This window comes from Pseudomonas sp. B2021, assembly GCF_018135665.1.
GTDB classification, from domain to species: domain Bacteria; phylum Pseudomonadota; class Gammaproteobacteria; order Pseudomonadales; family Pseudomonadaceae; genus Aquipseudomonas; species Aquipseudomonas lactis.
The window spans coordinates 1,067,930-1,125,600 of the sequence record NZ_SMOF01000001.1 but is presented as its reverse complement, the minus strand read 5'-3'; the positions used below and the strand labels follow the sequence as shown (position 1 = coordinate 1,125,600).

General features: G+C 60.4%; 47 protein-coding genes and 3 tRNA genes (1 of these 50 cut by a window edge). 28 read left to right on the top strand and 22 right to left on the bottom strand.

The window, feature by feature from the left end; genetic code table 11:
* From E1K68_RS04985 to E1K68_RS04935, 11 genes are all read left to right on the top strand, one after another.
* Window positions 1-2,878: the 3' portion of a DUF6543 domain-containing protein gene (locus E1K68_RS04985; protein WP_212613843.1), read on the top strand. Its footprint begins 467 nt before the window's first position; 2,878 of the gene's 3,345 nt are visible here — the last part of the coding sequence; the start codon falls outside the window, past its left edge; the stop codon is at window positions 2,876-2,878.
* A gap of 77 nt (window positions 2,879-2,955) precedes the next feature.
* Entirely contained in the window at window positions 2,956-4,557 is a 1,602-nt protein-coding gene (locus E1K68_RS04980) for an ABC transporter substrate-binding protein (protein WP_034134858.1), read from the top strand.
* Window positions 4,558-4,815: 258 nt separating this feature from the next.
* Complete coding sequence (locus tag E1K68_RS04975; protein ID WP_003188490.1) at window positions 4,816-6,444, top strand: ABC transporter substrate-binding protein; 1,629 nt, start codon at window positions 4,816-4,818, stop codon at window positions 6,442-6,444.
* 306 nt (window positions 6,445-6,750) lie between these two features.
* Window positions 6,751-8,355 (top strand): ABC transporter substrate-binding protein, encoded by a 1,605-nt coding sequence (locus tag E1K68_RS04970; protein ID WP_034134857.1) that lies wholly within the window; start codon window positions 6,751-6,753, stop codon window positions 8,353-8,355.
* A gap of 171 nt (window positions 8,356-8,526) precedes the next feature.
* On the top strand, window positions 8,527-9,921 hold the full coding sequence (locus E1K68_RS04965) for an OprD family outer membrane porin (protein ID WP_003188488.1): 1,395 nt from the start codon (window positions 8,527-8,529) through the stop codon (window positions 9,919-9,921).
* 80 nt (window positions 9,922-10,001) lie between these two features.
* Window positions 10,002-11,600 (top strand): ABC transporter substrate-binding protein, encoded by a 1,599-nt coding sequence (locus tag E1K68_RS04960; RefSeq protein ID WP_044271568.1) that lies wholly within the window; start codon window positions 10,002-10,004, stop codon window positions 11,598-11,600.
* A 76-nt stretch (window positions 11,601-11,676) separates the two neighbouring features.
* Window positions 11,677-12,687 carry an ABC transporter permease subunit gene (locus E1K68_RS04955; protein ID WP_003171721.1) on the top strand — a complete coding sequence of 337 codons (1,011 nt, stop codon included), beginning with the start codon at window positions 11,677-11,679 and terminating at the stop codon, window positions 12,685-12,687.
* Window positions 12,688-12,697: 10 nt separating this feature from the next.
* Window positions 12,698-13,609 (top strand): ABC transporter permease subunit, encoded by a 912-nt coding sequence (locus tag E1K68_RS04950; RefSeq protein WP_003188486.1) that lies wholly within the window; start codon window positions 12,698-12,700, stop codon window positions 13,607-13,609.
* A gap of 10 nt (window positions 13,610-13,619) precedes the next feature.
* On the top strand, window positions 13,620-14,588 hold the full coding sequence (locus tag E1K68_RS04945; protein ID WP_003188485.1) for an ABC transporter ATP-binding protein: 969 nt from the start codon (window positions 13,620-13,622) through the stop codon (window positions 14,586-14,588).
* A complete protein-coding gene (locus E1K68_RS04940; RefSeq protein ID WP_003188483.1) occupies window positions 14,588-15,559 on the top strand; it encodes a peptide ABC transporter ATP-binding protein in 972 nt (323 codons plus the stop codon). Before E1K68_RS04945 ends, E1K68_RS04940 begins: the two co-directional genes overlap by 1 nt.
* Before the next feature lie 329 nt (window positions 15,560-15,888).
* Entirely contained in the window at window positions 15,889-18,147 is a 2,259-nt protein-coding gene (locus E1K68_RS04935; protein WP_212613842.1) for a TonB-dependent siderophore receptor, read from the top strand.
* 80 nt (window positions 18,148-18,227) lie between these two features.
* Here E1K68_RS04935 and E1K68_RS04930 read toward each other — a convergent pair whose 3' ends face one another.
* Together E1K68_RS04930 and E1K68_RS04925 are read right to left on the bottom strand one after the other, a co-directional pair.
* On the bottom strand, window positions 18,228-18,482 hold the full coding sequence (locus tag E1K68_RS04930) for a hypothetical protein (protein ID WP_169855814.1): 255 nt from the start codon (window positions 18,480-18,482) through the stop codon (window positions 18,228-18,230).
* Window positions 18,483-18,708: 226 nt separating this feature from the next.
* Window positions 18,709-20,292 (bottom strand): peptide chain release factor 3, encoded by a 1,584-nt coding sequence (locus E1K68_RS04925; protein WP_003188476.1) that lies wholly within the window; start codon window positions 20,290-20,292, stop codon window positions 18,709-18,711.
* Window positions 20,293-20,624: 332 nt separating this feature from the next.
* Between E1K68_RS04925 and E1K68_RS04920 the strand changes: the two genes are divergently transcribed.
* The 5 genes from E1K68_RS04920 (at window position 20,625) to E1K68_RS04900 (ending at window position 25,566) form a co-directional block, all read left to right on the top strand.
* Window positions 20,625-21,341 carry an ABC transporter permease gene (locus E1K68_RS04920; RefSeq protein ID WP_003188475.1) on the top strand — a complete coding sequence of 239 codons (717 nt, stop codon included), beginning with the start codon at window positions 20,625-20,627 and terminating at the stop codon, window positions 21,339-21,341.
* Window positions 21,342-21,360: 19 nt separating this feature from the next.
* Window positions 21,361-22,254, top strand: a complete 894-nt coding sequence (locus tag E1K68_RS04915) for a glycine betaine ABC transporter substrate-binding protein (protein ID WP_212613841.1) — start codon at window positions 21,361-21,363, stop codon at window positions 22,252-22,254.
* Between the two features lie 12 nt (window positions 22,255-22,266).
* Window positions 22,267-22,920 (top strand): ABC transporter permease, encoded by a 654-nt coding sequence (locus E1K68_RS04910; RefSeq protein ID WP_003188473.1) that lies wholly within the window; start codon window positions 22,267-22,269, stop codon window positions 22,918-22,920.
* A complete protein-coding gene (locus E1K68_RS04905; RefSeq protein ID WP_003188471.1) occupies window positions 22,917-24,074 on the top strand; it encodes an ABC transporter ATP-binding protein in 1,158 nt (385 codons plus the stop codon). Before E1K68_RS04910 ends, E1K68_RS04905 begins: the two co-directional genes overlap by 4 nt.
* A gap of 445 nt (window positions 24,075-24,519) precedes the next feature.
* Entirely contained in the window at window positions 24,520-25,566 is a 1,047-nt protein-coding gene (locus E1K68_RS04900) for a type III PLP-dependent enzyme (RefSeq protein ID WP_212613840.1), read from the top strand.
* 66 nt (window positions 25,567-25,632) lie between these two features.
* Here the strand turns inward: E1K68_RS04900 and E1K68_RS04895 are convergent, their stop codons facing one another.
* From E1K68_RS04895 to E1K68_RS04880, 4 genes are all read right to left on the bottom strand, one after another.
* The gene (locus E1K68_RS04895; RefSeq protein ID WP_080765562.1) at window positions 25,633-25,908 is read right to left on the bottom strand and encodes a type II toxin-antitoxin system RelE/ParE family toxin; all 276 of its coding nucleotides are present in this window, start codon (window positions 25,906-25,908) and stop codon (window positions 25,633-25,635) included.
* Complete coding sequence (locus E1K68_RS04890) at window positions 25,908-26,174, bottom strand: ribbon-helix-helix domain-containing protein (RefSeq protein WP_003188468.1); 267 nt, start codon at window positions 26,172-26,174, stop codon at window positions 25,908-25,910. The genes E1K68_RS04895 and E1K68_RS04890 overlap by 1 nt, the downstream gene beginning before the upstream one ends.
* 143 nt (window positions 26,175-26,317) lie before the next feature.
* Window positions 26,318-27,076 carry a tetratricopeptide repeat protein gene (locus E1K68_RS04885; RefSeq protein WP_034134851.1) on the bottom strand — a complete coding sequence of 253 codons (759 nt, stop codon included), beginning with the start codon at window positions 27,074-27,076 and terminating at the stop codon, window positions 26,318-26,320.
* A 2-nt stretch (window positions 27,077-27,078) separates the two neighbouring features.
* Window positions 27,079-27,759: a Fe2+-dependent dioxygenase gene (locus tag E1K68_RS04880; RefSeq protein ID WP_003188464.1), complete on the bottom strand. Its 681-nt coding sequence runs from the start codon at window positions 27,757-27,759 to the stop codon at window positions 27,079-27,081.
* A 206-nt stretch (window positions 27,760-27,965) separates the two neighbouring features.
* Between E1K68_RS04880 and E1K68_RS04875 the strand changes: the two genes are divergently transcribed.
* Both E1K68_RS04875 and E1K68_RS04870 read left to right on the top strand, forming a co-directional pair.
* Complete coding sequence (locus E1K68_RS04875) at window positions 27,966-30,254, top strand: TonB-dependent siderophore receptor (protein ID WP_034134850.1); 2,289 nt, start codon at window positions 27,966-27,968, stop codon at window positions 30,252-30,254.
* A 134-nt stretch (window positions 30,255-30,388) separates the two neighbouring features.
* Complete coding sequence (locus E1K68_RS04870) at window positions 30,389-32,914, top strand: sulfite reductase flavoprotein subunit alpha (protein WP_169913533.1); 2,526 nt, start codon at window positions 30,389-30,391, stop codon at window positions 32,912-32,914.
* A 130-nt stretch (window positions 32,915-33,044) separates the two neighbouring features.
* Here the strand turns inward: E1K68_RS04870 and E1K68_RS04865 are convergent, their stop codons facing one another.
* The 4 genes from E1K68_RS04865 to ptsP all read right to left on the bottom strand — a co-directional run bounded on the left by E1K68_RS04865 (window position 33,045) and on the right by ptsP (window position 40,278).
* A complete protein-coding gene (locus E1K68_RS04865; protein ID WP_169913535.1) occupies window positions 33,045-34,586 on the bottom strand; it encodes an alkaline phosphatase D family protein in 1,542 nt (513 codons plus the stop codon).
* 191 nt (window positions 34,587-34,777) lie between these two features.
* On the bottom strand, window positions 34,778-36,487 hold the full coding sequence (locus E1K68_RS04860; protein WP_003188460.1) for a PTS fructose-like transporter subunit IIB: 1,710 nt from the start codon (window positions 36,485-36,487) through the stop codon (window positions 34,778-34,780).
* Between the two features lie 11 nt (window positions 36,488-36,498).
* On the bottom strand, window positions 36,499-37,419 hold the full coding sequence (gene pfkB, locus E1K68_RS04855; RefSeq protein WP_192002437.1) for a 1-phosphofructokinase: 921 nt from the start codon (window positions 37,417-37,419) through the stop codon (window positions 36,499-36,501).
* A complete protein-coding gene (gene ptsP / locus E1K68_RS04850; protein WP_003188457.1) occupies window positions 37,420-40,278 on the bottom strand; it encodes a phosphoenolpyruvate--protein phosphotransferase in 2,859 nt (952 codons plus the stop codon).
* Window positions 40,279-40,562: 284 nt separating this feature from the next.
* On the opposite strand from ptsP, the gene cra reads away from it, so the two are divergent.
* Both cra and E1K68_RS04840 read left to right on the top strand, forming a co-directional pair.
* Window positions 40,563-41,558: a catabolite repressor/activator gene (gene cra, locus E1K68_RS04845; protein ID WP_003188455.1), complete on the top strand. Its 996-nt coding sequence runs from the start codon at window positions 40,563-40,565 to the stop codon at window positions 41,556-41,558.
* Window positions 41,559-41,560: 2 nt separating this feature from the next.
* Window positions 41,561-42,337 carry a TatD family hydrolase gene (locus E1K68_RS04840; protein ID WP_034134846.1) on the top strand — a complete coding sequence of 259 codons (777 nt, stop codon included), beginning with the start codon at window positions 41,561-41,563 and terminating at the stop codon, window positions 42,335-42,337.
* On the opposite strand, the gene E1K68_RS04835 is transcribed toward E1K68_RS04840, so the two are convergent.
* The 5 genes from E1K68_RS04835 to E1K68_RS04815 form a co-directional block, all read right to left on the bottom strand.
* Entirely contained in the window at window positions 42,284-42,712 is a 429-nt protein-coding gene (locus E1K68_RS04835) for a hypothetical protein (protein ID WP_032900411.1), read from the bottom strand. The two genes, E1K68_RS04840 and E1K68_RS04835, sit on opposite strands and share 54 nt — an antisense overlap.
* 125 nt (window positions 42,713-42,837) lie before the next feature.
* Window positions 42,838-44,868 carry a methyl-accepting chemotaxis protein gene (locus E1K68_RS04830; RefSeq protein ID WP_192002436.1) on the bottom strand — a complete coding sequence of 677 codons (2,031 nt, stop codon included), beginning with the start codon at window positions 44,866-44,868 and terminating at the stop codon, window positions 42,838-42,840.
* A 178-nt stretch (window positions 44,869-45,046) separates the two neighbouring features.
* On the bottom strand, window positions 45,047-45,883 hold the full coding sequence (gene ampE / locus E1K68_RS04825; protein ID WP_003188449.1) for a regulatory signaling modulator protein AmpE: 837 nt from the start codon (window positions 45,881-45,883) through the stop codon (window positions 45,047-45,049).
* The gene (ampD, locus tag E1K68_RS04820) at window positions 45,880-46,443 is read right to left on the bottom strand and encodes a 1,6-anhydro-N-acetylmuramyl-L-alanine amidase AmpD (RefSeq protein ID WP_003188448.1); all 564 of its coding nucleotides are present in this window, start codon (window positions 46,441-46,443) and stop codon (window positions 45,880-45,882) included. Before ampD ends, ampE begins: the two co-directional genes overlap by 4 nt.
* Window positions 46,444-46,504: 61 nt before the next feature.
* The gene (locus E1K68_RS04815) at window positions 46,505-48,652 is read right to left on the bottom strand and encodes a DUF1631 domain-containing protein (protein ID WP_034134845.1); all 2,148 of its coding nucleotides are present in this window, start codon (window positions 48,650-48,652) and stop codon (window positions 46,505-46,507) included.
* 246 nt (window positions 48,653-48,898) lie between these two features.
* Here E1K68_RS04815 and nadC point away from each other — a divergent pair, with 246 nt between their 5' ends.
* On the top strand, window positions 48,899-49,747 hold the full coding sequence (nadC, locus tag E1K68_RS04810) for a carboxylating nicotinate-nucleotide diphosphorylase (RefSeq protein ID WP_003188446.1): 849 nt from the start codon (window positions 48,899-48,901) through the stop codon (window positions 49,745-49,747).
* 121 nt (window positions 49,748-49,868) lie between these two features.
* Here the strand turns inward: nadC and E1K68_RS04805 are convergent, their stop codons facing one another.
* The 3 genes from E1K68_RS04805 to E1K68_RS04795 form a co-directional block, all read right to left on the bottom strand.
* Window positions 49,869-50,174: a DUF6388 family protein gene (locus tag E1K68_RS04805; RefSeq protein ID WP_003188444.1), complete on the bottom strand. Its 306-nt coding sequence runs from the start codon at window positions 50,172-50,174 to the stop codon at window positions 49,869-49,871.
* A gap of 149 nt (window positions 50,175-50,323) precedes the next feature.
* Window positions 50,324-50,399: transfer RNA gene (locus E1K68_RS04800), tRNA-Thr, on the bottom strand.
* A gap of 64 nt (window positions 50,400-50,463) precedes the next feature.
* Window positions 50,464-50,877 carry a pilin gene (locus tag E1K68_RS04795; RefSeq protein WP_212613839.1) on the bottom strand — a complete coding sequence of 138 codons (414 nt, stop codon included), beginning with the start codon at window positions 50,875-50,877 and terminating at the stop codon, window positions 50,464-50,466.
* Window positions 50,878-51,078: 201 nt separating this feature from the next.
* Between E1K68_RS04795 and E1K68_RS04790 the strand changes: the two genes are divergently transcribed.
* Genes E1K68_RS04790 through yacG form a run of 4 tightly spaced genes read left to right on the top strand, consistent with a single transcriptional unit; the run spans window position 51,079 to window position 53,967 of the window.
* Window positions 51,079-52,287: a type II secretion system F family protein gene (locus tag E1K68_RS04790; protein WP_212613838.1), complete on the top strand. Its 1,209-nt coding sequence runs from the start codon at window positions 51,079-51,081 to the stop codon at window positions 52,285-52,287.
* Window positions 52,284-53,150 carry an A24 family peptidase gene (locus E1K68_RS04785; RefSeq protein ID WP_003188440.1) on the top strand — a complete coding sequence of 289 codons (867 nt, stop codon included), beginning with the start codon at window positions 52,284-52,286 and terminating at the stop codon, window positions 53,148-53,150. The genes E1K68_RS04790 and E1K68_RS04785 overlap by 4 nt, the downstream gene beginning before the upstream one ends.
* Window positions 53,147-53,770, top strand: a complete 624-nt coding sequence (gene coaE / locus E1K68_RS04780; RefSeq protein WP_003188438.1) for a dephospho-CoA kinase — start codon at window positions 53,147-53,149, stop codon at window positions 53,768-53,770. Before E1K68_RS04785 ends, coaE begins: the two co-directional genes overlap by 4 nt.
* On the top strand, window positions 53,767-53,967 hold the full coding sequence (gene yacG, locus E1K68_RS04775) for a DNA gyrase inhibitor YacG (RefSeq protein WP_003188437.1): 201 nt from the start codon (window positions 53,767-53,769) through the stop codon (window positions 53,965-53,967). Before coaE ends, yacG begins: the two co-directional genes overlap by 4 nt.
* Here the strand turns inward: yacG and E1K68_RS04770 are convergent.
* Together E1K68_RS04770 and E1K68_RS04765 are read right to left on the bottom strand one after the other, a co-directional pair.
* Window positions 53,964-54,179 carry a hypothetical protein gene (locus E1K68_RS04770; protein ID WP_003171680.1) on the bottom strand — a complete coding sequence of 72 codons (216 nt, stop codon included), beginning with the start codon at window positions 54,177-54,179 and terminating at the stop codon, window positions 53,964-53,966. The two genes, yacG and E1K68_RS04770, sit on opposite strands and share 4 nt — an antisense overlap.
* A gap of 64 nt (window positions 54,180-54,243) precedes the next feature.
* Complete coding sequence (locus E1K68_RS04765; protein WP_034134844.1) at window positions 54,244-54,933, bottom strand: energy-coupling factor ABC transporter permease; 690 nt, start codon at window positions 54,931-54,933, stop codon at window positions 54,244-54,246.
* A gap of 127 nt (window positions 54,934-55,060) precedes the next feature.
* Between E1K68_RS04765 and E1K68_RS04760 the strand changes: the two genes are divergently transcribed.
* From E1K68_RS04760 to E1K68_RS04750, 3 genes are read left to right on the top strand one after another with little or no spacing between them, the layout of a single operon-like run.
* Window positions 55,061-55,690, top strand: coding sequence for a DUF1780 domain-containing protein (locus tag E1K68_RS04760; protein ID WP_003188431.1), 630 nt, complete (start codon window positions 55,061-55,063; stop codon window positions 55,688-55,690).
* 54 nt (window positions 55,691-55,744) lie between these two features.
* A complete protein-coding gene (locus E1K68_RS04755) occupies window positions 55,745-55,918 on the top strand; it encodes a DUF3094 family protein (RefSeq protein ID WP_003188429.1) in 174 nt (57 codons plus the stop codon).
* A 60-nt stretch (window positions 55,919-55,978) separates the two neighbouring features.
* Entirely contained in the window at window positions 55,979-57,277 is a 1,299-nt protein-coding gene (locus tag E1K68_RS04750; protein ID WP_014716868.1) for an NAD(P)/FAD-dependent oxidoreductase, read from the top strand.
* Window positions 57,278-57,424: 147 nt separating this feature from the next.
* Here the strand turns inward: E1K68_RS04750 and E1K68_RS04745 are convergent.
* Together E1K68_RS04745 and E1K68_RS04740 are read right to left on the bottom strand one after the other, a co-directional pair.
* Window positions 57,425-57,501 (bottom strand) — tRNA-Pro (locus tag E1K68_RS04745).
* 94 nt (window positions 57,502-57,595) lie between these two features.
* A tRNA-Lys gene (locus E1K68_RS04740) sits at window positions 57,596-57,671 on the bottom strand.

Here is a 57,671-nt window from a genome sequence, read left to right as displayed (position 1 = left end):
GAGGTTGGGTAAGGACTCCATACAGGTCAGCGCAAAAGTGGTGGCCAACTTTGAAGGCGTGCCCCTTCCCCAAACGCTGTCCCAGGCTCGAGCACAAATAAGGCATCTGGAACATAAAGACACCTTCGACCCTATCCCCGCCGATGACCGCCTGCGCCCTGACAGCAGCCGCTCGGCACAGGCGCTGCAAGAGCAACAACACAACGCCGCCAAGTACTACAGCACCGCACCACAGGCGTTGGCTTACAAGCGCCTGGCGGTTGACGTCGCCAACAACCTGCCCAATACGCGGGCAGAAGCCAAGAAATGGGCGGATGACCTGCTGCTCAAACTCACGGGCAAACCTATCGACTCCGATACTGTCTATTTGAACCGCTTCAAAGGCGGTGAAAGCGCGGACACGGCTACCGGCTGGGAACACACTTTTCAGGAGCCCTGGTCCTCACTGCGCTTACCCGACGCCTTGCTGAAGAACTTCTCCGAGCACGACTGGGTGCCTGGCAACCTCGACCTCGAGGCAGGTTTGTATACCCAGCCCGCAGGGCAAAGCGATAAAGGCGGTTACGGCAAGCACAATCAAATCGACCTCAAGCCGTCACAAGTGATGCACGAGAGCTGGAAAACCGACTTTCAAACCCAGATGACCCAGAAATTCGACAGGTTCTGGAACGCGCACACCGATAACTACCACACGGTAATCAAAGGTGAGTTCGTTTCCCAGGCACGGGAGCAACTGAAGAAAGCCCAAGCCTGTTCACCTGCTGAACGAGCCTTGCAAGCCTCAGAACACCAGTTCACTCGTGGCGACTACAGCCTGGTAATGGCGACGGCGAACAATATTCCACTCGACGAAAACACACCCCTGAGCCTTGAACAGCTCAAGGCCAAAGCGCCAGTAAGCAGCGCTCCCCAAGTGCATGCCCTTGATATCCACGGTTTCACATCCAGTGACATTCTTCGATTCAGTAGCGACGACACTGGCCGGCAAGTGCTTTACATACCTGGAGCCAAACCGGCATTTCTGCGCTTCGACTCCTTGGACAAGCTCAATCAATGGGTAATTGACCAGACGAAGGACCCGAAAAAAAGCCAGTCGCTGCTCGCGCACTTTTCATTGGCTGATCGTCAGAACCGTAAGCCTGACCTTCTCATACAACTGGCAATCGGGTTTGTACCGGGCGCGAGCTTTACGGGTATTGGCGACAAGCAAGATGGCCTGGACGCCCTCTTCAAGAAAATGGCCGCCGGTGAGCTGAAAAACCCGGTGAACACCAGTAGTCACTCGAAAATCGAGGGGGATGTGTTTTCCACCCTGACAACCGCCGCCAAACAGCGCATGACGAGTGACACCGACGTCGTCGTCAAATCCAACAGCGAAGTAACCCGAGATACGTGGTTGAACGACATTACCGTAGCCGCCGGGCTATTGGCCAAGCTTGCGCCTATCGCTGCACCGGTTGCCGGCGCAGCGGCACTTGCCGGGCTGACCGAGTTGGGGTTGGGCTTGGAACAAACAACGTCCGGGGACACCGAGGCGGAACGCGACAACGGAGCTTCCAAGGCACTCGATGGTTTGCTGAACACGTTGTTCTCAGCGGGGGCAAGCGAAGTTCCGGAAGATCCTTTTGCATTGCCGCCCGAGAATGAGCTACCGGTTGTGGACCCGCTCGCCCAACCGCAAATCAATGAACTCGAAGAGCCAACACCAGGCCCATCCAGCGGCACCCCCACGGTTAACGAAGCTGGGGCTCCCCTGCCAAAATCCCAAACACTCTTGCCGATGGCTCCCTATGCCGTGTCTGAGGGTGAGCAGTTGATAAAGAGCGCGCCCCGCGATGCGTTGGGTGTCTATCGAATAACCGACAGCCAGGGGGCACTGCGCCAGTTCGTGCGCTTTACCGACGAGACGGGGGCGAGCAAAGTATTTGAAATATCAGGCCGCTATCGAACCGGCGACGTGTTCGCCAAAATCATTAATCCCGATAACGGCGCAGGGCTGATGGTCATCACACCTGGGCGTGATGGAGAATGGGCCAGGGCGCCGGGCAATGGCGGGGTGAAGTGGCCATGGCAACGCTCTGAGTCCCCAACACCAAGTAACGATCTAAAAACGCCTGCACAGGTATCGGATAATTTTATTGAGTTAAACGGTACCAAAATGAAAGGCGCTGACATACTCGACAAGTATTTCAATGTTGAAGAGCAAGCGAACTATAAATATGGCGTCAGCTTCAAGGAAGAGAACGGTGTTTTAGAAAACCGCCCTGTCTTTTCCTGGACAACGGACAGCGGGGACTTCACGGTATCCGAATCGGAAACAGCTTCGCCATCCGAGTATGGTACCAGCAATTATTCTCCACAATTTATCAAAGACATCAACCGAGACCCTTACACAATAAGAAGCGCTGACCTGGAGAACGTTGAAATCGACATACCCCAGCAGATAGCGGGAATGACTATCCCAGATGACTTAGAACAACAGATCCGTAATGGTCTTATAGGGGATGGGATCAATGCATTTGAGCGCACCGTGCCCGATCCTGACATGCGAGCGGCAATTTCAGAGGTTGCTCATCAAGGCTCTTCCGCTCCTGCGTGGTTTGAATTGCAGCCTCCCCGAGTGAAAGACGGTTATATCAGCAGTGTTGGCGACAGGCAGTACGTCATCGACTATAACCCTTTAAAAAATGAGACCGAGGTTACAATAACCACCCAATGGCGCCTGAAATCTGAGGTTAGAGGTGAGTCCACCCTCGCCAAAGACGTGAACATAACAGCCACTCGAACTTTCAACCTCCGTGCAAGTAATGAAATAGACGGCCCGCCCGTTATAATCGATAAATCGGCTCCCATCCGGATAGAAGTATCCCCTACCTAAGCCAGCTGAACGGCGGTAACCTCGGTTACCGCCTTTTCGTTTGGGCAGCTTTTACGCCTGCCATTTCAGGGGTCTCCATGGAAAGAATCGCCATTAAGCCAGTGCTCCTCGCCGCAAGCCTTCTAGCTTTTATACCGATGGCTCACGCCGCTACCACCCTGGTCTACTGCTCCGAAGCCAGCCCCGCCGGCTTCGACCCCAGCCAGTACACCAGTGGCACCGATTTTGACGCATCCGCCGAAACCGTGTTCAACCGCCTGACCCAGTTCAAGCGCGGTGGCACCGAGGTCGAACCAGGCCTGGCCACCAGTTGGGACGTGTCGAAGGATGGTCTGACGTATACCTTTCACCTGCGTGAAGGCGTCAAGTTCCACACCACCGACTTCTTCACCCCGACCCGCGACTTCAACGCCGATGACGTGCTGTTCACTTTTAATCGTCTGCTGGACGCCGAGAGCCCGTTTCGCAAGGCCTACCCCTCCGAATCGCCCTACTTCACCGACATGGGCTTGAACACTACGATCAAAGGCCTTGAAAAACTCGACGAACACACTGTGCGTTTCAACTTGAACAACGTCGATGCTTCGTTCGTACAGAACCTGGCCATGAGTTTCGCCTCGGTGCAATCGGCGCAATACGCCGCCCAACTGTTGAAAGAAGGCAAGGCCGAGCAGATCAACCAGCAACCGGTGGGCACCGGGCCGTTTGTGTTCAAGCGCTACCAGAAAGACGCGCAGATCCGTTATGCGGCCAATAAGCAGTATTGGAAACCCGAGGACGTGAAGCTCGACAACCTGGTGTTCGCCATCACCCCGGACGCCGCAGCGCGCCTGCAGAAACTCAAGGCCGGCGAATGCCAGGTCAGCGGTTACCCGCGCCCCGCTGACATCGAGGCAATGAAGCAAGACCCCAACCTGCGCGTGCAGCAACAAGCGGGCTTCAACCTGGGCTTCCTTGCCTACAACGTGACTCATCCGCCGCTGGATCAGCTCAAGGTGCGCCAAGCCCTGGACATGGCCATCGACAAGCCCGCCATCATCAAGGCCGTTTACCAGGGCGCCGGACAATTGGCGCAGAACGCACTGCCTCCCGCCCAGTGGTCTTATGACCCTAAAATCCAGGATGCACCCTACGACCCGACCAAGGCGCGGTTGCTACTAAAAGAAGCAGGGGTTGCACCAGGTACCACCATCAATCTGTGGGCCATGACCGTACAACGCGCCTCGAACCCGAATGCGCGAATGTCCGCACAAATGATTCAACAGGATTGGGCCAAGGTCGGCATCAAGGCCAACATCGTCAGCTATGAGTGGGGCGAATACATCAAGCGCGCGAAAAATGGCGAACACGACGCAATGATTTACGGCTGGACCGGCGACAACGGCGACCCGGATAACTGGCTGGGCGTGCTCTACAGTTGTGCTGCGGTCAAGGGCAGCAACTACGCCAAATGGTGTAACCCTGCCTACGACAAGCTGGTACAGCAAGCCAAGGTCAGCAGCGACCGCGAGCAGCGCATCAAGTGGTATCAACAGGCACAGAAAATCCTTAAGGAACAAGTACCTATAACGCCTATTGCGAACTCGACGGTTTTCCAGCCAATGCGCAAGCAAGTGCGTGACTTCAAGATCAGCCCGTTCGGGCTCACGCCGTTCTACGGTGTGGGTCTAGATAAGTAACAACAGCGCCCCAACCGAGTGCGCTAGACGCCTCGGCTGGGCTTTTTTGGTGCGCCATTTGCACCGAAAAAACCCTCCAAATAGGCACTTTTGTGTCAGAACTTTCATAATTGCGACATTCCTGTACGTTCGTACCACAGTTTTCCCTTTGCAACCGCTCTGCATCTTGCATTGGGTATGGCGCCTGCATAAGTATCCGCAGGCCGACTCACGAGGTCGCCCTCACCACCAAAAATGACAACAAATCATGAGGCCAACATGCTTAAACACGCAGTCCTTCCGTTATTAGTGAGCGCTGGCCTTATGGCCGCAGCCCCCGTAGCCCTTGCGGCAACTAACCTGGTGTTCTGCTCCGAAGGGAGCCCGGCCGGTTTCGACCCAGGCCAGTACACCACCGGAACAGACTTCGATGCCTCGGCCGAAACCATGTTCAACCGCCTGAGCCAGTTCGAACGTGGCGGCACCGCCGTCGTTCCTGGCCTGGCCACCAGCTGGGACGTGTCCCCGGATGGCCTGACGTATACCTTCCACCTTCGCGAAGGCGTCAAGTTCCACACCACCCCGTACTTCAAGCCGACTCGTGAATTCTCGGCCGACGACGTACTGTTCACCTTCAACCGGATGATCAATAAAGACGATCCATTCCGTAAGGCCTACCCCACCGAGTTCCCGTACTTCACGGACATGGGGATGGACACCAACATCAAGAACATCGAAAAAGTCGATGACCACACCGTCAAGTTCACCCTTGGCACCGTGGACGCCGCGTTCATCCAGAACCTGGCCATGAGCTTCGCCTCGATCCAGTCCGCCGAATACGCTGCGCAGCTGTTGAAGGAAGGCAAGCCTGCCGACATCAACCAGAAGCCGGTCGGCACTGGCCCGTTCGTGTTCAAGAGCTACCAGAAAGATTCGAACATTCGCTACACCGGCAACAAGGACTACTGGAAACCTGAAGACGTGAAGATCGACAACCTGATCTTCGCTATCACCACTGACCCGTCGGTGCGTATCCAGAAGCTCAAGAAAAACGAATGCCAGATCACCCTGTTCCCACGTCCGGCTGACCTCAAGGCGCTGGGTGAGGACAAGGACCTGAAACTGCCGCACCAGGCCGGTTTCAACCTGGGCTACATCGCCTATAACGTCATGCCAGTACTCAAGGGCCAGACCGCCGCGAACCCGCTGGCCGACCTGCGCGTCCGTGAAGCCCTGGACATGTCGGTGAACAAGCAGCAGATCATCGACTCCGTGTACCAAGGTGCCGGCCAGTTGGCAGTCAACGCCATGCCGCCGACCCAGTGGTCCTATGACACCACCATCAAGGATGCCAAGTACGATCCTGCCAAAGCCAAAGAGCTGCTCAAGGCCGCTGGCGTCAAGGAAGGTACCGAGATCACCCTGTGGGCCATGCCGGTTCAGCGCCCCTACAACCCCAACGCCAAGTTGATGGCCGAGATGCTGCAGAACGACTGGAAACAGATCGGCCTGAAGGTCAACATCGTCAGCTACGAGTGGGGCGAGTACATCAAGCGCTCCAAGGGCGGCGAGAACCAGGCCATGATCATTGGCTGGAGCGGCGACAATGGTGACCCGGACAACTGGCTGAACGTGCTGTTCGGCTGCGACTCGCTGTCGGGCAACAACTTCTCCAAGTGGTGCGACAAGAAATTCGACGGCATCGTGAAAGAAGCCAAGGCCACATCGGATGTCGCCAAACGCACCGAGCTGTATAAGCAGGCGCAACATATCCTCAAAGATGCAGTCCCGATGACACCTATCGCGCACTCGACGGTGTATCAACCCATGCGTAATACCGTACAAGACTTCAAGATCAGCCCGTTTGGCTTGAATTCCTTCTACGGCGTTAGCGTCAGCGGCAAGTAAGGATCAATAACGGCGACGTTTCATAACGTCGCCGTTATTCCATCCGCCTGGACCTTAGGAAACAGACTACGTTTGCAAGCGTTGCCGTCTTACAGCAATGAACTGCGACCCGTGCCTCCGTTGCCTACAAGGTCAGTCAGAATTGACGCATTTACTGCAAGGTCAACGCCCCATAAGGTCGTAGGACAGCAGAGGCATCATTCTGGGGAAGGGCACTTGCTGTGTGTGGGATCAGTGAGGTCTGCCTGGCTGCACGCCAGCAGGAAGGCTCGCTGTTGATAACTACAAACAAGGACGGGGAACGTCATGCGCCATACCACCGTTGTATCCGCTCTGTTTGCCACCAGCCTGCTGGCCGTGGCCACGATGGGCCAAGCCGCCGAGAAGAAGAGCCTGGTGTTCTGCTCCGAAGGCAGCCCGGCAGGGTTTGACACTGCGCAATACACCACCGCCACCGACAACGATGCGGCGGAGCCTTTGTATAACCGTTTGGTGGAGTTCGAAAAAGGCGCCACCGACGTCGTCCCTGGGCTGGCAACCAAGTGGGATATTTCCCCAGATGGCCTGACCTACACCTTCCACCTGCGTGAAGGGGTGAAGTTCCACAGCAACAAGGAATTCAAGCCGACGCGGGACTTCAACGCCGACGACGTGCTGTTCACCTTCAACCGCATGCTTGACCCCGAGCACCCGTTCCGTAAGGCCTACCCCACCGAGTTTCCGTACTTCAACGGGATGAGCCTGAACAAGAACATCGCCAAGGTCGAGAAAACAGGCCCCTACACCGTGGTGATGACCCTGAACACGGTCGACGCCGCGTTCGTGCAGAACATCGCCATGAGCTTTGCCGCGATTCTCTCGGCCGAATACGCCGAGCAGTTGCTCAAGCAAGGCCGGCCCAGCGACATCAACCAGAAGCCGATCGGCACTGGCCCGTTCGTGTTCCAGCGTTACCAGAAAGACTCGCAGATTCGCTACGTGGGCAACAAACAGTACTGGGACCCGAGCCGCGTCAAGCTGGACCAGTTGATCTTCGCCATCAACACCGACGCGTCGGTGCGCGTGCAAAAACTTAAGGCCGGCGAATGCCAGGTCACCCTGCATCCACGCCCCGCCGATGTCGAAGCCCTCAAGGCCGACCCGAACCTGCAACTGCTGACCAAGCCGGGCTTTAACCTCGGCTATATCTCCTACAACGTGCGCCACAAGCCGTTCGATCAGTTGGAAGTACGCCAGGCGCTGGACATGGCGGTGAACAAGCAGAGCATCCTCAATGCTGTGTACCAGGGCGCCGGGCAACTGGCGGTCAACGCCATGCCGCCGACGCAGTGGTCTTACGACGACAGCATCAAGGATGCCGCCTACAACCCGGAAAAAGCCAAGGAGTTGCTCAAGGCCGCCGGCGTCAAGGAAGGCACCGAGATCACCTTGTGGGCCATGCCGGTACAGCGCCCGTACAACCCCAACGCCAAGCTGATGGCCGAGATGCTGCAGAACGACTGGGCCAAGATCGGCCTCAAGGTCAAGATCGTCAGCTATGAGTGGGGCGAGTACATCAAACGCACCAAGAACGGTGAGCACGATGTCAGCCTGATCGGCTGGACCGGCGACAATGGTGACCCGGACAACTGGCTCGGCACCCTCTACAGCTGCGACGCCATCGGCGGGAACAACTACTCCATGTGGTGCGACCCGGCGTACGACAAGTTGATCAAGCAAGCCAAGGTCGTGACCGACCGCGAACAAAGGACTGTTCTGTACAAACAGGCGCAGCAACTGCTCAAGCAGCAGGTGCCGATCACGCCTATCGCCCACTCGACGGTCAACCAGCCGTTAAGCGCCAAAGTCGAAGGCTTCAAGGTAAGCCCCTTCGGCCGCAACGTGTTCTCGGGCGTCAGCATCAACCCATAAGACAATAACCGGATGGCGGGGAGCGAAATCGGCTCCCCGGCAAACGTGCAGGCTTTTGTTGGGAAATTTCCTACGCCAAACGTTTGCAATAGCTTGAACGAGTTCCACACCCAATAGCCGGATCACCCAAAAAGACCGGCATTAAAAAAGAGAACCAAAGGAGCTTCACCCATGAAACTGAGCAGCAAAGCGCTTCTGGCCTTGGCCATCAGCAGCATCACGGCCACCGCCTACGCTGAAACGCAAAGCCAGGACTTCGTTCCTACCACCCTGGCCGGCACCAGCGCCCAAAGCGAGGCCAAAGGCTTTATCGAAGATTTCAGCCTGGGCGGCACCACGCGTAACTGGTACTCCCATGAAAGCAAATACCGTGGGGGCACCTTCTCGTACCAGAAACACGGCCAGACCCTGACCGATCGCAACCGTACCAACTGGGTGCAAGGCACCATCCTCAACGCCAGCTCGGGTTTCACCCAGGGCACCGTTGGGGTCAAGACTGAAGTGGCGGTGTACAACGCCCTGGTGCTGGACCGCAGCAAGCGTGATATCAAAGGCGGCTCCAACCGTACCCTGGCCGACTCCAACGGCGACGCCGTCGACCAGTGGAGCAAACTGGGCCTGGCCAACGTGCAATTCCGTGTGTCCAACACCACACTGACCGCCGGTCGCCAGAACTTCAGCAGCGGCATCGTCGACACCATCGGCAACCGTGCCCTGCCTTCCAGCTTCCAGGGTGTGAGCTTCAACAGCGAAGAGTTCAGCAACCTGTCGTTCCAGGGCGGCGTGTTCGACCGCGTTTCGCCACGTAGCGAGCAGAGCCTGTCGAAATTCCGTAGCGAATACGGTAATGGCGCAGAAACCGACAAAGTGTCGACCCTGGGTGTGAACTACCAGCCGCTGAAAAGCCTGAAGACCAGCTTCTTCGCCGCTAACGTGAAGGACTTCTGGAACCAGTACTACTTCGGCGCCACCCACGAGCTGGGCGACGCGCAGCAGTTGGGCCTGACCACCGGCTTCAACTACTACAAGACTGTCGATGAAGGCAAAAAAGAGATGGGGGAAATCGACAACGATACCTTCTCCCTCTCCCTGGGCCTGACTCACCAGGCACACAGCCTGACCTTCGGCTACCAACAAGTGAACGGTAACGAGTACTTCGACTACCTGCACGAAACCAACGGTATCTACCTGGCCAACTCCCTGACGTCTGACTTCAACGGCCCGAACGAGAAATCCTTCCAGATCGCCTATGCCATCAATATGGCTGAATACGGCGTACCTGGCCTGAAGTTCAACGCCTACTCGGCACGCGGCTGGGGCATCGACGGCACCCACTACACCGGCAACAACGGCCGGGCCAAGTTTGCCTACGACGGCATCCAGTCCCAGGACGGCGAGAAGCACCAGGAATACGGTGTAGGCGCCTCTTACGCGCTGCAGAGCGGCCCACTCAAAGCCACCACCGTGCGCGCAACCTATGTTGAGCACCGTGGCAGCGAGTTCCAGTCCGACGGCAGCATCAAAGAGTTCCGTCTGGTTACCACCATCCCGTTCAACATCCTTTAATTAGTGCCAGGCAGGCGGCGAGCTCAGGACGAGCCCGCCGCCTACGCTTTTCTGGTTCCATCGATTGCAGAGGGCTCTGAATGAAAATGCTCCCACTACAAGCCGCCATGGCCGCTGCGCTGTTGAGCGTGGCGATCGGCGTTTCGGCCAAACCGCTGGTGGTCTGCACCGAAGCCAGCCCGGAAGGTTTCGACCCGGTCCTGTACACCACTGCCGTGACCGCTGACGCCGCCGCTGAAACCATGTTCAACCGCCTGGTGGACTTCAAGCCCGGCACCACAGAAGTGGTGCCCGCCCTGGCCAAAGACCTGCCGGAAATCAGCGCCGATGGCCTGACCTACACCTTCCACCTGCGTGACGACATCAAGTTCCACACCACCGACTATTTCAAACCCACGCGCAACCTGAACGCCGATGATGTGCTTTGGAGCTTCCAGCGTCAGCTGGACCCGAATCACCCTTGGCATAAAAAGTCCGCTGTGGGTTACCCGTATTTCGAAAGCATGGGCTTTAAAGAACTGCTCAAGAGCGTAGAGAAGACCGACGACCACACCGTCGTGTTTACCCTGACCCGTCCTGAAGCCCCCTTCCTGGCCGACCTGGCCATGGCGTTTTCCTCAATTCACTCCGCCGAATATGCCGACCAATTGCTCAAGTCCGGCAAGACCGATGACCTGAACGCCAAGCCGATCGGCACCGGGCCGTTCATCTTCAACCGCTACGCCAAAGACGCCCAAGTGCGCTTCAAGGCCAACCCGGAGTACTTCCGTGGCAAGCCGCCGGCCGATCCCCTTATTCTGGCAATCACCACCGACAGCAATGTGCGCCTGCAAAAGCTCAAGGCCAACGAATGCCAGATCGCGCTGTATCCCAAGCCCGATGATGTACCCAGCGCCAAGGCTGATCCCAACCTGAAAGTGGCGGAACTGGCGGCGATGACCACCAGCTACACCGCCATGAATACCACCCACAAGTACATGAGCGATGCGCGAGTACGTCACGCGATCAATATTGCCTTCGATAAAAAGGGCTACAACGAATCGCTGTACGGCAAAGGCAACGCCGTCGATGCCACCGGCCCGTACCCGCCGACCCTGCTGGGCTTCAGTGACAAGCTAAAAAACCCTGTTCGCGACCTGGACAAAGCCCGCGCTCTGCTCAAGGAAGCCGGCGTACCGGAAGGCACCGAGTTCACCCTGTTCACCCGCAACGGCGGCGGCCCGACCAACCCTAACCCGATGCTCGGCGCCCAGCGCATGCAGGCGGATCTGGCCCAGATCGGCCTGAAGGTCAATATCAAGGTCATGGAATGGGGCGAAATGCTCAAGCGTGCCAAAGCCGGCGAGCACGACATGGTTTCTGCCGGCTGGGCCGGGGATAACGGCGACCCGGACAACTTCCTCACCCCAAACCTGAGTTGCGATGCAGCGAAAAACGGCGAAAACTACGCCCGCTGGTGTAACAAAGAGTTTCAAGACTTGATCGACAAGGCCCGCGCCGACGCTGAACCCGCCGAACGCGCCGCACTCTATGAACAAGCTTTGGCCGTATTCGAGAAGGACCAACCGTGGATTCCCATGGCTTACCCGAAAATGTTTACCGCCATGCGCAAGAACGTCGAGGGTTATACCCAAAGCCCTCTGACCACCAATAACTTCGCCACCACCCAGGTGAAGTAAATAAGAAAAACGCTCGGCATCGTCGACACTGACGGTGCCGGACCTGCCTAACCGGCTGATTGAGGTACACACCAAGATGTTTAGTTTTATTGCCCGCCGACTGGGGTTATTGATCCCCACGTTCTTCGGCATCACGTTGCTGACCTTTGCGTTGATTCGCATGATTCCAGGCGACCCCGTAGAAGTCATGATGGGCGAGCGACGGGTTGACCCCGAAATGCACGCACAGGCAATGGAGCGCCTTGGCCTTAACAAGCCGCTGTATGCGCAATACCTGGACTATGTCGGCAAGCTCGCCCAGGGCGACCTTGGCGAATCGCTGCGCACGCGCACCAGCGTGTGGACCGAGTTCACCGCCCTCTTCCCCGCGACCCTGGAACTGTCCATGGCCGCGCTGTTGTTCGCCGGTATCCTGGGCCTGTTGGCCGGGGTGATCGCGGCACTCAAGCGAGGATCCCTGTTCGACCATGGGGTGATGGGCATCTCCCTGGCGGGGTACTCGATGCCGATCTTCTGGTGGGGCCTGATCCTGATCATGTTCTTCTCGGTAAGCCTGGGCTGGACCCCGGTTTCCGGGCGTATCGACCTGCTCTACGACATCGAGCCGCGCACGGGCTTCATGCTGATCGACACCCTGCTGGCCGACGAGCCGGACGCGTTCTGGGACGCATTGCACCACTTGATCCTGCCGGCCATCGTGCTCGGCACCATCCCGCTGGCGGTGATCGCGCGCATGACCCGTTCGTCGATGCTCGAAGTGCTGCGTGAGGACTACATCCGCACCGCCAAGGCCAAGGGCCTGTCGCCGGCCCGCGTGGTGTTCGTGCATGGCCTGCGCAACGCGCTGATCCCGGTGCTCACCGTGGTCGGCCTGCAAGTCGGCACGCTACTGGCCGGTGCGGTACTGACCGAAACCATCTTCTCGTGGCCCGGCATCGGCAAATGGCTGATCGAAGCCATTGGCGCGCGGGACTACCCGGTGGTGCAAAACGGCATTCTGCTGATCGCCTGCCTGGTGATCCTGGTGAACTTCGTGGTGGATATCCTCTACGGCTTCGCCAACCCACGCATCCGTCACCAGCGCTGAGATCATGACCATGACCACACCTACTCAAGTGTCAGCAGTCGATCAGAGCCTGCTGTACCCGTCCCCGTACAAAGAATTCTGGCAAGCCTTCTCCAAGAACAAAGGCGCGGTTGCCGGCCTGCTGTTCATGTTGCTGATCGTGTTCTGCGCGATCTTCGCCCCGTGGGTTGCCCCGCATAACCCCAGCGAGCAATACCGCGACTTCCTGCTGACGCCGCCGGCGTGGCTGGAAGGCGGGCAGATGCAGTTCCTGCTGGGCACCGACGAACTGGGCCGTGACTTGCTCTCGCGCCTGATCCAGGGCTCGCGCCTGTCGTTGCTGATCGGCTTGTCGTCGGTGGTGATGTCGCTGATCCCGGGCATCCTGCTGGGCCTGTTCGCCGGGTTCTTCCCGCGCTTGCTGGGCCCGACCATCATGCGCCTGATGGACATCATGCTGGCCCTGCCGTCGCTGCTGCTGGCCGTGGCGATTGTCGCCATCCTCGGCCCTGGCCTGATCAACACCGTGATCGCCATCGCCATCGTGTCGCTGCCGTCCTACGTGCGTCTGACCCGCGCCGCAGTAATGGGCGAACTTAACCGCGACTACGTAACTGCCGCCCGCCTCGCTGGCGCCGGCCTGCCACGCCTGATGTTCATCACCGTGCTGCCTAACTGCATGGCACCGCTGATCGTACAGGCGACCTTGAGCTTTTCCTCGGCGATTCTCGATGCCGCGGCCCTGGGCTTCCTCGGCCTTGGCGTACAACCGCCAACCCCTGAGTGGGGCACCATGCTGGCTTCGGCCCGTGACTACATCGAACGCGCCTGGTGGGTCGTGAGCCTGCCTGGCTTGACCATTTTGCTCAGCGTGCTGGCAATCAACTTGATGGGTGACGGCCTGCGCGATGCGCTGGACCCGAAACTCAAGAACGCCGCCTGAGGAGATTCCCATGTCACTGTTAGAAATCAAGAATCTCAACGTGCGCTTCGGCGACAAGACCGCCGTGCCGGTGGTCGATGGCCTCGACATTTCCGTCGACAAAGGCGAAGTCCTGGCGATCGTTGGCGAGTCGGGTTCGGGTAAATCCGTGACCATGATGGCGCTGATGGGCCTGATCGAGCATCCCGGCATCGTCACCGCCGATGCGCTGAACTTCGACGGCAAGGACATGCTCAAGTTGAGCAACCGCCAGCGCCGCCAGATTGTCGGCAAAGACCTGGCGATGGTATTCCAGGACCCGATGACCGCGTTGAACCCCAGCTACACCGTGGGTTTCCAGATCGAAGAAGTGCTGCGCCTGCATCTGAAAATGTCCGGCAAACAAGCGCGCAAACGCGCCATCGAGCTGCTGGAAAAGGTCGAGATCCCAGGCGCTGCCAGCCGTATGGATGCCTACCCGCACCAACTGTCCGGCGGTATGAGCCAGCGCGTGGCAATTGCCATGGCGATTGCCGGCGAGCCCAAACTGCTGATCGCCGATGAACCGACCACCGCGCTGGACGTGACCATCCAGGCGCAGATCATGGAACTGCTGCTGGCCCTGCAAAAAGAGCAGAACATGGGCCTGGTGCTGATCACTCACGACCTCGCGGTCGTGGCTGAAACCGCCCAGCGCGTGTGCGTAATGTACGCCGGCCAAGCCGTGGAAGTCGGCCAGGTGCCGCAGCTGTTCGACATTCCGGCACACCCGTACAGTGAAGCGCTGCTCAAGGCGATTCCCGAGCACAGCCTCGGCGCTACGCGCCTGGCCACGCTGCCGGGCATCGTACCCGGCCGCTATGACCGTCCGCAGGGTTGCCTGCTGTCGCCGCGCTGCCCGTATGTGCAGGACGCCTGCCGCGCCCAGCGGCCGGGCCTTGACCCGAAAAGCAACAGCCTTGCCCGCTGCTTCTACCCGCTGAACCAGGAGGTGGCGTAATGGCCGTCGTACTTACCGCCCGCGACCTCACCCGTCACTACGAAGTGTCCCGTGGCTTGTTCAAGGGCCATGCCACCGTGCGTGCTCTTAATGGTGTGTCTTTTGAGCTGGAAGCCGGCAAGACCCTCGCCGTGGTGGGCGAGTCGGGCTGTGGCAAATCCACCCTGGCCCGCGCCCTGACGCTGATTGAAGAGCCCTCGTCGGGCTCGTTGAAAATCGCCGGGCAAGAAGTGGCCGGCGCCGACAAGGCCCAGCGCAAGCAATTGCGTAAAGACGTGCAGATGGTGTTCCAGAGCCCCTATGCCTCGTTGAACCCACGCCAGAAAGTCGGTGATCAACTGGCGGAGCCGTTGCTGATCAACACCAACCTGTCGGCCGCTGAGCGCCGCGAGAAAGTGCAGGCGATGATGAAGCAAGTGGGCCTGCGCCCTGAGCATTATCAGCGCTACCCGCACATGTTCTCCGGCGGCCAGCGCCAGCGCATCGCGTTGGCCCGGGCGATGATGCTGCAGCCCAAAGTGCTGGTGGCCGATGAACCGACCTCGGCGTTGGACGTGTCGATCCAGGCCCAGGTGCTTAACCTGTTCATGGATTTGCAGCAGGAATTCAACACCGCCTACGTGTTCATCTCCCACAACCTGGCGGTGGTGCAGCACGTTGCCGATGATGTGATGGTGATGTACCTCGGCCGCCCGGTTGAAGTGGGCCCCAAGGAAGACATCTACGCACGCCCGCTGCACCCTTACACCCAGGCGCTGCTGTCGGCCACCCCGACCATCCACCCCGACCCAAGCAAGCCGAAGATCAAGATCGTCGGCGAACTGCCCAACCCACTGAACCCGCCGCCTGGCTGCGCGTTCCACAAGCGCTGCCCATATGCGACGGCGCGTTGCAGCAGTGAGGAGCCGCTGTTGCGTCCGTTGGATAACCGGCAGGTGGCATGCCACTACGCGGAGCAATTCGTGGCCTGAAGCAACACAACCTCCCCTGTAGGAGCGAGCTTGCTCGCTCCTACAGGCGCAGCGGTTTAAATGAGCTCCATCGCCCTTCCCGCCAGATTGCGCATCAGTCTGGCCGGAGGGGCTTTTTTTGCGCGGTTGTAACAAAAAACATACCGTTTGAATCTATGCCAAAAGCCCTGAAAACATTGAGCCAGACCGTTTTGAAAAGTGTATAGATTGTAAATGCAATTTACTTCTGTTTGAGAATCAATACCATTACGGCGCACGGAGAGCGCTGGATACACGAAAAAATTCAGACGCCTCTCGTTCAATCGCCCCTCCTAAAGGACTTTGTGGACATGTCGTCTCAATTCAGGCTCAGCCATCTCTCGCTGGCGTTTATCGCTACCCTTTCGTCCCCCGCGCTACTGGCGCAGGGTGTGGAAAAAGAGCGCGACAAAGTGCCGATCCAAGCGACAGACCTGCCTGTGGATGGCACGCCCCAAGCCCTGGTGCTGGGCGAGACACGTGTACTGGGCACCGCCGCCGAAGAACTCAAGCAAGCGCCCGGCGTGTCGATCATCACCGCCGAAGACATCAAGAAACGCCCGCCCACTAACGACCTTTCGGAGATCATCCGCCGCGAGCCGGGTGTGAACCTGACCGGCAACAGTTCCAGCGGCAGTCGTGGCAATAACCGCCAGATCGACCTGCGCGGCATGGGCCCGGAAAACACCCTGATTCTGATCGATGGCAAGCCATCCACCTCGCGCAACGCGGTGCGTTACGGCTGGAGCGGTGACCGTGATACCCGTGGCGAAACCAACTGGGTACCGGCCGAAGAAGTCGAACGCATTGAAATCCTGCGCGGCCCGGCCGCCGCCCGTTATGGCTCCGGGGCCATGGGCGGGGTGATCAACATCATCACCAAGCGCCCCACTGACCAACTGCACGGCTCGCTGACCGCCTACACCGCCTTCCCCGAAAACGATGCCGAAGGCGCGAGCAAGCGCACCAACTTCAACCTCAGCGGCCCATTGACTGACACCCTGGCGTTCCGCGTCTATGGCGGCCTGAACAAGACCGACGCCGATGACGCCGACATCAACCGCGCAGCGCAAGCGACGCCGGACTCGTTGGTAGCCGGCCGCGAAGGTGTGCGCAACAAAGACGTGAATGGCTTGCTGAGCTGGCAGTTCACCCCCGAGCAAACCCTCGACCTGGAAGCCAGCTACAGCCGCCAGGGCAATATTTTCGCCGGCGATACCATGCTCAACGGCGGTGGCGCGTTCGTGGAAAGCCTGGTGGGCAAGGAAACCAGTGTGATTCAACGCAGCAGCTTTTCTGCCACCCATCGCGGCGAATTCGACTGGGGTTCGACCCTGGCCTCGCTGACCCACGACCTGACCCGCAACGAACGCCTCAATGAAGGCCTGGCCGGTTCTGGCGAAGGTGCGCCCTCCGCCAGTGCAGGCCGTTTCGAGTCGCGCTTGCGCAACACGCGGGCCACCGCCGAGGTCAACCTGCCCCTGAGCGTCGGTGCCGAGCAGGTGCTGACCCTGGGCAGCGAATACCTCTACGAGTCGATGAACGACCCAGGCTCGTTGCGCCCGCAAACTTACGACCCAGGCACCGGCGGCGTCCCCGCCATCCCGGGCGTCAGCCGCAACAGCACCAAGACCACCGCCTCAAGCTACGCCTTGTTTGCCGAGGACAACATCGAGCTGGGCAGCAAGACCGTGATCACGCCTGGCTTGCGCTTCGACGACCATGAGGAATACGGCGGCAACTGGAGCCCCAGCTTCAACGCTTCGCACCAGTTGACCGACGAACTGAGCATCAAGGGCGGCATTGCCCGCGCCTACAAGACCCCTAACCTGTACCAGTCCAACCCGAACTATTTGCTCTACAGCCGTGGCAATGGCTGCAACGCCAGCGAAGCCAACATGGGCGGTTGCTACCTGGTGGGCAACCGCGATCTGAAGCCGGAAATCAGCGTCAACAAGGAGATTGGCTTGGCTTTCGACAAAGGCAACTGGCGCACCAGTGCGACGTACTTTCGCAATGACTACAAGAACAAGATCAACGCCAGTAACGAGGCGGCCTTCCGCCTGGGCAACGGTCGCCGCGTGCTGGAGTGGGAAAACAGCGGGCCCGCCTTGGTGCAGGGCGTTGAAGGCAACCTGTTCATCAGCCTGCGCGATGATCTGGACTTGAACACCAACCTGACCTACATGATCGACTCCAAGGACAAGGACACCGGCGAGCCCTTGAGCATCATCCCCAAGTACACCGTCAACACCACGCTGGACTGGCAAGCCACTGACAAGCTGTCCTTCCAGGTCAGCGGCACCTACTACGGCAAGCAGGAGGCGCCGACGCTCAACTCACGCAGCGCCAGCAGTTACGATCGCAGCGCCCAGCAGGACGTCGACCCGTACGGGCTGATGGGCCTGAGCAGTGGTTACGAATTCAGCAAGAACCTGAGCGTGCGGGTGGGCATCAACAACCTGCTAGACAAGCGCTTGTCGCGCAAAGGCAACGCCGAGGATGCGGGCGCGCAGACTTACAATGAGCCGGGGCGGGCTTACTTCGCGTCGGTGACCACATCGTTCTGAGGAAAAAGGGCGGCCAATAAAAATGCCTTGGAGGTCCCATCCAAGGCATCGATTGTTTGAAACGCTTTCCCTTGGCGAACCTACGTCTGGCTATCGCCTTCGTCTGCGTCGTCGCTGTCAGGCTCGTCGGTGGTCGAGTCGTCATCGTCTTCGCTGCCACCCTGGCCTTTATCGCCTGGCTCTGCTTCGGACTTGGCCAGTTGCAAGTCCGAGCTCTGGCTACTCGTCACCCTCGCTGCGCCCTGCACCGGGTTATGCGCCCAGGCCGTCGACATCCCCAACGACAACAGCACCAGCACTTTCATCAACAGCACTATTCGTTGAAAAATACTCATGATCGATTCCGTCCAGTCAGTAAATGGGCCCCGCACGGCAGTCATTAACTGCCACCAGCGTTTAAGCTAGTCGCGATGCCGGTTTACCGCCAATCTCCAGCCTTTTGGAGATCAAAATGTGGGAGGGGGCTTGCCCCCGATTGCGGAGTATCAGAACCCAATACATTGGCTGACACACCGCTATCGGGGGCAAGCCCCCTCCCACATTCTCTTAACCGCTCAGACCTTAATGGTGTTCGCGGGTCGCACGGAACTTCACATCCGGCCAACGCTCTTCCATCAACGCCAGGTTCACCCGCGTCGGCGCCAGGTAGGTCAGGTGACCACCGCCGTCGATTGCCAGGTTTTCCACGGCTTTATTGGAGAACTCTTCCAACTTCTTCTTATCGCTGCAATCAATCCAGCGCGCCGAATACACGGTGATCGGCTCGTAGGAGCACTCCACCTTGTATTCCTCTTTCAAGCGGCTGGCGACCACATCGAACTGCAGCACGCCCACGGCGCCGAGGATGATGTCGTTGCTGCGCTCGGGGAAGAACACCTGGGTGGCGCCCTCCTCGGCCAATTGCTGCAAGCCTTGGCGCAGTTGCTTGGACTTGAGCGGGTCACGCAGGCGCACGCGGCGGAACAGTTCCGGGGCAAAGTGCGGGATACCGGTAAAGCCCAGCGCTTCGCCTTCGGTGAAGGTGTCGCCGATCTGGATGGTGCCATGGTTGTGCAGGCCGATGATGTCGCCGGCAAACGCCTCTTCCAACTGCTCACGCTCGGAGGAGAAGAACGTCAGGGCGTCGCCAATGCGCACGTCCTTGCCAGTGCGCACGTGGCGCATCTTCATGCCTTTTTCGTATTTGCCGGAGCAGATACGCATGAAGGCGATACGGTCGCGGTGTTTGGGGTCCATGTTCGCCTGGATCTTGAACACAAAGCCCGTGAATTTCTCTTCGACCGGTTCCACGGTGCGCTCGTTGGCAACGCGGGCCAGCGGTTTTGGCGCCCAGTCCACGACGGCGTCGAGCACGTGGTCGACACCGAAGTTGCCCAGCGCGGTACCGAAGAACACCGGCGTCAGTTGGCCGTCGAGGAACTCCTGCTGGTTGAACTCATGGCAGGCGCCCTGCACCAGCTCCAGCTGGTCGACAAAACGGTCGTACTCGTCGCCCAGGTGGGCGCGGGCTTCATCGGAGTCGAGCTTCTCGATGATCTTGGTTTCGGTGCGCTCATGACCGTGGCCAGCGGTGTAGACAATGATGTAGTCGTCGGCCAGGTGGTACACGCCCTTGAAGTCGCGGTAGCAACCAATCGGCCAGGTGATCGGCGCGGCCTTGATCTTCAGGACGGCTTCGATTTCATCCAGCAGCTCGATGGGGTCGCGGATGTCGCGGTCGAGTTTGTTGATGAAGCTGACAATCGGCGTGTCACGCAGACGGCACACGTCCATCAGCGCGATGGTACGTGGCTCGACGCCTTTACCGCCGTCGAGGACCATCAGCGCCGAGTCCACCGCGGTGAGGGTGCGGTAGGTATCTTCGGAGAAGTCTTCGTGCCCCGGGGTGTCGAGCAGGTTGATCATGTGCTCGCGATAGGGGAACTGCATGACCGACGTGGTAATGGAAATACCCCGTTGCTTTTCCATTTCCATCCAGTCGGAGGTGGCATGGCGGTCGGATTTGCGCGACTTCACCGTGCCGGCCACCGCGATTGCCTTGCCCATCAGCAACAGCTTTTCGGTGATGGTGGTCTTACCGGCATCGGGGTGGGAAATAATGGCGAAAGTGCGGCGTTTCGCGACTTCGGCGGCCTGGTGGGTCATGGGAAATCGCCTGGCAGGTGAGTCAAAAAAGGGCGGCGAGTATAGCGCAAACGCGAGGGTACGGACCACCGTTGAGCCCATTGGGGGTGGCTAAATGCGCCCAAGTGTGGAACCTTTTAAAAGGTAGAGACGTCCACTCCCCTGCTATCGCACTCGGAACAGGGGCTGAAAAATCAGCAAGTTAGCCTGACGAGGCTGCGCTCATGGCTCGATCGCATACTGCATTGCCAGTATCGGCGAGTTGCTTTTCGCGAACCCATTCCAAGGCAGCCAGTCATGGCCCTGCCGCTCGGAAATGTGTTCGCCGACAGAAGAAAAAAAGGAGTCCGCCTGTGGCTATTCGCTATGGCAAAGGGCTGATAGGAGCAGTGGTTGTCGTCGCTCTCCTGGCCCTGCTGGTCCACTGGATCGGCATCAACACGATCGAACTGTACCGCGACGATTTGTTGTTTTACCTGCAAGCTCATCTGATTCTCGTCCTAGTCTCCATGCTGGCAGCCCTGATTGTGGGCATCCCCGCCGGTATCCTGCTCAGCCGACCCAATATGGTCGGGCGCGCAGAACGTTTCATGCAGATCTTCAACATCGGCAACACCGTCCCTCCCCTGGCCGTACTGGCCATCGCCCTCGGCGTCCTCGGCATCGGCAGCGGCCCGGCCATCTTCGCGCTGTTCCTCGCCTCGCTCCTGCCCATCGTGCGCAACACCTACGAAGGCCTGAAAAACGTTCAGGGCTCCCTTAAGGAAGCCGCCACCGGCATCGGTATGACCCCGCGCCAGGTGCTGTTTCGCGTGGAGCTGCCCAACGCCGTGCCGATCATCATTGGCGGTGTGCGCGTGGCCCTGGCGATCAACGTCGGCACCGCGCCGCTGGCCTTCCTGATTGGCGCCAACAGCCTGGGCAGCCTGATCTTCCCCGGCATTGCCCTGAACAATCAGCCGCAACTGTTGCTCGGCGCCGCGTGTACCGCGCTGCTGGCATTGCTGCTTGACGGCCTGGTAACCATGGCCAGCCGCCTCTGGCTGGAACGCGGGTTGCGCCCGTCTTAAGCCCGGTAAAGGAATTCACATGAAAAAACTGAGCTTGATATTAGGCTGCGTCCTGCTGCTTGCAGGTATTGCACAAGCCGCCGAAAAACCCCTGATCCGCATCGGCGCCCGGGTGTTCACCGAGCAGACCCTGCTCGCCGAAATCACCTCCCAGTACCTGCGCACCAAGGGCTACGACGCCCGTGTGACCGGTGGCCTGGGCAGCAACCTGGCGCGCAGTGCCCAGGAAAGCGGGCAACTGGACCTGATCTGGGAATACACCGGTGTGTCACTGGTGGCCTACAACCATATCGACGAGAAACTCGACAGCGAACAGTCCTACGCACGGGTCAAAGAACTCGACGCGAAAAAAGGCCTGGTCTGGCTATCGCCGTCGCGCTTTAGCAACACCTATGCCCTGGCACTGCCGGAGAAAGTCGCGCAAGAACATCCCGAGATCAACAGCATCAGCGACCTCACCCAAGCCATGGCCCAGGAGACCAAAGAGCATCGCCTGGTCGCCCTGGACACCGAGTTCGCCAACCGCTCCGATGGCCTGGCCGGCATGGTCAAGCTGTACGACATGAACCTGACGCGCAAGAACACCCGGCAGATGGACGCCGGCCTGGTCTACACCGCGCTGCGTAACGGCCAGGTGTTCGCCGGTTTGGTCTACACCACCGACGGGCGCCTCAACGCCTTTAAATTGAAGCTGCTGGAAGACGACAAACACTACTTCCCCGACTACACCGCAGCCCCGGTGATCCGCCAGGAATACCTCGACAAGCACCCGCAACTGGCTGCCGAGCTCAAGCCTTTGGCCAATCTGTTCGACGATGAAACCATGCGTCAGCTCAATGCACGGGTCGACGTCGACCATGAAAGCCCGTCCGCCGTTGCCGCCGATTTCCTGCGCCAACATCCAATCAACTAAAAAGGAGAAGACATGGAATTTTTGAACGCCTTTTCCCATCTTGATTGGGCCCAAGTGCTGCACTTGACCTGGCAGCACATCACCCTGGTCGGCATCGCCGTGATCCTGGCGATCTTTATCGGTGTGCCCCTGGGCATTCTGATGACACGTTTCCCAACCTTGGCCGGCCCGCTGCAAGCCAGCGCTACGGTGCTACTGACCGTGCCCTCCATTGCACTGTTCGGCCTGCTGCTGCCGTTCTACTCCAAGTTCGGCCAGGGCCTGGGGCCGATGCCGGCGATCACCGCCGTGTTCCTCTACTCCCTGCTGCCGATCATGCGTAACACCTACCTCGCGCTGACCGGCGTAGAGCCAGGCATTCGCGAAGCCGCACGCGGTATCGGCATGACCTTCGGCCAGCGCCTGCGCATGGTCGAACTGCCGATTGCGGTGCCGGTGATCCTCGCCGGTGTGCGCACCGCCGTGGTGATGAACATCGGTGTGATGACCATCGCTGCCACCATCGGCGCCGGTGGCCTGGGTGTACTGATTCTGGCTTCTATCAGCCGCAGTGACATGTCGATGCTGATCGTCGGCGCCGTGCTGGTCAGTCTTCTGGCCATCTTCGCCGACCTGCTTCTGCAATGGCTGCAACGCTCGCTGACTCCAAAAGGATTGCTCAAATGATCGAACTTCAAAACCTGTCCAAGACTTTTCAAAGCAACGGCAAGACTGTCACTGCCGTCAACGATGTAAGCCTGACCGTCAACGAAGGCGAGATTTGCGTATTCCTGGGGCCCTCGGGCTGCGGTAAGAGCACCACGCTGAAGATGATCAACCGCCTGATCAAGCCCACCTCGGGCAAAATTTTGATCAACGGCGAAGACACCACCGACCTCGATGAAGTAACCCTGCGCCGCAACATCGGCTACGTGATCCAGCAGATCGGCCTGTTCCCCAACATGACCATCGAAGAGAACATCGTGGTGGTGCCCAAGCTGCTCGGCTGGGACAAGCAGAAATGCCACGACCGCGCCCGCGAGTTGATGAGCATGATCAAGCTGGAGCCCAAGCAGTACCTGCACCGCTACCCGCGTGAATTGTCGGGCGGGCAGCAACAGCGCATCGGCGTGATCCGCGCCCTGGCGGCCGACGCACCGCTGCTGCTGATGGATGAGCCGTTCGGCGCGGTCGACCCGATCAACCGCGAGATGATCCAGAACGAGTTCTTCGAGATGCAGCGCGCGCTGAACAAGACCGTGATCATGGTCAGCCACGACATCGACGAAGCCATCAAGCTGGGTGACAAGATCGCCATCTTCCGCGCCGGCAAACTGCTGCAGATCGACCACCCGGATACGCTGCTGGCGCACCCGGCCGACGAGTTCGTCAGCAACTTCGTGGGCCAGGACAGCACCCTCAAGCGCCTGCTGCTGGTAAAAGCCGAAGACGCGGCGGACAACGCCCCGTCGGTGAGCCCGGAAACCCCGGTGGCCGATGCCCTGGAACTGATGGACGAGCATGACCGCCGTTACGTGGTGGTCACCTGCGCCGAAAACAAAGCGCTGGGCTATGTTCGCCGTCGCGACCTGCACCGCCAGGCCGGCACCTGCGGCCAGTACCTGCGCGAGTTCAATGCCACGGCGGCCTATGACGAGCATTTGCGCATCCTGCTGTCGCGCATGTACGAGTTCAACCGTTCGTGGTTGCCGGTGATGGATGCAGAGCGGGTGTTCTTGGGTGAGGTGACCCAGGAGTCGATTGCCGAGTACCTGAGTTCCGGTAAGTCCCGTGGGGGCAAGACCAGCATTGTCTCCCCTGCCGAAACTGCTTTGGCCTGATAGATCGCTATCGCAGGCGAGCCAGCTCCCACAGGGGAATGCATTCCAGCATAAGAATGCAGTTCAAATGTGGGAGCTGGCTTGCCTGCGATGAATACACCGCAAATCCATCTGATTAGCCCCATCCGGGGAACATCAATCCGTCACACCGGTCGGTTACATAAGTAGCTGCACGCGGCCGCGCGACGAACGCGTGCAAAAACGCGACATTTTTAGTTGATCCCACGCCCGCCAAGCCCTAAAGTTCGCGCCGAACGTCCATGCTGGAAACGATCCATCCGGCTCAAGTACTGACGACGAGACAGCAAGGCCAAGGGCAGCTTACCCCGTGGCCTTTTTGCTTTCGGCGACATGCCTTGGGAAGTAGGCGAACCAAAGTGGGGATACGGAGGACGTTCATTTGCACCCATTGATCAATACAGTTTGCCCTTAGGAGTTCCCCAGCATGTCGATCAACGTCGAAGATTATTTCGCGCGCGCCACCTTTGACAAAATGAAGGCGTTCGCCGACAAACAAGAAACCCCATTCGTGGTGATCGACACCGCGATGATCAGCCAGGCCTACGATGACCTGCGCGCCGGTTTCGAATTCGCCAAGGTGTATTACGCCGTCAAGGCCAACCCGGCCGTGGAGATCATCGACCTGTTGAAAGACAAGGGTTCGAGCTTCGACATCGCCTCGATCTACGAGCTGGACAAGGTCATGGACCGCGGCGTCAGCGCCGACCGTATCAGCTACGGCAACACCATCAAGAAATCCAAGGATATTCGCTACTTCTATGAGAAGGGCGTGCGCCTGTTCTCCACCGACTCCGAAGCCGACCTGCGCAACATCGCCAAGGCCGCGCCGGGTTCGAAAGTGTATGTGCGTATCCTCACCGAAGGCTCCACCACTGCTGACTGGCCGTTGTCGCGCAAATTCGGTTGCCAGACCGACATGGCCATGGACCTGCTGATCCTCGCCCGCGACCTGGGCCTGGTGCCGTACGGCATCTCGTTCCACGTTGGCTCGCAACAGCGCGACATCAGCGTGTGGGACGCGGCCATCGCCAAGGTCAAGGTGATCTTCGAACGCCTGAAAGAAGAAGACGGCATCGAGCTGAAGCTGATCATCCTGGAACCTGGCCGTTCGCTGATCGCCAACGCCGGCATCCTGGTCAGCGAAGTGGTACTGGTGGCGCGCAAGTCCCGTACCGCCGTCGAGCGTTGGGTGTACACAGATGTGGGCAAGTTCTCCGGCCTGATCGAAACCATGGACGAAGCCATCAAGTTCCCGATCTGGACCGAGAAGAAAGGCGAGATGGAAGAAGTGGTCATCGCCGGCCCGACCTGCGACAGCGCCGATATCATGTACGAAAACTACAAGTACGGCCTGCCATTGAACCTGGCCATTGGTGATCGACTGTACTGGTTGTCGACCGGTGCCTACACCACCAGCTACAGCGCGGTGGAATTCAATGGGTTCCCGCCGTTGAAGTCGTTTTACGTGTAATAAGACGGTTATAACTAAAAAGCCCATGACGTTTCATGGGCTTTTTTCTGTCTGTGGTACGCGCCCTCAGCGATCTTCGCGAACGTGCCATAACCGTAGAATATAGAGTGTCGACTGTTGAATTTCGTAGCGCATTTCGTAATGGCCGACTAAAAGTCTTCTTACGTCGCGCGGTGAAAACTCTTCAATTCTCTCACCGATGCGCGGATTATCGAGCAGCGTGTCAGGCGCTTGAGACAGTGACTGCACGATGCGGGCGGCAGCTTCGCGGTTTACAACAGAGAGGAAGTCATATAATCGAGCCAGGTCGGATAAGGCTTTACTTGTCCACCTCAGCTCCATCAGCGCGGTACCGGTAGCGGCGAATCGGTGCTCAGGCTATCTGCCCAGGCCTGCACTGCCTGGTGATCGATCACGCGCCCCGCATCTACATCTGCCATAGCCTCAAGCGTCAGCCGGCTGCGCTCTTCTTCTTGATCGACCCAATCAGCGAGGGCCTGTTTCACCACCCATCCGCGTGAGCGATCCATTCGCGCGGCAATCTGGTCAACTTTCTGAGCAAGGGCAGTGGGAATATGAGCTGTCATTACTTTGGTTTCGGCACCCATGAAAACTCTCTCTGCGGATAAATGACAAGCAGGCGATTAAAAATGATTCAAGCTTAATCATAGTGACTTAAGCCAGAGCTTCAACCTTCGATCCTTGCCGTTCATCGACAAACCGGAACACGTGAATGTGTAGAAACGGGGTCCTACAGCGTTTTCTCCAATTGGTCCGCGTGCCCTTGATAAGCCTCGGCCATGGCGCGAATCTGCGGGTCATTGGCCTGTGCCAGCGCCTTATGCGCCGTTCGCAGGAATTTGAAATTCCCAGCCGCCAAAGCCTTGCGCAGCCATTCCAGCGCAGCGTCGATCTGCCCTCTGTCCGCCAGCACCGCTGCATAGCTGAACTGCCCCCGAAAATCCCCGGCTTCGGCGGAGCGTCGGTACCATTCTACGGCTGTCTCTAGATCCCTGGGGCAATACTGGCCGTCTTCCAGATAACGCCCCAGCAGGTTCATCGACTTGGCGTGGCCCTGCCCTGCGGCCTGGCGATAAAGCGTCAGCGCTTGGGCCTGGTCTTGCTCCATGCCGCGACCGGTAGCCAACAGGTTGGCGTAGTTGTACTGGCCCCAATCCAACCCGGCGTGTGCCGCCAGGCGATATTCCCGTGCTGCGGCGGCCTCATCGACAGCGCAGCCCCAGCCATGCTCCCGGCAACGCCCGATCATATTGCGCGCCATCAGGTGACCGCCCTGCGCGGCAATCTGGAACCAGCGCAGTGCCAAGGCTTCATCGCGGGCAATGCCGCGCCCTTCCAGCAATATTTGCCCGAGCAGGGCCTGGGCATCGACCACCCCTGCCTTGGCGGCGATCAGGATGGCCTGGGCGGCGCGCACCGGGGAATCATCGAGCATGCTTTGTAATTGCTCGACGTTGAGCACTTCTTCGCGGCGCAATAAAAAGCCCATGCTCAGACCTCGACCCAGCGGCGCAACAGGTTGTGGTAGGTGCCGGTGAGCTGGATCAACGCGGGGTGGTCGGGCACGTCGCGGGTCAGTTGCTGAATGGCGCCGTCCATCTCGAACAGCAAGGTGCGCTGGCTGTCTTCGCGCACCAGGCTTTGGGTCCAGAAGAACGAGGCATAGCGCGCGCCACGGGTCACCGCGTTGACCTTGTGCAGGCTGGAGCCGGGGTACAGCACCATGTCGCCGGCGGGTAGCTTGACCCGCTGCAGGCCGAAGGTGTCCTGGATCTCCAGTTCCCCACCGTCGTAGTCGTCGGGGTCGCTGAAGAATAGCGTGGACGAAAGGTCGGTGCGCACGCGCTCATGGCTGCCTTTGGGTTGGCGCACCGCATTGTCGATATGAAAGTCGAAACTGCCGCCTGCGGTGTAGCAGTTAAGCAGTGGCGGGAAGACTTTATGCGGCAGCGCGGCCGACATGAACAGCGGGTTGCTCCACAACCGTTCCAGCATCGCCGCGCCGATTTCCTTGGCCAGGGGGTGGCCTTCGGGCAATTGCAGGTTGTGCTTGGCTTTGGCGGATTGGTGCCCGGCGGTGATTTTGCCGTCAGCCCATTCGGTCTCTTCCAGGGCCTGGCGAATGCGCAGCACCTCCTCGCGAGAGAACAGGCCGGGAATGTGCAGCAACATGGGGGCAATACCTGCGATCAGAGAGGCGTCAATGGTATTGATTCTTATCCGCCCTGTAAAACGCGGGGACGAACGAGAACACAAAATCCGTAAAGAAAAAGTGTAAAGAATGTAAATTTGATGCGAATAGCAATATCTCGCAATTGATACAAAGTCTTGTTGGCCCTATATTCCGCGACCTCACAACCTTGGGGAAGGGACACGTCATGTCGCGCACTATTCTAAAAATACCGGTCAGTTCACCACGCATGCTGGCTTCGGCCATCGGCGTTGCCCTGAGTGCCGGCTCCGCCGCCCACCTGGCGCAGGCGGCTGAAAATACCGAGCCAAAAGGCGAGCGCAACCCTATCTCCCTCGGCGCCACCAACATCACCGGCCAGGATCAGGACAACACCTCCTACCAGGTGGAAAAAGCCTCGTCGCAGAAATACACCGCGCCGCTGGTGGACACGCCGCGTTCGGTCACCGTGGTGCCGCAACAAGTACTCAAGGACACCGCCGCCACCTCGTTGCAGGATGCCTTGCGCACCGTACCGGGTATCACCTTCGGTGCCGGTGAAGGTGGCAACCCTCAGGGCGACCGCCCGTTCATCCGTGGTTTCGATGCCCAGGGCGATACCTACCTCGATGGCGTACGCGATACCGGCGGTCAGAGCCGCGAGATCTTCGACATCGAGTCCATTGAAGTCAGCAAAGGCCCGAACTCTTCGTTCGGCGGACGTGGCTCGGCCGGTGGCAGCCTCAACCTGGTGAGCAAGACCCCACAAGCGCGGGACTTCACCAACGGCGGCTTTACCTACGGCTCCGACCAGACCCGCCGCTACGTGCTCGACGTGAACCGCCAGTTCCTGGACGACAGCGCGGCCTTCCGCCTGAACCTGATGAGCCATGAACAAAACGTGGCTGGCCGCGATGCGGTGAACTACGACCGTTGGGGCGTGGCACCGTCGCTGACCTTTGGCCTGGGCACACCGACCCGCGTCAACCTCAGCTACTACCATATGGAAAGTGATGACCTGCCGGATTCGGGGATTCCGTATGGCTACAGCTCCAACGGAGCACGTGCGGCCCATGTACACGACAAACCTACCGACGGCGGCGACAGCAACAACTTCTACGGTTTAAAACACCGCGACTTCCGTAAAACCCGCGCCGATATCAGCACGTTCTCCATTGAACACGACCTGAACGACAACATGACGCTGAAGAACACCCTGCGTCATGGCAGCACCGGCCAGGACTACGTATTGACGCAGCCTGATGACAGCCAGCACAACGTCAATCAGTTCGGCACTGTGTGGCGTCGGGCTAACAGTCGCGTGTCCACTACGACGACCACCACCAACCAGACCGATCTGTTCGGCAGCTTCCAACTGGCGGGGATGAAGCACTCCTACTCCACCGGCCTGGAATTCACCGGTGAAGAAACCCGTGTCAGCGGCTATACCGTCAGCCCCAACTCGAACCCGGTTTGCACAACGGCCAAGGGCAGCGTGGGCGGCCAGTGCACCTCACTGAGCAACCCAAACCCCGACGATGCCTGGAACGGCAGCATCGCCCGCAACTACAACGGCACCAACACCAAGGCCACCAGCCGCGCCGCGTACGTGTTCGACACCATCGAGCTCGATCCTAAATGGCTGCTGAACGTGGGGTTGCGCTACGACACCTTTGACACCGTAGCCAACACCAACGCCGCCGCCGGGCGCACCAAGATCAAGGAAGACAGCCAGTTCTTCAACTGGCAGGCCGGCCTGGTCTGGAAGCCAGTGGAAAATGGCAGCATCTACGCCTCCTACGCGACCTCGGCCTCACCGGCTGGTGGCCTGGTAGGTGAAGGCGCCGACGGCAATCCGCTGTCTGCCGGTGCCGCCAGCAGCGACTTGCAGCCAGAAGAAACCGTCAACTACGAACTGGGCACAAAGTGGGACCTGTTCCACGATCGCCTGTCCCTGACTGCTGCAGTGTTCCGTACCGAGAAGAAGAACACACGCATTCTGGTGGATGCACTCACCTACGAAAACGCGGGTGAATCGCAGGTCGATGGCGTGGAATTGTCGGCCAGCGGCAAGCTCACCGATCAATGGCAAGTGTTCGCCGGGTACACCTACCTGGACAGCGAGTTGGTCAAATCCGGCCTCAACGGGCGTAACGGCGTAGTCAGTGCCGGCTCCAACAAAGGCAACCAAATGCCCAACACGCCGAAGAACTCCTTCAGCCTGTGGACCACCTACGACATCACCCCCAAGTTGACCGTCGGCGGTGGTGCCTTCTACGTCGATGAGGTTTACGGCGATGCCGGCAACACCGTGTATGTACCGTCCTACACCCGCTACGACGCCATGGCCAGCTACAAGCTGACCAAGAACGTCGACCTGCAATTGAACGTGCAGAACCTGACCGACAAGACCTACTACGACAAGGCCTACTCGGCGCACTTCGCCAACCAGGCGGCCGGTCGTACGGCGTTGTTGACCACCAGCTTCCACTTCTAAAAGCGGTCAAGGTTCGCTCAAGGCCCCACGCATCGGATGCGTGGGGCTTTTGTGTGTAAAACAGAATTTTTCTTGATAACCCACGGCATAATGCGCGCCGTGACCCAGATATCAGATGAGCGAGGCGGTGCGACGTGTTGAAGAAAACCCTGTTCCAGTTGCATTGGTTCTTCGGCATCACGGCCGGGCTGGTGCTGGCCTTGATGGGGGTCACCGGGGCCGCGTACTCGTTCCAGGACGAGATCCTGCGGGCGCTCAACCCCAGCGTGTTGAGCGTGCAAAAACGCGAGGCCGGTGTACTGCCGCCCGCCGAGCTGGTGCGCAAGTTGGAAGCCACCGAAGGCAAGACCGTGGCCATGCTGTGGGTAGAAAGCGAAAGCGGCAACGCCGGCCGTGTGTCCTTCACTCCGCCACCGGGCGAGCGCCGTGGCCAGATGCGCTACTTCGACCCGTACACCGGCGACTACATGGGCGACGCCGTCGGCCAGGATCTGTTCGGCTTTATCCTGCAATTGCACCGCTTCCTCGCCATCGGCGACACCGGGCGCAACATCACTGGCGCCTGCACCCTGATTCTGCTGTTCTTCTGCCTCTCCGGCCTGTACCTGCGCTGGCCACGCCAGGTGAAAAGCTGGCGCGTCTGGCTGACCCTGGACTGGCGCAAAAAGGGCCGCAGCTTCAATTGGGACCTGCACTCGGTGTTCGGCACCTGGTGCCTGCTGTTTTACCTGTTGGCGGCGCTGACCGGGCTGTATTGGTCCTACGACTGGTACAACCGTGGCGTGACCCAACTGCTGTCCGACTCGCCGCAGAACGAGCGCATGCGCAAGCGCGGCCCAGCCCCTGCAGGCCCCGCTCCAGTGGCCAACTACGATGCGATCTGGAGCAGCATCTACAGCAACGCCGGCCCCGACTTGAGCGCCTACAACATTCGGATGCCTGCGGTCGCCGGGCAACCGGCCACCGTGTATTACCTGCTCTCTTCATCGCCCCATGACCGCGCGCTGAACCAGATCAACCTGGACCCGGCCACCGGCGAGGTCAAATCCCACGAGCGCTACGCCAGCAAAAGCCTCAAGGCGCAGTTGCTGACCAGTGTGTATGCGCTGCACACCGGCAGCTATTTTGGCCTGGTCGGGCGGATCGTCCTCACCGTCAGCTCATTGCTCATGCCGCTGTTTTTCATCACCGGCTGGCTGCTGTACCTCGACCGTCGCCGCAAAAAGCGCCAGGTACGCGATGCGCGCAAGGGTCTGGCAGCCAACCACAGCGATGCGCCGGCCTGGCTGATCGGCTTCGCCAGCCAGAGCGGCTTTGCCGAACAACTGGCCTGGCAAACGGCCGGGCAATTACAGGCTGCGGGCCTGGCGGTGAAGGTGCAGCCCCTGGGCAGTGTCAGCCGCGACGACCTCAGCCAATCGCAAAACGCCCTGTTCGTGGTCAGTACCTTTGGCGACGGCGAAGCCCCCGACAGCGCCCGTGGTTTCGAGCGCAGCGTGCTCGGCCAGGCGCTGCCCCTCAAAGGCTTGAACTACTCGGTGCTGGCCCTGGGTGACCGGCAGTACGAGCATTTTTGCGGCTTTGCCCGGCGCCTGCATTTCTGGCTGACCAACCAGGGCGGCACCCCGCTGTTTGCCCCGGTTGAAGTCGACAGCGGTGACACATTGGCGTTGCAAGCCTGGCAACAGCAATTGGGCCAGCTCACCGGGCATGCACCGGCGGCGGCCTGGCCGACGGCCCAGTACGAAAACTGGACCCTGAGCCAACGCACTCTGCTCAACCCCGACAGTGTCGGCTCGCCCGTCTACCTGCTGGGCCTCACATCCACGTCTGCGCACAGCTGGCTGGCCGGCGACCTGGTGGAAGTCCTGCCGCGCAATTGCCCCTGGGCCATCGAACACTTCCTGGCCGGACTGGGCTTGGTCGGCAGCGACGGTGTGGTGATCGACGGCGTCGCCCACACCCTTGATCAGGCCCTGGCCACGCGCCAACTGCCGGACAACCGCACGCACCTGGTCGGCCTGCACGCCCAGGCATTGGTGGATGCGCTGGTCCCCCTGGGCATGCGCGAATACTCCATCGCCTCGATTGCCAGCGACGGCGTGCTGGAGCTGATCGTGCGCCAGGAGCGCCACCCCGACGGCAGCCTGGGGCTTGGCTCCGGCTGGCTGACTGAACATGCCGCCCTCGGCTCGGCCATCAGCCTGCGCCTGCGGCGCAACAGCGGCTTCCATTTACCCGACGCGCCGGTGCCGCTGATTTTGCTGGGCAACGGCACCGGCCTTGCCGGCCTGCGCAGCTTGCTCAAGGCGCGTATTGCCGATGGCCAGCAGCGAAACTGGCTGCTGTTTGGTGAACGCAATATCGCCCACGACTACCTGTGCCAGGACGAACTGCAAGGCTGGCTCGCCAGTGGAGACCTGGCCCTGCTGGACCTGGCGTTTTCCCGTGATCAAGAGGAGAAGGTCTACGTACAGGATCGCCTGCGCGAATCCGCGGACGTGCTGCGCAAATGGCTGGCGGATGGCGCGGCGATTTATGTATGTGGCAGCTTGCAAGGGATGGCGACGGGGGTGGATCAGGCACTGGCAGACATCTTGGGCAATGAGGCGCTGGAGCGCCTGATCGAACAGGGTCGCTATCGTCGGGATGTCTACTGACCCCGCTAATGCCTGCCTTGATCGTTCCCACGCTCCGCGTGGGAATGCCGCCCTGGACGCTCCGCGTCCGCTCTTGACGGCGTGACGCGGAGCGTCACAGGATGCGTTCCCACGCAGAGCGTGGGAACGATCAGGCCGGTTGCAGCTTTTGCTCGAACACCGAGACGCCATCGAGATCGCGCAGCATCACCGTCAACTCCGCCGTCTGCCCATCAATCTGCACTTCACCAAAAAACTGAAAGCCCGCAAACGGCGAGGTGTTCTGTGCCGGTGGCGCCTTCTGGAATACCACGTGCGGACCAAAGGTTTTATCCAGTGGGTTGGGCCCGAAACTTCCCGCATTCAGCGGCCCCGCCACAAACTCCCAGAACGGCTCGAAATCCTGGAACGCCGCGCGGTCAGGGTGATAGTGATGCGCCGCGCAGTAATGCACATCGGCCGTCAGCCACACGTGGTTGCGCACCTTGTGCTCATGCAGGAACCCCAGCAGTTCGGCGACCTCCAGCTCACGCCCTTGCGCCGGGCCAGGGTCGCCATTGGCGATCGCTTCCCAACGCGCCACGCCGGGGCTGACTTCACCGTCGGGCACGCCCAGGCCAATAGGCATGTCGGCGGCGACCACCTTCCACTGCGCTTGCGACGCCTTGAGCCCGCGCTTGAGCCAGTCCAACTGTTCACGGCCGAGGAAGGGTTTTTCAGCGCCCAGGTTGTCGTCATTCGGCCCGCGATAGCTGCGCATATCCAACACAAACACATCCAGCAGCGGCCCATAACTGAGCTTGCGATAAATGCGCCCACCAGCGTCGGCGCTCTGTCGGCGCATGGGTGAATATTCCAGCCAGGCCTGGCGGGCACGGCCCACTAGGGTGTGGATATCGCGGGTCTGGTAACGCTCATCCAACTGCTTGCTCGATGACCAGTTGTTAATCACCTCGTGATCGTCCCACTGCCAGATCTGCGGCACCTCGGCATTGAAACGGCGCACGTTTTCATCCAGCAGGTTGTAACGGTAATTGCCGCGATATTCATCGAGGGTTTCCGCGACTTTGCTTTTGGCTTCAGTGGTGATGTTGCGCCAGATGCGCCCGCCTTCAGTGGTGAGTTGCGCGGGTACCGGGCCGTCGGCGTAGATAGTGTCGCCGCTGTGGATAAAAAAGTCCGGCAGGCGCAGGCGCATGGCTTCATAGATGCGCATGCCACCGATGTCCGGGTTGATGCCGAAGCCTTGGCCGACGGTGTCGCCGCTCCACACAAAACGGATATCGCGCCGCTGTTGCGGCACGCTGCGCAAGTGGCCGAACCAGGGTTCACTGGCAATGCCGGTCTGGGCGTCTTCGAAATGCACGCGGTAGAAAATCGCCTGGTCAACCGGCAGCCCGGTGAGTTCGACACGGGCGGTAAAGTCGGTGCGGCTGTCGGCCAGGGGCGAGACGAATCGGCGCGGGTTGCTGAACACGCTGCGGGTGTCCCACTCCACCACCATCTTCGCCGGGCGGTCGCTGCGGCTCCAGATCATCGCGCGATCGCCCTGCAGGTCGCCCGATTGCACGCCGTCCGTGAGTTGCGGCCGGTCCTTCACCGAAGCGATCACCGCCGGCGCCAGGCCCGGCAACAGCAGGCCAGCGCCTACGGCTTGCATCACACGGCGGCGGCCGAGATCGAAGTGGCTCATGCAGGATGCCCTCTTGAGTATCAAAAGGGCCACTTAAGCATGATGGGATGAAGCGGATGTGACACCAATCGGGAGAACGATCAAATTCACCTGTGGGAGCTGGCTTGCCTGCGATGCAAACACCTCGATGTATCAGGCAAACCCAGTCGATGCTATCGCAGGCAAGCCAGCTCCCACATTTTTTGCCAGTGTCAGGCAGTCACGGCCAGCTCGGCCGCTTCCGGTCGCTTGAGCACGGCATACACCAGCCCGGTCAACACACTGCCCGCGACAATCGCCAACAAGTACAACAACGCATGGTTCATCGCATTCGGAATCACCAGCACAAACAACCCGCCATGGGGTGCGGCGAGTTTGCAGCCGAAGTACATCGACAGCGCACCGGTCAACGCACCACCGGCAATACTGGCCGGAATGACCCGCAGCGGGTCTTTGGCGGCGAAGGGAATCGCGCCTTCGGAGATAAAGCACAGCCCCAAAATCATCGCCGCCTTGCCGGCCTCGCGTTCGGTCTGGGCGAACTTGCGTCGGGCCAGTAACGTGGCGATGCCCATGCCAATCGGCGGCACCATGCCGGCGGCCATGGTCGCGGCCATCGGCGCGCCGCTCGACGCGGCCAGCAGGCCAACCGAGAACGCATACGCCGCCTTGTTGATCGGCCCGCCCAAGTCCACGCACATCATGCCGCCGAGCAGAATGCCCAGCAGCACCGCGTTGGTGGTGCCCATGGTGCTGAGGAAATCCGTCAGGCCCGTGAGCAAGCGGGCGACCGGTGGGCCCACCAGGTAGATCATCACCAAGCCAGTAAACAGGCTCGCCAATAACGGGATGATCAGGATCGGCTTGAGCGCTTCCAGGCTCTGGGGCAGTTGCACCGCGCGGCTGATCAGCTTGACGCAATACCCAGCGACGAAACCGGCGAGGATGCCGCCGATAAAACCAGCCCCCAGCGTGCCCGCCAGCAGCCCGCCGATCATGCCGGGCGCCAGGCCAGGACGGTCGGCAATCGAGTAGGCGATGTAGCCCGCCAGCAGCGGCACCATCAACAGGAACGCCTGGTCACCCACGGATTTGAGCGCCGCCGCCAAGGTGCCGGGCTGTTCGAAGGCATGGATGCCGAACACAAACGACAAGGCGATCAGCAAGCCCCCCGCCACCACCATCGGCAACATGTACGACACGCCGGTGAGCAGGTGTTTGTAGATCCCGGTTTTCTCGGCCTTGGCCGCTGCACCGCTGGCCGCGCTTTCCACTGCGCCTTCGGCCAGGGCCTTGTTGAGGATGGCTTCGGATTGCTTGAGAGCAATGCCGGTGCCACAGCGGTAAATCTTCTTGCCGGCGAAACGCTCGGTGGCCACTTCGATATCGGCCGCGAGCAATACCACATCGGCATCGGCAATCGCCTGGGGGCTTAACGGCGTGCGGGCGCCCACCGAGCCTTGGGTTTCGACCTGCAAGTCATAACCCAGGCGCTGGGCCGTCTGCTGCAAGGCCTCGGCGGCCATGAACGTGTGGGCCACGCCAGTGGGGCACGCGGTAATCGCAACGATACGCGGCGCAGCCTTGGCCGCCACCGGGGCAGCGTTGGCGACATACACCTGGGCCTCTTCAGCACCCCGACGCAATACGCCTTCGACATCTGCCAACGCCTGGGCCGGCGTGCTCTGGAACACGCGCTTGCCGACAAACCGCTGCATCTCCACCGGGGTACTGCTGACCAGCAGCACCCACTCGGCATCATCAATCGTCGCCTGGGACAACTGGCGCTCCGGGCGCTGCACATCGACGACTTCAACACTGGTGTGCAAGCCCATGCGCTGGGCGGCGGCGTCCAACAAGCGGGCGCACAGCACACTGGTGACCATGCCGTTCGGGCAGGCGGTAACAATGGCTAACTTCATCACAAACCCTCTTATTGTTCTGTCAGCGTGCGCACATCGACGCCGCTTTCGAGATGCGCCAACTGCGCGTCATCGCTGATGCCAAAACCGATCTGTGTCACCGCCATCGCGGCAATCGCCGTGGCCCGGCGCAGGGTGTGCTCCGGCGTATCGCCGCTGAGCAAACCGTGGAGCATCCCGGCCAGCAGCGAGTCGCCAGCGCCCACGGTACTGGCCACTGCCACTTTGGGCGGCGTGGCGTGCAGCGCCGCACCTGGGCGGTACCAGGTCACGCCTGCGGCCCCGTCGGAGACCACCACATGCTCGATGCCTTGCTGATGCAGCCGGCTGATGGCATCGGTGGTGCTACCCAAGGCCTCGGCCAACTCTTCGGTATTGGGTTTGACCAGCCACGGGCCAACCTCCAACCCCAGGCGCAGCGCTTCACCACTGGTGTCCAGGGCGACTTTCAGACCGAGGTCCTTCAACGCCTCCAGCAAACCTTTAAACCACTGCGGGCTGACGCCGCGCGGCAAGCTACCGGCCACCACGACCGCATCGAACTCCGGGCCAATGATCGCGACCATCTTGAGCAGCGCTTTTAGCGCCTCTTCAGTCACCAGCGGCCCCGGTGCATTGATGTCGGTGACCCGCCCATCCTGTTCGGCAATCTTGATGTTGCTACGGGTTTCGCCGGGAACCCGGATGAAGGCATCGCCAAACCCACGGCGCTTGATCAGCGCATTGAACGCCTGGGGGTTGGCACTGCCGAGAAACCCGCCCACGCTGACGTAATGGCCCAGGTCCGCCAGCACCTGCGCCACATTCACGCCCTTGCCCGCCGCGTGGGTGAGCATCGCTTCACTGCGATTGACCTCACCGGGTTGCAGGTGCGCCAGGCGTACCGTGAGGTCCAACGCCGGGTTCAGCGTCAGGGTCAGAATATTCGCCATCTACACGGCCTCCACTAGGGCACGCACTTGCGCGGGCGAACCCACCGCCAGTGCTTGTTGCGCCAGGCCCTGGGCCTCGCTCAGACTGAATTCACGCACCCGCGCCTTCACCTCGGGAATACTGCGGGCCGACACGCTCAACTCATCCACACCCAGGCCGACCAGCACCGGCACCGCCAGCGGGTCCGCCGCCAACTCGCCGCACACGCCAACCCACTTGCCATGGGCATGGGCGGCGCGCACGGTGATGTCGATCAGTTGCAAAACTGCCGGGTGCAGGCCATCGGCCTGGGCCGACAGGGTCGGGTGGCCGCGGTCGATGGCCAGGGTGTATTGGGTCAGGTCGTTGGTGCCGACGCTGAAGAAGTCGACTTCCTTGGCGAGCACCGGCGCCAGCAAGGCGGCTGACGGGACTTCGATCATGATCCCCAGTTGCAGGTCCGCCACCGGGATCTCCAGGCGCAGGCGCTCGGTCATGTCCCGGGCGGCGCGCCACTCATCCACGCTGCCGACCATGGGGAACATGATGCGCAGCGGGCGGTTATCCGCTGCACGCAGCAGTGCGCGCAGTTGCGCTTCCATGATCTGCGGGCGTTGCAGCGTCAGGCGAATGCCGCGCACACCGAGGAAGGGGTTTTCTTCTTCGGCGATCGGCCAGTAGGGCAATGGCTTGTCCCCGCCCACATCCAGGGTGCGCACCACCAACGGGCGACCGTTGAGGCCGTCGAGTACGCGGCGGTATTCGGCTTCCTGGGTGGCCTCGTCCGGCGCCTGGGGGTGGGCCATGAAAATCAGTTCGGTGCGCAGCAGGCCAATGCCTTCGGCGCCCTGCTCCACTGCACTGGCCACCCCGGCGCTTTCACCAATGTTGGCGAACACTTCCACGGCGTGCCCGTCGCGGGTCAGCGCCGGTTCATGGCGTTGGGCCGAAGCGGCTTGCAAGCGCTGTTCGCGGCTGTCGCGCTCCACGGTGGCCCGTTGCAGGGTGGCGGCGTCGGGGTCGACATGCAGGCGACCGCGCTGGCCATCGAGCAACAGCGGCGTGCCGGCTTTGAGCAGTAACACCGCAGCACCAGCACCGACCAAGGCCGGAATACCCAGTGCGCGGGCGACGATGGCGCTGTGGGCTGTGGCGCCACCTCGGGCGGTGAGAATGCCGGCAACGCGGGCCGGGTCCAGGCGTGCCACGTCCGAAGGGCCGACTTCTTCCATCACTAGGATGTAGGGCTCGCTCGGTTCCTGCACGCTCTCAACGCCACACAATTGGGCCAGTACGCGGCGGCCGATGTCACGCAAGTCGGCAGCACGCTCGGCCAGCAAGGCATCCTGCAAGGCTTCCTGCTGCTTGGCGGCGGCTTCGATCACGCTCATCCAGGCGGCTTCGGCGCTTTCGCCTTGCTTGAGGCGGGTGTCGACTTCGTCGGTCAGTTCCGGGTCGTCGAGCATTTCCTGGTGGGTGATGAAAATCTCGCGGATGGCCTTGGCCTGGCTACGCTCGATCAAGCCCTGGATATCCGTGCGCACGTCGCTCAAGGCCGTGTGCAGGCGCTGGCGTTCGGCGGCGGCAGACTCACCGCGCAACGGGTAATCGAACACCTGCGGCACCTGAATATGGGCCGGGCCGATGGCAATACCCGGTGCGGCGGCAATGGCCTGGAGTTGGCTACCGCTCAGTGGCGCGCTGAGTACGGGTTCGATATCGACCTGCGCTGGCTGTGCACTCACCGTAGGCAAGGGCTCGACCTCTTCGCCAAGGCCCTCTTGCACGGCGGCCAAAAGGGCGGGCAATGCATCGCCGGCCACCGTCGGCTCGGCCACAAATTCCAGCACCTGGCCACGGCGTGCGCCGAGGCTGAGCAGCTTGCTCAGGCTTTTGACCGACACGGCGCCCACCGCGCCATCGACGATGCGCACGCGGATATCGCCGTCAAAACTTTTCGCCAATTGCGCCAGGATCTTCGCCGGGCGAGCATGCAGCCCGTGGGCGTTGGCCAGGGTAATGCGGGCGCTCGGCCAGTCCGGCGGCAGTTCACCACCCAGCACTTCCAGCACCGCGCGGCTGCTGGTGGCGCGCCCCAACTCCTGGCCGCGCCCTTCGATCAGCAAGGCACACAGGCGTTCAAGCAGGCTTTGGTGCGCTTCACCGAGGCTCGCCAGGCAAAACAGGCCGTGCAAAGGCTGGCCGAGGTAGCGCATGGGTTTGTCCGGCGTCACAAAGGCCAGGCCCGGACGCTTGACCGTCTGCTCGCTGTGCAACCACCACAGGCCATCGCCCAGGGGCAGCGCGTCGACCTGCTGCAATACGGCGGCAAAGCCATTGCTCACACAGTCGGCCTGGCGCAGCAAGCGTGCACCGCGCCACACCAGCTCTTCAAAATCATCGGCCGACACGCCCAGGCTGATCATCTGTGCATCCAGCGCCAGTTCCTGGGGCGCGCCTTGCAACAGTTTCAACAGGGCTTCGGCACTGTTGGCACGGCGCAAGGCCTGGCCCAGGTCGGTTTCACCGAGGGCACGGGTGAGCAGTTGCAGCAGGCGCAGGTGTTCATCGGATTTAGCCGCGATGCCAATCGCCAAGTAAACGATTTGGCCATCGCCCCAGTCCACCCCTTCGGGGAACTGCAGCAGGCGCACACCGGTGGAAAATACCTGGTCGCGGGTTTCTGGCGTGCCATGGGGAATGGCGATGCCTTGTCCGAGAAAGGTCGAGCCTTGGGCTTCACGGGCTTGCAAGCCACTGAGATAACCTTCGGCAACCAGGCCATCGGCCACTAATTTGTCAGCGAGCAGGTGCAAGGCAGCAGATTTATCCACAGCCACCTGGCCCATGGATATCTGCTCTACAGTGAGCTCAAGCATGCCGTTCTCCTAGTTAGTGCGACAGGCGCACTAGGTATTGTTGTAGGTAAATATGTTCAAAATTAACTGACTGAGCGGTCAATTGGCAGGGGTCACTCAGCGGCGAACATCGTAAAAATACGCCTGCTGAAACGTTTAATCTAGAATTTATGGCAGATTACGCGTTAATTGTGCAAGCTTGAAGGGCCACTCGGCGCTTGCTGTGGGACATGGGTCGAATGCTGGAATCGGTTACGATTGGACAAAATGTCGGGGCGAGCTCCAAAAAACAAGGAAATCCCGGTTTGAAACTCAGTGATATCGCACGTCTGGCCGGTGTGTCCGTTACCACCGCCAGCTATGTCATCAATGGCAAAGCCGAACAGCAGCGCATCAGCAACGCAACCGTTGAGCGTGTGCGTGCCGTGGTCCAAGCCCATGGCTTTACCCCCAACCCTCAAGCCGCCGGGCTGCGCAGCCGGCATACGCGCACCTTGGGGTTCATCCTGCCAGACCTGGAAAACCCCAGCTACGCACGCATCGCCAAACTGCTGGAACAAGGTGCGCGGGCGCGAGGCTATCAGTTGCTGATCGCCAGCTCCGATGATGAAGCGGACAGCGAACGCCAACTGCTGCAACTGTTCCGTGCCAGGCGTTGCGATGCGTTGTTCGTCGCCAGTTGCCTGCCGGCCAGCGATGACAGCTATCGCGAGCTTCAGGCCAAGGGGCTGCCGGTGATTGCCATCGACCGGGAGATGGAGCCGAACCAGTTCTGCTCCGTGGTCAGCGATGACCACCAGGCCTGCCAGCAACTCACCAGCAGCCTGCTGCAACCGTTGCCCAAGCAGATCGCGCTGATCGGCGCACGGCCCGAGCTGAGCATCAGCCAGGCACGTACCGCCGGTTTCCGTGATGCGCTGCAAGGCTTTACGGGCGACGTGATCATCGAGCAGGGCGAAGCCTTCAGTCGTGACTGCGGCCGAGAGCTGATGGAGCAACTGCTGCAACGCCTGGGGCATCTGCCGGACGCGCTGGTGACCACCTCCTACGTACTGCTGCAAGGCGTGTTCGACGCGCTGCATGACTTCCCCCTCAAGTCGCGGCCCCTGCGCCTGGGCACCTTCGGCGATACGCAGTTGCTGGATTTCCTGCCGCTGCCGGTCAACGCCATGGCCCAGCAACATCAGTTGATTGCCGAAACCGCCCTGCGCCTGGCCCTGGCCGCCATTGAAGAGGAACAGTACCAACCCGGGGTGCATGCGATTGGCCGGACTTTCAAGCAGCGTATTCACGAGGCCTGAGCGTGGAGCTGATCGACACCCACACGCACCTGGACTTCGAGGACTTCGACCCCGATCGCTCGCACGTCCTCGCCCACAGTCGTGAACTTGGCGTGCGGCGCCTGGTGGTGCTGGGGGTTTACCAGAAAAATTGGCAGCGGCTATGGGACTTGGTGCAACAGGACGAAGGCCTGTTCGCCGCCTTCGGCTTGCACCCGGTGTATCTCGATGAGCATCGCCCCGCCGACCTACTGGAGCTGGGCGACTGGTTGACGCGCCTGCATGGCCACCGGCAACTGTGCGCCGTGGGCGAAATTGGCCTGGATTACTTTCTGGAACAGTTGGACCACGAGCGCCAGCAGCCGCTGTTTGAAGCCCAACTGAAACTTGCGGTGGATTTCCAACTGCCGGCCTTGCTCCACGTTCGCCGCAGCCACGCCGCCGTGATTGCCACCCTCAAGCGCATCCGCGTGCCCCGAGGCGGCATCATCCATGCGTTCGCCGGCAGCGCTGAAGAGGCCCGCGAGTACATCAAGCTCGGGTTCAAACTGGGCCTGGGCGGCGCTGCCACCTGGCCCCAGGCGTTGCGCATGCACCGGGTACTGGCGCAGTTGCCACTCGACGCCGTGGTGCTGGAAACCGATGCGCCGGATATGGCCCCGGCCATGTACCCCAACCAGCGCAATAGCCCGCAGCACCTGCCAGACATCTGCACCGCCCTGGCCGAGCGCATGGGTATCAGCCCTTTATTGCTGGCTGAGGCGAGCACACGCAATGCGTGCGAGCTGTTCAACTGGTAGCGGACTGATCACCTGCAACTTCAAGGTCATTCTCTGTCGATGGCGGGCATAGCGCACCACCAGCAAATGGATCAGCACGGCGACCAGCGAAATGTTCAGTTGCCCGATCACACTGAGCAGCCCCAACCATTCAGCGACAAGGGCCATCAGCAAGGTTGCGCACGTCAGCATGATCATGCTCGGCCGCACCAGCGCCCAGTGGTCCAGGGCCCTGAACTGGCGCAACTGCTTGACGCACCCCAAGTGCAACCCGCAGTGGCAATACGTACAGTCAAACGGTACATCAATGGCGATGGCGTTCAGTTGCCAGGGCTTGAGCTCAAACGTCATGTTGCATTGGGCGCAATGCCCTTTGATACCGATTGCGGCGGCCATCGTTTTGTCCCCTCGTGACCGTGACGGATGAAATAAATTTTCACCTATTCACGCCCCGATAAAACACGCATCGGTAAATCAGGACATAAGCCACACGGCCCGCCGCTCAGTCCTTCAGAACCTCCCTACACCCGAAACGCGCCAATCAATTGCTTCAACTCAACCACCTGGGTTGCCAGTTGCCGACTGGCCGCCTCCGTGTGCTGCGCACCTTGCGCCGCATGCTCGCCGGCGCGGTTGATTTCGACGATGTTCTGGTCGATGTCGTGGGCGACTGCCGTTTGCTGCTCCACGGCGGCGGCGATCTGCTGGTTCTGATCGACGATCATCCCAACCGCCCCCAGGATATTTTCCAGGGCTTGTTGGACTTTTTCCGACTGCCCTACCGTGCCATTCGCCATTTCATGGCTGCTGCCCATGGCCTTCACCGCCGCACCGACACCGCTGTGCAAGCGGATGATCATCTGCTCGATTTCCTCGGTGGAGTGCTGTGTACGCCGGGCCAGAGTGCGTACCTCGTCGGCCACCACCGCAAACCCGCGCCCTTGGTCACCAGCGCGCGCCGCTTCGATGGCCGCGTTTAGCGCCAGCAGGTTGGTCTGCTCGGCGATGCTCTTGATCACCTCCAGGACGCTGCTGATGGACTGGCTGTCGGTCGCCAGATGGTTGATCACCCGCACCGATTCGTCGATCTCCGCCGCCAGGCGCGCAATACCGCCTTGCTGGGATTGCACCAGCGCACGCCCGCTGACGGTTTCATCGTTGACACTTTGGGCACTGCTGACCGCCGCCGCGGCGCTGCGCGCCACCTCCTGGGCGGTGGCGGACATCTGGTTCATCGCCGTCGCCACTTGCTCGATCTGGCTGCGCTGGCCGGACACCGCCTGGTTACTCTGCGCCGACACCGCCTGCACCTGGCCGGCCTGCAACTCCACCTGGCTGACCGTATGCCCAACACGCTCGATCAGGTCGTGAATCTTGGCCACAGTGCCATTGAACACCTGGCCCAGGTCGCCCAGTTCGTCACGGCTCTGGGCAACGAAGGTGACCGTCATATCGCCCGCCGCCACTTTGTCCATCATCGCCCCCAGGCGGCGCAAGGTGGTGCGGGTGGAGACAAAGAAACCGGCATAGAGATAGAAAATCAGCGCAAACACCGCCGCCAGGGCCGTGACCAGCAACACCATGTGCAAACGGTTCTGCGCCAGGCGCTGCTGCAACTGCTGCCCGAGGAACGCCAGGGTGGCGTCATCCAATTGATAGGTCTTGGCCATCAGTTGGCTGACGCCGTCATAAAAGCCCTGCCAAGGCGCGTCGAGGGTCTCGGCCATCACCACCTGCTCTTCGAAAAACTCACTGCCTTGCTTAAGGCTCGCCTGGCTGGCTTGCGCCGAGACGTCGAGGGCGGCGTGCGCGGCCTGGCTGGTGCCCAACGCGTCCTGCAGCTTCAGGCCATATTCGCCGTGAAGTTTTTCCAACTGCTGCAGCAGTTCGTCAAAACGGGTGCTGGAGGACGAATTGATAAAGCCCTGCCCCAGGGAGTACGCGCCCATGGCACGGCCTTCACCCAAGGCCTGGGTGACTTGAGGAGTGATGGTGGTGACCAGGTCGCTGAGCTGGCGCAGATCACTTTGCGGATCACGGCTCAAGCCGGCTTGGCTGGCGATGATCTGGCTGAACATCTGGGCCTGGTTGAGTAACTTGCCGATCAACGCCGCCTTGTTGAGCAGCGAGGTTTCCTGCTGCTGGGCCTTGAACGCAGCGATCAGTTCGTCGCGTTTACTGTCGAAGACGGCAACTTGCTCGGGCTGGGTCGCAATGGCGCGCAAGCCCTGCAAGCGCTCCACTACACTGGTTTGCAAGGCGCTGATCCGGGTCTCCAGGTCTGCCGCTTTGCCAGACTGGCCGAGGGTGGCGTTGATCTGTACCTGGTTGTTGAGGGTTTCCAGCTCGCGACGCAACGCCAGGCTGCTGCCGAGCAGGTCGAGGCTTTGCAGTTCGACCCGGGTGCCCTGGTATTCACGCCACGAGTCGCGCACCAGGTAATAGTTGGTCGCCAGCATCGGCAGCAGAAACAGCACACTGATCAGGCTGAACTTCATGCCGAAGCTCAGGCGGTTCATCAGCGCGACGGCGGGATAGAGCAAGCTCTTCACAGGTGACCTCCCCTTCTTTTATTTTTATTGAGGCGCAGGGCGGCGGCAGATAGCCACTATTTGGCGCTCTATCTGTATAGCTCAATTCGAAAGGGAGTTTTGTAACGTAAGGTTAACGGCGTGTCTGGAGGCCCTAACGCCATGTAGGAGCGAGCTTGCTCGCTCCTACAAATTGGCATCAGGGGAGTACCGTCCAGATGGCAAACCCGGCATACCACAGCACCGCCGCGCGCAGCAGCAGTTCCCACAGGCGATCCAGGCTGTTGATGCCATCGGCCCCCACCACTGGCGGCGGGATTTCCGCAGCGGCCAGGCCGACTTTTTCCACCAGCTGTGCCGCGCTGATGTCCCAACTCAGCAATTCGTGGAGCATCACCCGGCTGACCCCGACGAAATTGCCCACCAAGGCAAAGCTGGCCGCCAGCAGGCGTACCGGCAACCAGTCAAACGCGTGACGCAATTGCGTGGCGCGCTCGGCCACCAGGGGGTTCTGGCTGTGTTCGCTGGCCAGCGCCAACAGGCGGTACGCCAGGGCGGCCACCGGGCCCAGCAGGAAATACCAGAAAATCACCGCAAAAAAGCTTTGGTACGCCTGCCACAGCAGGTAGCCCTGGACGCGCTCCAGCAGTTGCTCGCCACTGTCGGCGCCAAGCTTGAGGTCGCGTTCGGCCACATGCTCGGCCGCTTGCAGGTCACCGCGCCGCCAGGCATCGCGAAACGGCCCCAGCCCTGCCAATAGGTCGCCACGGCCCAGGCTATAGATCACCACCAGCAAATGCACCGGCAATGCCAACAGGCCATAGGCCACCGGCTCCAGGACCAGCAACAGCAAGGCCAGCAATGCCACCGGCAACAGCACCAACACCAGCAGGATCAGCCAGGGCCGCTTGCCCATGCGCGGGCTCGATTCCAGCTTGGCCAGCTCACGCAGCCATCCGCCGTCACGCTGCAACCGCAGGCGCAAGGCCGAGAACTTCTCGATCCATACCGCCAGCACCAACACCAGGAAACTCATCGTTCGTGTCCTCCATCCTGCAGGGCGCTGCGAAAGCGCGTCCAATCAAAAGCGGGGCCCGGGTCAGTCTTGCGCCCCGGAGCGATGTCGCTGTGACCACAAATACGTTGGTGGGTGATCTTTGGGTAAGCCTTGAGCAACTGGCGGGTCAGATCGATCAGCGCCGCATACTGGGCATCGGTGAACGGCAGGTCGTCCGTACCTTCGAGCTCGACCCCCAGGGAAAAATCGTTGCACACCTCGCGCCCGTCAAAAACGGAAACACCGGCATGCCAGGCCCGGTCGCGGCACGAAACAAATTGCGTCACAGTGCCGTCACGTTCAATCAGAAAATGCGCAGACACTCGTAGGCTGGCTATCCCTTCAAAGTAGGGATGCTCTGAGATATCCAGGCGGTTCTGGAAAAACTCCTGCACCTTGCCGGTCTTGAACTGCGCCGGAGGCAAACTGATGTTATGCACCACCAACAGCGAGATTTCGCCTTCAGGGCGCTCGTTGAAGTTGGGCGAAGGGCAATGACGAATGCCCTGGCACCAACCGCTGGCGGGGTCCAACTGCATACAGGCTCCTTGAGTGAGACGAGGTGTGACCAGTATGCCGCGTTCCACCCTGCGGTTGCGATCACTTGCCGCGATTGAGTTGCCGCAGGTTGCCCACCACGGCTGCCAGCGCACGCTCGAACAGCGGGCCATCATCCAAGGCGTGCAGGACGCCCTGCTTGAACGCCAGGGCTAACTGCCCCGCGCTTTTCTCCAGGACCTTGAGGCCCCCTCGACTGACAAAAATATAGGTATCGTCGGGCGGCATGATTGCGGTCAACTTGCAACGCAGGGTACCGGCTTCATGTTGCTGCAACGCTACCCAGGCACCGACTCGCAACTGCTGTGCCTTGAGCCGGTCGGGGTCGTCAGGGGGCAGTGGTTCGTCGGCAGTCGGCGGCCCAGAGCCAAGGATAAAAGGCTTACGCACTTCAACCAGCACCTCGCCGTCGAGCGGCTGAACATGCATGGCCTGCAACCGCAGGAAAAACTCGCGGGTGCTGAAAGGATCGAACGCCGCACCGGCCAACCCGTCACGCAATGCCTTGAGCAGCCCGGGTAGTTGCTCAAGCAAACGCCGACCTGCTTCGGTGTCTTCACGCAGGCCCACGCTCCAGACCAATTCATCCAGGGTACGCAGCGCCGTCTGCCATTGCAGCGATTGTTCACCGTGCTTGAGCACGGCCACTAACAGCACCTGGCTCCAGGCTTGCTGCACAAATTGCAGAACCGATGCCGGCAGGGTTTTGCCCACGAGCCGCCGACTGAGCACCTGCGCCACACGTTGGCGCGCCACCTCGATATGCAGGCGCTCTTGCTCGGCGTCCCGGGTATGGCGCTCAAGGCGTTCACTGCGCGTGCGCTCTTGGGCTGTAGATGTGCTGAACGTGGTGAGCAACTGGGAGAAAATCGCCGGGTCTTCGACGTACTCATTCAGCAACCGCTGTACGAGTTGCTCGATACACAGATAGAGATTGTCCCGTGGCTGGTCATGGGGCGGGCTCCAGCCGATGACGGCGCTCGCGATGTCATTGAGCAAGCGCCGCGCCGGATGCTGCGTGCAACTGAGCAGGCTCTTGTCCAGCACCGCCACTTTCAGCAGCGGGATCTGCAAGCGGGCGATCAGCCCCTTGAAAGCGTCCGGCACACTGCGGTCATCGAGCATGAACTCGAACAGCATGGCCACCAGATTGATCACATCTTCGTCTGCTTCTTCCAACACCCGCGACTTGCCACTTTTGACACTGACCCGGGTGAGCAACTGTTCAAGCTGGCTGCGCAGGTCGAAATCGTCCTCGCACTCCGGCTCCGGTACATATTGCTGCAAATGCGACAGCAGCCGCAGCAGATCGCGGGTGGCAATGGGTTGCGGCTCGGCGCTGGCTTCAAGGGTGGGGGCCACGCTGCCACGCACGGCTACCAGCAACGTCTGCAAGGCGCTGAACGCTTGCTGGCCGCTTTTATCCAGCGGCGGGTCGGCCATCGCTTGGCCAGTGCAATCCTGATGCTCCCGGGCCGCACGCCCGCCGGCTCGGCGGGACGGGAGCGCCTTGAGCTCCGGCAATACGCCAGTGGCGATGAGTAATTGGTTGGCCTCGCCATACAACAGGTCGGCGTCACTGAGCACGTACTTCTCAAACAGCTTGAGCATGACCAGCTTGACGCGGATCTCCACCCCCAGGCTGCGCCCTGCCTGCAAGAAAAACTCGCACAGCCGCGTCGGGGCCAAGGGGTTTTCCGGATCATCCAGGCGCCTGCCGAACAGTTCACTCAAGCGCGCGTTCAATTGCCCCAGCGCCAAGCCATCACGGTGGCGCACCCGACCGAGCATCGCCTCCAGGGCCACAGCTTTTTCCACGTCATCGGCGCTGGTGCCGGGTACCGCCTCATAAGACACCAGCGGCACCAGGTGTGCCCCGCTGCACCGGGCCTGGCCCAGGTTGGCGAACGCCACGAACAACTGCTCCATGAACACGCGTTCGAAGTTCTTGCGCTTGAGGCGCAGGTCGCGCATGGCCTCGAAAAAAATATGATGGTCGACGGTGCTACGGGCCTTTTCGGCCATTTCAAACAGGGTGTCGTCGGCGTTATCGAACAGTTCCTGCAAACCCTGTTGCAGCTGTTGCGCAGCCTTGTCACGCACCTGCAGCAACACCACCGGCAGGCGCGCGAGCGGCGATGGCGTGGCCTGTGCCCTGTTGATAGGCACCACCTTCCCGTCATTGTGCATCCTGGCCTCCTGAAACGGCGGTTTTGAGAGGTGGACAGACCGGGAGCAGGCCCGGCAGGCACTGCAAATATCCCGGCTACCACCAAGACGTCAAAGCTATGACGCCAATTGCAAGGCGCGAGATTATCTTGCAAACAAGGGCAGTTGCGCCAGCACACTCTGACTTTGTGCGGTAAATGAGTGGCGAGCCTGGGTTAGAACGCACGCTGGCCCTATAATCGAGGCACTTTGTTTGTGGAGCCTGTTATGCCGAACCTCCGTCTTGCCGACCTCACCGCCGAAATCGAAGCCAACGTGCGCCGCGCACTGCTGGAAGACATCGGCAGTGGTGACATCACCGCGCAGTTGATCCCGGCCGAACGGCTGGCCAAGGCCACGATCATTACCCGTGAAGCGGCCGTGATTGCCGGTACGGCCTGGGTGGATGCAGTGTTTCGTCAACTGGACCCACGGGTCGCCGTGCATTGGCAGGTAGCTGACGGTGAACGTGTCAGCCCCAACCAGGCGCTGTTCCACCTTGAAGGCCCGGCACGCTCGCTGCTCACGGGTGAACGCAGTGCGCTGAATTTTTTGCAGATGCTGTCAGGTGTAGCCACCCGAGCGCAGTTCCTGGCGGACTTTGTCGCGAGCACCCAGGTCAAACTGCTGGACACCCGCAAGACACTCCCAGGTCTGCGTTTGGCGCAGAAGTACGCGGTGACCTGCGGCGGTTGCCACAACCACCGTATCGGGCTGTATGACGCGTTCCTGATCAAGGAAAACCACATCGCCGCCTGCGGTGGTATTGCCCAAGCGATTACGGCCGCCCACAAGATCGCCCCGGGCAAGCCGGTGGAAATCGAAGTGGAAAGCCTGGAAGAGTTGCGCGAAGCCCTGGCGGCGGGTGCCGACATCATCATGCTGGATGAACTGAGCCTGGAAGACATGCGCGAAGCCGTGCGCCTGAACGCCGGCAAAGCCAAGCTGGAAGCCAGCGGCGGGATCAATGAAACCACCTTGCTGCCTATCGCTGAAACCGGCGTGGACTACATCTCCATCGGCGCGATGACCAAGGATGTGAAGGCGGTGGACCTGTCGATGCGCCTCAGTATCTGAAAGATGCCGTAATTGTAGGAGCGAGCTTGCTCGCGAAAAACTCAAGACCACCGCGTGCCCTCCAGAGGTACGGGTTATCGCTAGCGTTTTTCGCGAGCAAGCTCGCTCCTACAGGCTGCTTTTAAACTACGAGGTTATTCATCTCGCAGTACTCGTCCCAATCGACACCCAGCACCTCGGCCGCCTCTTTGTGCAAGGCCAACCGTGCAGCTTCGAACTCCTCAGGGGTCGTGGTGTACTTGAGGGTCAGCTCCCAAGGCTGGAGGTTCTGGCTCTCGGCCTCGTCCTCGAATGCCCACTGAATCTGGTCGCGCTGATCGTCGGCACTCAGGTCCTTGATCTCTTCTTTTAGCTGCGGCGTGTCCTCAAGGTAGTGCTTGAGCGCTTGTTCGTGCCGAGCGTCCTGGGTCATTTCAGTCGTGGTCATGTTGTTCTCTTAGATCGAGGAATGGGAATGCATCTGGGTCTTCAAGGTTGCGCAGATACAAAAGAGCGGGCGCAAATGCCCGGCTCACCTGGCCTTCAGAACCATTCTGGGATCATCTGAAAACATTGCCGTTGAAACAGTGGTGCCTGTGGTGCCCGAGACAGGAATCGAACCTGCGACCTTCGCGTTACGAGTGCGCTGCTCTACCGGCTGAGCTACACGGGCGGTGGGCTAAAGCTAGCACTGCATTGGGCATGCAGCAACTGACTCGCTCACCGCCCGGCGGCTGTCACGCGCCGTTGGCGCCGCAGCCCTTGGCAACGTATTGCGGCTCTACCGTGGTGGCACAGCTCCAGCCGGTGGTGGCGCTGCGGGTCAAGGTGATGGTCTTGCCGAGCACGGGCGCGGGCGCATCGAGGATTTCACAACGGATAGTACCTGCGCCCGAGGCCACATCGCCTGTCACATCGATGGTGCAGTTGGCGGTAGGGCTGGAGCCCCCGATGAGCGCCAGGGTCGGCACAGTGCCCTGGTTGATGACGTCTTCATAGCCGGCCTTTAACGCGCTGATTTCCGCCAACCCCGCAGTGAACTTGGCCTTGGCCTGGTGCTTGGTGTACATGGGCAGACCGATGGTGGCCAAAATGCCGATGATTGCCACGACGATCAGTAACTCGATCAAGGTAAAACCTTTTTGACGCATCTCTTTCACTCTCCAGAATAGAACCATGACAAGGCGCGTCCTGCGCCCCGTAGTGTGCAACGGCGCCAGTGTACTCATCCCCTCGCAGCCGTTCGCCTGCAAGACGCACAATCTGACATTTTATCGCCCAGCACCAGCCTGCCCGACTCCGCCACCTGACTAAGCTATAAATTCTTCACGACCTGGGTGCACCAACCTCACATGAACGATACGTCGACAATCTATGCCTGGGAGGGCATCAACCGCAAAGGGCGCCGGGTATCCGGAACAATCGCCGGCCATAACCTTGCGCTGATCAAGGTACAACTGCGCCAGCAAGGGATCTGCCCCGAGCGTGTGCGCAAGAAGTCTTGTGCACTGCCGACCTTCAAGACGCGCATAACGCCCGTGGATATCGCCCTGTTCACTCGCCAGTTGGCCACCTTGCTCAAGGCCGGCATTCCGCTGCTGCAAGCCTTCGACATCATCAGCGAAGGCGTCGAAAACCAACAGCTGCGCGAACTGGTGAAGGCGTTGAAACAGCATATTGCCAGCGGCCACCCGTTGGCCGCTGTCCTGCGTCAATATCCCCGCTACTTCGATGAGCTGTACTGCAATCTGGTAGCGGCTGGCGAAATGGCCGGCGCCCTGGAAACCCTACTGGAGCGCGTGGCGATTCATCTGGAAAAAAGCCAACGGCTCAAAACCAGGATCAAGAAAGCCATGACCTACCCTATCGCGGTACTGGTAATTGCCACAGGGGTGAGCACAGTGCTGTTGATCCATGTGGTGCCGCAATTCCAGAACTTGTTCGCCGGGGTCAACGGCCAATTGCCGGGGTTTACCCTGGGGGTCATCGCGCTATCGGAACTGCTGCAACAGGCGTGGTGGATGCTGGGGCTGGGTGTGGGCGCGGCGCTGGTTGCAGGGCGCCACGCCTACCGGACTCACCCAGGGTTTCGCCATGGGTGGGCAGCAGGTTTGTTGAAAGTGCCCGTGGCAGGCAAACTGCTGCACAAATCTGCCGTTGCTCGCTACGCCCGCACGCTATCCACTACCTTTGCGGCGAGCGTTCCTCTGGTACAGGCATTGGGTTCGGTGGCTGGCGCCGTCGGCAATGGCCCTTTCAAACAGGCAATCGAACGTATGCGCCACGATGTATCCACAGGCATGCAGTTGAATCAATCGATGCATAACAGCGGCCTGTTTCCAGGCATGGCGATCCAGATGACCGCAATCGGTGAGGAGTCCGGCACCCTGGACCGCATGCTGGAAAAAGTCGCGAACCACTACGAGTCAGAGGTGGATACCTTGGTCGACAACCTCACCAGCCTGATGGAGCCGCTGATCATGGTGGTATTGGGGGGGATTGTCGGCGCGCTGGTAGTCGCCATGTACTTGCCGGTGTTCCAATTGGGGACGGCGTTTTGAGCCTGCTGCTGAGTGAGTATCCCTGGGCGTTTGTCGGCGTGGCGCTGGTGTTGGGCCTGATCGTCGGCAGCTTTCTCAATGTGTTGGCGTGGCGCCTGCCCAAAATGCTCGAGCGGGAGTGGCGTGCCCAGGCCCATGAGATTCTCGACTTGCCAGCCGAGCCCGGTGGGCCGGCCTATAACCTGATGCATCCGAACTCTTGCTGCCCGCGCTGCAATCATCCGATTCGGCCTTGGGAAAATATCCCGGTGCTCAGCTACCTGCTGCTCCGGGGGCATTGTGCCCACTGCCGTGAGCCCATCGGCCTGCGTTACCCTCTCACCGAACTGGCCTGCGCGCTGATCTGCGCCGCTGTCGCCTGGCACTTCGGCTTTGGCTGGCAAGCCGGCGCGGTGATGCTGCTGAGCTGGGGCTTGCTGGGGATGAGCCTGATTGATCTGGACCACCAATTGCTGCCGGATGTGCTGGTGCTGCCGCTGCTATGGCTGGGGCTGATCCTCAACAGCGCTGACCTGCTGACGCCACTGCCCGATGCAGTATGGGGCGCGGTCATCGGCTACATGAGCTTGTGGTGCCTGTTCTGGCTGTTCAAGCTGGCCACCGGCAAAGACGGCATGGGCCATGGCGACTTCAAATTATTGGCCTTGCTGGGAGCCTGGGGCGGCTGGCAGATTCTGCCGATGACCCTGCTGATGGCCTCGCTGCTGGGCGTGTTTGCCGGGCTGATTTTGCTGCGTTTGCGTAAGGCCCAGGTGTCAGCGCCAATGCCGTTTGGCCCCTGCCTGGCAATTGCCGGCTGGATTGCATTGCTCTGGGGTGGTCAAATAACCGACTTCTATTTGCAGTCTGTCGGTTTCAGATGACCACTTCTGTTGCAACACCCTGGATTCTTGGGCTCACGGGCGGCATTGGCAGCGGCAAAAGCGCTGCGGCCGAGCACTTTATCAAGCTGGGCATCGACCTGGTGGACGCCGATCACGCCGCGCGCTGGGTGGTCGAGCCTGGCCGCCCGGCGCTGGCGCGCATTGCCGAACATTTCGGCGCCAGCGTGCTGCAAGCCGACGGCCGACTGGACCGTGCCGCACTGCGCAAACTGATCTTTGAGGTCCCACAAGAGCGCCTTTGGCTGGAAGCCTTGCTGCACCCGCTGATCGCCGAGGAAATTCGCAGCCACCTGGCACGCGCCCAGTCGCCCTACGCGATCCTGGTGTCACCGCTGCTGATCGAGTCCGGGCAGTACAGCATGACCCAGCGCATCCTGGTGATCGACGTGCCGCAATCGCTGCAGATTCAGCGTACCCTGCAGCGCGACGGCATCAGCGAACAACAGGTGCAGGCGATTCTCAAGGCCCAGTCCAGCCGCGAAGACCGCCTGAACCATGCCGATGACGTGCTGGTCAACGATAAGGACCTCGCCTGGCTGCACGGCGAGGTCGAGCGACTGCACCACTTTTACCTTACTTTGCGTGGAGGCCGATCATGAGCCAACCCCTGACCGTCGACTGCCCAACCTGCGGTGCACCCGTGGAATGGAAAGCGACCAATCTCAACCGACCGTTCTGCTCGGACCGTTGCAAGCTTATCGACCTGGGCGCCTGGGCCGCTGAAGAACACAAGATTCCCGTGGCCCCTGACGCCGAAGATGAACTGTTTTCCGAAGACCTGCCGCCGCGCCACTAAGGCCGCATAAAGGCATATTCCTGCTGGTCGTCGAGGTTTTCTGCAAGGTATTGCAACTCGTCGGCCAGGTCTTCAAAGCTGCGTACACCCTTGCTTTGCTGCACCACTGCGCTGAGCATGGCGCGCAAGGTCAAACCGGGGTCAAACCCGATTTCCTGCGCTGCATCCTGGCTTCTGCGCAACTCCTGCCGTGCCCATTCATACACACTCATGATTCATGCTCCTGAAAATTTTGCCGAGCATGGACCTGCGCCGCTTCCCTGCATTTGACCTGGATCAACGCCGCGAATCGTCGTCTTTCCACGGCGCTGAGAGGTAGCGGGTACGGTTGAACGTCTCCAGCCATTCCGGGCAAAACACCACCAGCGCGCTGATGACCATGCCGTTGATAAAGGCTTCGGGAAAGATGATCAGCCACAGGTAACCGACAAAATCTTCCAACCACTCAGGCATCGCAAAAAGGCCGTCGAACCACAACAGGCCCAGGCCGGCCAACAGGCACAGCAATGCCGACAGTGCGGCAGCAAAAAAGCCCGAACAGAAGATATACACAAAGGGGTTTCGCGGCTGCGCCCGCTCCACCAACAGCGCGCACCCTTCGGTGACCAGCACCGGCAGCACAATCAGGAGCAGGCCATTGACGCCAAGCGCAGCCAGGTCCTGACGCCCCAACAGCATCAAGCCAAGCTGGGCGGCAAAGCCACCGACGATAGCCAGCGGCCAATCGAGCAGCAAAGTCACGGCGGTCATGCCGATAAAGTGGTAGGACACACCGGTATCGAAATCCCGCCGCACCAGCCACAGCATGAACAGCGCGAACACCGTACCGAAGAGCAAGTGCTGGCGCCGACGGTCGGCAAACAGCTCCACCCAGGGCGAGCGAAGGATCGCCCACATCACCACGGGCGCATACACCAGCCAGCCGATACCGAGGGTCTGGGGTGCCAGAACCGCAGCACTGATCACGGACGCTCTGCCTTTACTAAAAAACTCATCACACACCTCGTCCCTGGCCTGTTTCACGTGAGCATTCTACACCCGCGTTTTAAGGCAAGACTTCCTGTGGTCATCATTTGGACGCTAAGCTGCGACTATGGATGACTCAGATTACTTGCGCCTGCTCACCGTAGCGGCCGAACAAGCCAACGCATTCCTGTCCAATGCCCGCAAGTGGGAGCGTGAGCGTTGGGTCTGCCAGCGCCTGCTGCAAGGCTTGAACGTGCCCTACCGCGTCGAAGAGTTTCACGCTGCGGGCCAGGAGCCGCCCGACGTGCTGTTTCGCGACGCCAGCTTCGAGGTCTTTTTTGTGCTGGACGAGGGCCGCCGCCTGAACGACGAGTGGCGCGATGAGTTGCTGCGCAGGCGCAGTGCTTTCTCCTTGAGCCAACTGGTACGGCGTGAAGCCAAGCCACGGCGTATCCCCGCCCATGAGTTCCTGCTGCGCCTGGCCCCCACACTGCGTAAAAAAGCTCACAACTACAAAGAGCGCGGCATGGACCTGGGGGAGCTGGACCTCATTGCGTTTACCAGCCTCAAACGCGAGGTGCTGGACCTCAACAGCCATTTTCCGCCGCCGACCGAATACCTGCGTCAGGGCTGGCGCTCGCTATCGCTGGTGGGGCCGACATTCGCACGGGTCCTGTTCGCACATCCCGACGCGCCGGACTTCTTGCGCAACAACCTGGGCCGCAGCATAGTGTTTGATGTCGGCATCAGCCTGTGATGCCCCTGGCTGTAACGTGGCGCCCCTTTGCAACGTCTACCTGACGAGGCCTTTATGACCAGCCGCCTGAAACCCGATGACCAAGAGCGTGTCGAAGAGTACCTGCAACTCTCCCAGAACAGAGTCGAGCGCAAGCCTTTCCGGCCGTGGCTGCTCCTCTGCGTGGTGCTGGTAGTGGTGATCGGGCTCGGTACGCTGAGCCGCCTATTGAGTTACCTGACGCTATGAGCCGCCTGGCGCTCGCGAGGGTAACTGCTCCGATTTCTTTTAGCCTTGCGAGATATCCCCATGACCCATCGTATTATTATCGTCGGCGGCGGTGCCGGCGGCCTGGAGTTGGCTACCCGCCTGGGTAAGACCCTGGGCAAGCGTGGCAAGGCCAGCATCACGCTGGTCGACACCAACCTGACCCACATCTGGAAGCCCTTGCTGCACGAAGTGGCTGCCGGCTCGCTGAATTCCTCGGAAGACGAACTCAACTACGTCGCCCAAGCCAAATGGAACCACTTCGAGTTCCAGCTGGGCCGTATGAGCGGGCTTGACCGTGAACAGAAGAAAATCCAGCTGGCCGCCACCCTCGACGAAGAAGGCCGCGAACTGGTGCCTGCTCGTGTGCTGGGCTACGACAGCCTGGTGATTGCGGTAGGCAGCACTACCAACGACTTCGGCACTGAAGGCGCAGCGCAACATTGCCTGTTCCTCGACACCCGCAAGCAGGCCGAGCGCTTCCACCAGCAACTGCTCAACCACTACCTGCGCGCCCATGCAGGCCAAACCGACGCCGTTGAACAGATCAGCGTCGCCATCGTCGGCGCCGGTGCCACCGGCGTTGAGCTGGCCGCCGAGCTGCATAACGCCGCCCATGAACTGGCGGCTTATGGCCTGGACCGTATCAAGCCAGAAAACATGCACATCACCCTGATCGAAGCCGGCCCGCGTGTACTGCCTGCCCTGCCGGAGCGGATCGGGGGGCCAGTGCATAAGACCCTGGAGAAACTAGGGGTGACAGTACTGACCAACTCGGCGGTCAGTGAAGTAACCGCCGACGCCCTGATCACCAGCAGCGGCCAAGTGATCCCGGCCAGCCTCAAGGTCTGGGCGGCCGGTATCCGCGCCCCCGGTTTCCTCAAGGACATCGATGGCCTGGAAACCAACCGCATCAACCAGTTGCAAGTCCTGCAAACCCTGCAAACCACCCGCGACGAAAACATCTTCGCCTTTGGTGATTGCGCCGCCTGCCCGCAGCCGGGCACCGACCGCAATGTACCGCCACGGGCCCAAGCGGCTCACCAACAGGCGTCATTGCTGGCCAAATCGCTCAAGCTGCGGATTGAAGGCAAGGAGCTGCCGACCTACAAGTACACCGACTACGGCTCGCTGATCTCACTGTCGCGCTTTTCCGCGGTGGGTAACCTGATGGGCAATTTGACGGGCAGTGTGATGCTGGAAGGCTGGCTCGCGCGGATGTTCTACGTGTCGCTGTACCGCATGCACCAGATGGCGCTGTATGGGTTCTTCCGCACGGCGATGCTGATGCTGGGCAGCAAGATCGGCCGCGGCACCGAGCCACGCCTTAAATTGCATTAACAACCTGGTCTCGAAAGAGGCCTGGTAAATGTGGGAGCGAGCAAGTCGAATCGTTGCACCGCCGCTCCCACATTTGTTTTGCGGTGAATTCAGGATTCACGCAGGCAAAAAAAATCCCCGTATCTTTCGATACGAGGATTTTTAATATGGTCGGGGTAGGGGGATTCGAACTCCCGACATCCTGCTCCCAAAGCAGGCGCGCTACCGGACTGCGCTATACCCCGGTAATAAAAAGGCGACCTTTCAGTCGCCTTCTTCGATCAGCGCTTTTGGCCTCTGATCTTAAGATTCGATTCCAGCGTTAACTGGTCTCAAAAATGGTGGGTCGTGTGGGATTCGAACCTACGACCAATTGGTTAAAAGCCAACTGCTCTACCAACTGAGCTAACGACCC

What these genes read in the sequence shown, in the direction of transcription:
- E1K68_RS04980 (WP_034134858.1), top strand. Translation starts at nt 2,956, where the DNA reads ATGGAAAGAATCGCCATTAAGCCAGTGCTCCTCGCCGCAAGCCTTCTA.
- E1K68_RS04975 (WP_003188490.1), top strand. Translation starts at nt 4,816, where the DNA reads ATGCTTAAACACGCAGTCCTTCCGTTATTAGTGAGCGCTGGCCTTATG.
- E1K68_RS04970 (WP_034134857.1), top strand. Translation starts at nt 6,751, where the DNA reads ATGCGCCATACCACCGTTGTATCCGCTCTGTTTGCCACCAGCCTGCTG.
- E1K68_RS04965 (WP_003188488.1), top strand. Translation starts at nt 8,527, where the DNA reads ATGAAACTGAGCAGCAAAGCGCTTCTGGCCTTGGCCATCAGCAGCATC.
- E1K68_RS04960 (WP_044271568.1), top strand. Translation starts at nt 10,002, where the DNA reads ATGAAAATGCTCCCACTACAAGCCGCCATGGCCGCTGCGCTGTTGAGC.
- E1K68_RS04955 (WP_003171721.1), top strand. Translation starts at nt 11,677, where the DNA reads ATGTTTAGTTTTATTGCCCGCCGACTGGGGTTATTGATCCCCACGTTC.
- E1K68_RS04950 (WP_003188486.1), top strand. Translation starts at nt 12,698, where the DNA reads ATGACCACACCTACTCAAGTGTCAGCAGTCGATCAGAGCCTGCTGTAC.
- E1K68_RS04945 (WP_003188485.1), top strand. Translation starts at nt 13,620, where the DNA reads ATGTCACTGTTAGAAATCAAGAATCTCAACGTGCGCTTCGGCGACAAG.
- E1K68_RS04940 (WP_003188483.1), top strand. Translation starts at nt 14,588, where the DNA reads ATGGCCGTCGTACTTACCGCCCGCGACCTCACCCGTCACTACGAAGTG.
- E1K68_RS04935 (WP_212613842.1), top strand. Translation starts at nt 15,889, where the DNA reads ATGTCGTCTCAATTCAGGCTCAGCCATCTCTCGCTGGCGTTTATCGCT.
- E1K68_RS04930 (WP_169855814.1), bottom strand. Translation starts at nt 18,482, where the DNA reads ATGAGTATTTTTCAACGAATAGTGCTGTTGATGAAAGTGCTGGTGCTG.
- E1K68_RS04925 (WP_003188476.1), bottom strand. Translation starts at nt 20,292, where the DNA reads ATGACCCACCAGGCCGCCGAAGTCGCGAAACGCCGCACTTTCGCCATT.
- E1K68_RS04915 (WP_212613841.1), top strand. Translation starts at nt 21,361, where the DNA reads ATGAAAAAACTGAGCTTGATATTAGGCTGCGTCCTGCTGCTTGCAGGT.
- E1K68_RS04910 (WP_003188473.1), top strand. Translation starts at nt 22,267, where the DNA reads ATGGAATTTTTGAACGCCTTTTCCCATCTTGATTGGGCCCAAGTGCTG.
- E1K68_RS04905 (WP_003188471.1), top strand. Translation starts at nt 22,917, where the DNA reads ATGATCGAACTTCAAAACCTGTCCAAGACTTTTCAAAGCAACGGCAAG.
- E1K68_RS04900 (WP_212613840.1), top strand. Translation starts at nt 24,520, where the DNA reads ATGTCGATCAACGTCGAAGATTATTTCGCGCGCGCCACCTTTGACAAA.
- E1K68_RS04895 (WP_080765562.1), bottom strand. Translation starts at nt 25,908, where the DNA reads ATGGAGCTGAGGTGGACAAGTAAAGCCTTATCCGACCTGGCTCGATTA.
- E1K68_RS04890 (WP_003188468.1), bottom strand. Translation starts at nt 26,174, where the DNA reads ATGGGTGCCGAAACCAAAGTAATGACAGCTCATATTCCCACTGCCCTT.
- E1K68_RS04885 (WP_034134851.1), bottom strand. Translation starts at nt 27,076, where the DNA reads ATGGGCTTTTTATTGCGCCGCGAAGAAGTGCTCAACGTCGAGCAATTA.
- E1K68_RS04880 (WP_003188464.1), bottom strand. Translation starts at nt 27,759, where the DNA reads ATGTTGCTGCACATTCCCGGCCTGTTCTCTCGCGAGGAGGTGCTGCGC.
- E1K68_RS04875 (WP_034134850.1), top strand. Translation starts at nt 27,966, where the DNA reads ATGTCGCGCACTATTCTAAAAATACCGGTCAGTTCACCACGCATGCTG.
- E1K68_RS04865 (WP_169913535.1), bottom strand. Translation starts at nt 34,586, where the DNA reads ATGAGCCACTTCGATCTCGGCCGCCGCCGTGTGATGCAAGCCGTAGGC.
- E1K68_RS04860 (WP_003188460.1), bottom strand. Translation starts at nt 36,487, where the DNA reads ATGAAGTTAGCCATTGTTACCGCCTGCCCGAACGGCATGGTCACCAGT.
- pfkB (WP_192002437.1), bottom strand. Translation starts at nt 37,419, where the DNA reads ATGGCGAATATTCTGACCCTGACGCTGAACCCGGCGTTGGACCTCACG.
- ptsP (WP_003188457.1), bottom strand. Translation starts at nt 40,278, where the DNA reads ATGCTTGAGCTCACTGTAGAGCAGATATCCATGGGCCAGGTGGCTGTG.
- E1K68_RS04835 (WP_032900411.1), bottom strand. Translation starts at nt 42,712, where the DNA reads ATGGCCGCCGCAATCGGTATCAAAGGGCATTGCGCCCAATGCAACATG.
- ampE (WP_003188449.1), bottom strand. Translation starts at nt 45,883, where the DNA reads ATGAGTTTCCTGGTGTTGGTGCTGGCGGTATGGATCGAGAAGTTCTCG.
- ampD (WP_003188448.1), bottom strand. Translation starts at nt 46,443, where the DNA reads ATGCAGTTGGACCCCGCCAGCGGTTGGTGCCAGGGCATTCGTCATTGC.
- E1K68_RS04815 (WP_034134845.1), bottom strand. Translation starts at nt 48,652, where the DNA reads ATGCACAATGACGGGAAGGTGGTGCCTATCAACAGGGCACAGGCCACG.
- nadC (WP_003188446.1), top strand. Translation starts at nt 48,899, where the DNA reads ATGCCGAACCTCCGTCTTGCCGACCTCACCGCCGAAATCGAAGCCAAC.
- E1K68_RS04805 (WP_003188444.1), bottom strand. Translation starts at nt 50,174, where the DNA reads ATGACCACGACTGAAATGACCCAGGACGCTCGGCACGAACAAGCGCTC.
- E1K68_RS04795 (WP_212613839.1), bottom strand. Translation starts at nt 50,877, where the DNA reads ATGCGTCAAAAAGGTTTTACCTTGATCGAGTTACTGATCGTCGTGGCA.
- E1K68_RS04790 (WP_212613838.1), top strand. Translation starts at nt 51,079, where the DNA reads ATGAACGATACGTCGACAATCTATGCCTGGGAGGGCATCAACCGCAAA.
- coaE (WP_003188438.1), top strand. Translation starts at nt 53,147, where the DNA reads ATGACCACTTCTGTTGCAACACCCTGGATTCTTGGGCTCACGGGCGGC.
- yacG (WP_003188437.1), top strand. Translation starts at nt 53,767, where the DNA reads ATGAGCCAACCCCTGACCGTCGACTGCCCAACCTGCGGTGCACCCGTG.
- E1K68_RS04770 (WP_003171680.1), bottom strand. Translation starts at nt 54,179, where the DNA reads ATGAGTGTGTATGAATGGGCACGGCAGGAGTTGCGCAGAAGCCAGGAT.
- E1K68_RS04760 (WP_003188431.1), top strand. Translation starts at nt 55,061, where the DNA reads ATGGATGACTCAGATTACTTGCGCCTGCTCACCGTAGCGGCCGAACAA.
- E1K68_RS04755 (WP_003188429.1), top strand. Translation starts at nt 55,745, where the DNA reads ATGACCAGCCGCCTGAAACCCGATGACCAAGAGCGTGTCGAAGAGTAC.
- E1K68_RS04750 (WP_014716868.1), top strand. Translation starts at nt 55,979, where the DNA reads ATGACCCATCGTATTATTATCGTCGGCGGCGGTGCCGGCGGCCTGGAG.